The sequence below is a fragment of the Finegoldia sp. BIOML-A2 genome, assembly GCF_009678315.1.
Classification (GTDB): Bacteria; Bacillota; Clostridia; order Tissierellales; family Peptoniphilaceae; genus Finegoldia; species Finegoldia magna.
Map to the genome: position 1 here is coordinate 288,357 of NZ_WKZE01000002.1, position 57,671 is coordinate 346,027.

Annotated in this window: 55 protein-coding genes, 6 tRNA genes, 1 pseudogene and 1 other annotated feature (1 of these 63 only partly in view); of the genes and pseudogenes, 5 read left to right on the forward strand and 57 right to left on the reverse strand. The window is 29.4% G+C overall.

The annotated features are described in order from the left end of the window. From rnr to GKF99_RS03460, 5 genes are all read right to left on the reverse strand, one after another. Window positions 1–198 carry the 5' end (the start) of a ribonuclease R gene (rnr, locus tag GKF99_RS03440; RefSeq protein ID WP_154272660.1) on the reverse strand. The gene continues 1,908 nt to the left of window position 1, outside the view, so 198 of the gene's 2,106 nt are visible here — the first part of the coding sequence; its start codon is at window positions 196–198; its stop codon lies beyond the left edge, outside the window. A gap of 76 nt (window positions 199–274) precedes the next feature. Then, entirely contained in the window at window positions 275–889 is a 615-nt protein-coding gene (locus tag GKF99_RS03445; RefSeq protein WP_154272661.1) for an ATP-binding cassette domain-containing protein, read from the reverse strand. After that, on the reverse strand, window positions 876–1,559 hold the full coding sequence (modB, locus tag GKF99_RS03450; RefSeq protein ID WP_241673562.1) for a molybdate ABC transporter permease subunit: 684 nt from the start codon (window positions 1,557–1,559) through the stop codon (window positions 876–878). Before modB ends, GKF99_RS03445 begins: the two co-directional genes overlap by 14 nt. Further along, window positions 1,552–2,358, reverse strand: coding sequence for a molybdate ABC transporter substrate-binding protein (gene modA, locus GKF99_RS03455; RefSeq protein WP_154272663.1), 807 nt, complete (start codon window positions 2,356–2,358; stop codon window positions 1,552–1,554). The genes modB and modA overlap by 8 nt, the downstream gene beginning before the upstream one ends. A 67-nt stretch (window positions 2,359–2,425) precedes the next feature. Next, window positions 2,426–3,226, reverse strand: coding sequence for a nitroreductase family protein (locus tag GKF99_RS03460; RefSeq protein ID WP_154272664.1), 801 nt, complete (start codon window positions 3,224–3,226; stop codon window positions 2,426–2,428). A gap of 94 nt (window positions 3,227–3,320) precedes the next feature. Here GKF99_RS03460 and GKF99_RS03465 point away from each other — a divergent pair, with 94 nt between their 5' ends. Beyond that, window positions 3,321–5,162: an ATP-dependent helicase gene (locus GKF99_RS03465; RefSeq protein ID WP_154254103.1), complete on the forward strand. Its 1,842-nt coding sequence runs from the start codon at window positions 3,321–3,323 to the stop codon at window positions 5,160–5,162. Between the two features lie 27 nt (window positions 5,163–5,189). Here the strand turns inward: GKF99_RS03465 and GKF99_RS03470 are convergent, their stop codons facing one another. Beyond that, a complete protein-coding gene (locus GKF99_RS03470) occupies window positions 5,190–5,753 on the reverse strand; it encodes a redoxin domain-containing protein (RefSeq protein ID WP_002836263.1) in 564 nt (187 codons plus the stop codon). A gap of 130 nt (window positions 5,754–5,883) precedes the next feature. Beyond that, window positions 5,884–6,840, reverse strand: a complete 957-nt coding sequence (locus tag GKF99_RS03475) for a DUF1002 domain-containing protein (RefSeq protein ID WP_154254102.1) — start codon at window positions 6,838–6,840, stop codon at window positions 5,884–5,886. A 177-nt stretch (window positions 6,841–7,017) separates the two neighbouring features. Between GKF99_RS03475 and GKF99_RS03480 the strand changes: the two genes are divergently transcribed. Further along, window positions 7,018–7,104: transfer RNA gene (locus tag GKF99_RS03480), tRNA-Leu, on the forward strand. Window positions 7,105–7,374: 270 nt separating this feature from the next. Here the strand turns inward: GKF99_RS03480 and GKF99_RS03485 are convergent. The 4 genes from GKF99_RS03485 to GKF99_RS03500 form a co-directional block, all read right to left on the reverse strand. Beyond that, window positions 7,375–7,458, reverse strand: a tRNA-Leu gene (locus tag GKF99_RS03485). A 3-nt stretch (window positions 7,459–7,461) separates the two neighbouring features. Next, window positions 7,462–7,538 (reverse strand) — tRNA-His (locus GKF99_RS03490). A gap of 125 nt (window positions 7,539–7,663) precedes the next feature. Beyond that, on the reverse strand, window positions 7,664–8,353 hold the full coding sequence (locus tag GKF99_RS03495; protein ID WP_094207047.1) for a thermonuclease family protein: 690 nt from the start codon (window positions 8,351–8,353) through the stop codon (window positions 7,664–7,666). 19 nt (window positions 8,354–8,372) lie between these two features. Continuing rightward, window positions 8,373–9,047, reverse strand: coding sequence for a glucosaminidase domain-containing protein (locus GKF99_RS03500; RefSeq protein ID WP_094207046.1), 675 nt, complete (start codon window positions 9,045–9,047; stop codon window positions 8,373–8,375). A gap of 116 nt (window positions 9,048–9,163) precedes the next feature. Here GKF99_RS03500 and GKF99_RS03505 point away from each other — a divergent pair. Further along, window positions 9,164–9,239 (forward strand) — tRNA-Thr (locus GKF99_RS03505). A 31-nt stretch (window positions 9,240–9,270) separates the two neighbouring features. After that, window positions 9,271–10,158 carry a DegV family protein gene (locus GKF99_RS03510; RefSeq protein WP_154271163.1) on the forward strand — a complete coding sequence of 296 codons (888 nt, stop codon included), beginning with the start codon at window positions 9,271–9,273 and terminating at the stop codon, window positions 10,156–10,158. A 16-nt stretch (window positions 10,159–10,174) separates the two neighbouring features. Here the strand turns inward: GKF99_RS03510 and GKF99_RS03515 are convergent, their stop codons facing one another. The 33 genes from GKF99_RS03515 to mraZ all read right to left on the reverse strand — a co-directional run bounded on the left by GKF99_RS03515 (window position 10,175) and on the right by mraZ (window position 41,997). Further along, window positions 10,175–11,098 carry an RluA family pseudouridine synthase gene (locus tag GKF99_RS03515; RefSeq protein ID WP_154271270.1) on the reverse strand — a complete coding sequence of 308 codons (924 nt, stop codon included), beginning with the start codon at window positions 11,096–11,098 and terminating at the stop codon, window positions 10,175–10,177. Beyond that, entirely contained in the window at window positions 11,095–11,772 is a 678-nt protein-coding gene (locus GKF99_RS03520) for a uracil-DNA glycosylase (RefSeq protein ID WP_094207043.1), read from the reverse strand. The genes GKF99_RS03515 and GKF99_RS03520 overlap by 4 nt, the downstream gene beginning before the upstream one ends. Beyond that, window positions 11,772–12,218: a signal peptidase II gene (lspA, locus tag GKF99_RS03525; RefSeq protein ID WP_094203541.1), complete on the reverse strand. Its 447-nt coding sequence runs from the start codon at window positions 12,216–12,218 to the stop codon at window positions 11,772–11,774. The genes GKF99_RS03520 and lspA overlap by 1 nt, the downstream gene beginning before the upstream one ends. An 8-nt stretch (window positions 12,219–12,226) precedes the next feature. After that, window positions 12,227–13,003, reverse strand: coding sequence for a YlmH/Sll1252 family protein (locus tag GKF99_RS03530; RefSeq protein ID WP_094207042.1), 777 nt, complete (start codon window positions 13,001–13,003; stop codon window positions 12,227–12,229). A gap of 1 nt (window position 13,004) precedes the next feature. Continuing rightward, window positions 13,005–13,277 carry a YggT family protein gene (locus tag GKF99_RS03535; protein WP_094207041.1) on the reverse strand — a complete coding sequence of 91 codons (273 nt, stop codon included), beginning with the start codon at window positions 13,275–13,277 and terminating at the stop codon, window positions 13,005–13,007. After that, window positions 13,274–13,759: a cell division protein SepF gene (locus GKF99_RS03540; protein ID WP_094203538.1), complete on the reverse strand. Its 486-nt coding sequence runs from the start codon at window positions 13,757–13,759 to the stop codon at window positions 13,274–13,276. Before GKF99_RS03540 ends, GKF99_RS03535 begins: the two co-directional genes overlap by 4 nt. Before the next feature lie 9 nt (window positions 13,760–13,768). Continuing rightward, entirely contained in the window at window positions 13,769–14,449 is a 681-nt protein-coding gene (locus tag GKF99_RS03545) for a YggS family pyridoxal phosphate-dependent enzyme (protein WP_094207040.1), read from the reverse strand. Then, window positions 14,449–15,606 carry an HlyD family efflux transporter periplasmic adaptor subunit gene (locus GKF99_RS03550; RefSeq protein WP_094207039.1) on the reverse strand — a complete coding sequence of 386 codons (1,158 nt, stop codon included), beginning with the start codon at window positions 15,604–15,606 and terminating at the stop codon, window positions 14,449–14,451. Before GKF99_RS03550 ends, GKF99_RS03545 begins: the two co-directional genes overlap by 1 nt. A gap of 37 nt (window positions 15,607–15,643) precedes the next feature. Further along, window positions 15,644–16,870: a U32 family peptidase gene (locus GKF99_RS03555; RefSeq protein WP_154271166.1), complete on the reverse strand. Its 1,227-nt coding sequence runs from the start codon at window positions 16,868–16,870 to the stop codon at window positions 15,644–15,646. 46 nt (window positions 16,871–16,916) lie between these two features. After that, on the reverse strand, window positions 16,917–17,561 hold the full coding sequence (locus GKF99_RS03560) for an O-methyltransferase (RefSeq protein WP_094207037.1): 645 nt from the start codon (window positions 17,559–17,561) through the stop codon (window positions 16,917–16,919). After that, window positions 17,554–17,892 carry a YlbF family regulator gene (locus tag GKF99_RS03565; RefSeq protein WP_094207036.1) on the reverse strand — a complete coding sequence of 113 codons (339 nt, stop codon included), beginning with the start codon at window positions 17,890–17,892 and terminating at the stop codon, window positions 17,554–17,556. The genes GKF99_RS03560 and GKF99_RS03565 overlap by 8 nt, the downstream gene beginning before the upstream one ends. Before the next feature lies 1 nt (window position 17,893). Next, window positions 17,894–19,561 (reverse strand): ribonuclease J, encoded by a 1,668-nt coding sequence (locus GKF99_RS03570; RefSeq protein WP_002836243.1) that lies wholly within the window; start codon window positions 19,559–19,561, stop codon window positions 17,894–17,896. Further along, the gene (locus GKF99_RS03575) at window positions 19,562–20,014 is read right to left on the reverse strand and encodes a Fur family transcriptional regulator (RefSeq protein ID WP_094203531.1); all 453 of its coding nucleotides are present in this window, start codon (window positions 20,012–20,014) and stop codon (window positions 19,562–19,564) included. It lies immediately after the preceding gene. Continuing rightward, window positions 20,014–20,256 (reverse strand): DUF1292 domain-containing protein, encoded by a 243-nt coding sequence (locus GKF99_RS03580; RefSeq protein ID WP_094203530.1) that lies wholly within the window; start codon window positions 20,254–20,256, stop codon window positions 20,014–20,016. Before GKF99_RS03580 ends, GKF99_RS03575 begins: the two co-directional genes overlap by 1 nt. Before the next feature lie 2 nt (window positions 20,257–20,258). Beyond that, window positions 20,259–20,672, reverse strand: a complete 414-nt coding sequence (gene ruvX, locus GKF99_RS03585) for a Holliday junction resolvase RuvX (protein ID WP_154271167.1) — start codon at window positions 20,670–20,672, stop codon at window positions 20,259–20,261. Between the two features lie 52 nt (window positions 20,673–20,724). Next, a complete protein-coding gene (locus GKF99_RS03590) occupies window positions 20,725–20,991 on the reverse strand; it encodes an IreB family regulatory phosphoprotein (protein ID WP_094205556.1) in 267 nt (88 codons plus the stop codon). Window positions 20,992–21,003: 12 nt separating this feature from the next. Then, window positions 21,004–23,625 carry an alanine--tRNA ligase gene (alaS, locus tag GKF99_RS03595; protein ID WP_154272665.1) on the reverse strand — a complete coding sequence of 874 codons (2,622 nt, stop codon included), beginning with the start codon at window positions 23,623–23,625 and terminating at the stop codon, window positions 21,004–21,006. A gap of 10 nt (window positions 23,626–23,635) precedes the next feature. Beyond that, on the reverse strand, window positions 23,636–24,823 hold the full coding sequence (locus GKF99_RS03600; protein WP_154272666.1) for an AI-2E family transporter: 1,188 nt from the start codon (window positions 24,821–24,823) through the stop codon (window positions 23,636–23,638). Between the two features lie 2 nt (window positions 24,824–24,825). Then, a complete protein-coding gene (locus GKF99_RS03605) occupies window positions 24,826–25,233 on the reverse strand; it encodes an Rrf2 family transcriptional regulator (RefSeq protein WP_002839398.1) in 408 nt (135 codons plus the stop codon). A gap of 106 nt (window positions 25,234–25,339) precedes the next feature. Beyond that, window positions 25,340–27,748: a leucine--tRNA ligase gene (gene leuS, locus GKF99_RS03610; RefSeq protein ID WP_154272667.1), complete on the reverse strand. Its 2,409-nt coding sequence runs from the start codon at window positions 27,746–27,748 to the stop codon at window positions 25,340–25,342. A gap of 37 nt (window positions 27,749–27,785) precedes the next feature. Continuing rightward, window positions 27,786–27,966, reverse strand: a binding site (T-box leader). A gap of 47 nt (window positions 27,967–28,013) precedes the next feature. Beyond that, entirely contained in the window at window positions 28,014–29,399 is a 1,386-nt protein-coding gene (asnS, locus tag GKF99_RS03615) for an asparagine--tRNA ligase (protein WP_154272668.1), read from the reverse strand. Further along, entirely contained in the window at window positions 29,396–30,691 is a 1,296-nt protein-coding gene (locus GKF99_RS03620) for a replication-associated recombination protein A (protein WP_154272669.1), read from the reverse strand. The genes asnS and GKF99_RS03620 overlap by 4 nt, the downstream gene beginning before the upstream one ends. 93 nt (window positions 30,692–30,784) lie before the next feature. Further along, a complete protein-coding gene (gene nrdR / locus GKF99_RS03625; RefSeq protein ID WP_002836229.1) occupies window positions 30,785–31,237 on the reverse strand; it encodes a transcriptional regulator NrdR in 453 nt (150 codons plus the stop codon). Then, window positions 31,237–32,319 carry a cell division protein FtsZ gene (gene ftsZ, locus GKF99_RS03630; protein WP_154272670.1) on the reverse strand — a complete coding sequence of 361 codons (1,083 nt, stop codon included), beginning with the start codon at window positions 32,317–32,319 and terminating at the stop codon, window positions 31,237–31,239. The genes nrdR and ftsZ overlap by 1 nt, the downstream gene beginning before the upstream one ends. A 332-nt stretch (window positions 32,320–32,651) precedes the next feature. Beyond that, a complete protein-coding gene (locus GKF99_RS03635; protein WP_154272671.1) occupies window positions 32,652–33,374 on the reverse strand; it encodes an FtsQ-type POTRA domain-containing protein in 723 nt (240 codons plus the stop codon). Beyond that, window positions 33,361–34,473 (reverse strand): undecaprenyldiphospho-muramoylpentapeptide beta-N-acetylglucosaminyltransferase, encoded by a 1,113-nt coding sequence (gene murG / locus GKF99_RS03640; protein WP_154272672.1) that lies wholly within the window; start codon window positions 34,471–34,473, stop codon window positions 33,361–33,363. Before murG ends, GKF99_RS03635 begins: the two co-directional genes overlap by 14 nt. Then, on the reverse strand, window positions 34,470–35,579 hold the full coding sequence (locus GKF99_RS03645; RefSeq protein ID WP_154272673.1) for a putative peptidoglycan glycosyltransferase FtsW: 1,110 nt from the start codon (window positions 35,577–35,579) through the stop codon (window positions 34,470–34,472). The genes murG and GKF99_RS03645 overlap by 4 nt, the downstream gene beginning before the upstream one ends. A 4-nt stretch (window positions 35,580–35,583) precedes the next feature. Further along, entirely contained in the window at window positions 35,584–36,909 is a 1,326-nt protein-coding gene (murD, locus tag GKF99_RS03650; protein WP_154272674.1) for a UDP-N-acetylmuramoyl-L-alanine--D-glutamate ligase, read from the reverse strand. A gap of 7 nt (window positions 36,910–36,916) precedes the next feature. Next, window positions 36,917–37,879 carry a phospho-N-acetylmuramoyl-pentapeptide-transferase gene (mraY, locus tag GKF99_RS03655; protein ID WP_154272675.1) on the reverse strand — a complete coding sequence of 321 codons (963 nt, stop codon included), beginning with the start codon at window positions 37,877–37,879 and terminating at the stop codon, window positions 36,917–36,919. A gap of 78 nt (window positions 37,880–37,957) precedes the next feature. Then, the gene (locus GKF99_RS03660; protein ID WP_154272676.1) at window positions 37,958–40,195 is read right to left on the reverse strand and encodes a penicillin-binding transpeptidase domain-containing protein; all 2,238 of its coding nucleotides are present in this window, start codon (window positions 40,193–40,195) and stop codon (window positions 37,958–37,960) included. Next, the gene (locus GKF99_RS03665; RefSeq protein ID WP_154272677.1) at window positions 40,195–40,584 is read right to left on the reverse strand and encodes a cell division protein FtsL; all 390 of its coding nucleotides are present in this window, start codon (window positions 40,582–40,584) and stop codon (window positions 40,195–40,197) included. Before GKF99_RS03665 ends, GKF99_RS03660 begins: the two co-directional genes overlap by 1 nt. Window positions 40,585–40,619: 35 nt before the next feature. Then, window positions 40,620–41,558: a 16S rRNA (cytosine(1402)-N(4))-methyltransferase RsmH gene (rsmH, locus tag GKF99_RS03670; RefSeq protein ID WP_154271179.1), complete on the reverse strand. Its 939-nt coding sequence runs from the start codon at window positions 41,556–41,558 to the stop codon at window positions 40,620–40,622. A gap of 7 nt (window positions 41,559–41,565) precedes the next feature. Then, entirely contained in the window at window positions 41,566–41,997 is a 432-nt protein-coding gene (mraZ, locus tag GKF99_RS03675; RefSeq protein ID WP_035109458.1) for a division/cell wall cluster transcriptional repressor MraZ, read from the reverse strand. A 167-nt stretch (window positions 41,998–42,164) separates the two neighbouring features. Here mraZ and GKF99_RS03680 point away from each other — a divergent pair, with 167 nt between their 5' ends. After that, window positions 42,165–42,836 (forward strand): class A sortase, encoded by a 672-nt coding sequence (locus GKF99_RS03680; protein ID WP_094207020.1) that lies wholly within the window; start codon window positions 42,165–42,167, stop codon window positions 42,834–42,836. A gap of 97 nt (window positions 42,837–42,933) precedes the next feature. Here GKF99_RS03680 and GKF99_RS03685 read toward each other — a convergent pair whose 3' ends face one another. The 13 genes and pseudogenes from GKF99_RS03685 to GKF99_RS03745 form a co-directional block, all read right to left on the reverse strand. Continuing rightward, window positions 42,934–43,659 carry an HAD-IB family hydrolase gene (locus GKF99_RS03685; RefSeq protein WP_094207019.1) on the reverse strand — a complete coding sequence of 242 codons (726 nt, stop codon included), beginning with the start codon at window positions 43,657–43,659 and terminating at the stop codon, window positions 42,934–42,936. Beyond that, on the reverse strand, window positions 43,659–44,039 hold the full coding sequence (locus GKF99_RS03690; RefSeq protein ID WP_154254080.1) for a hypothetical protein: 381 nt from the start codon (window positions 44,037–44,039) through the stop codon (window positions 43,659–43,661). Before GKF99_RS03690 ends, GKF99_RS03685 begins: the two co-directional genes overlap by 1 nt. A 95-nt stretch (window positions 44,040–44,134) precedes the next feature. Further along, window positions 44,135–44,210: transfer RNA gene (locus tag GKF99_RS03695), tRNA-Lys, on the reverse strand. 18 nt (window positions 44,211–44,228) lie between these two features. Further along, window positions 44,229–44,304: transfer RNA gene (locus tag GKF99_RS03700), tRNA-Lys, on the reverse strand. A 151-nt stretch (window positions 44,305–44,455) separates the two neighbouring features. Continuing rightward, a pseudogene (locus GKF99_RS03705) lies at window positions 44,456–45,322 on the reverse strand (IS3 family transposase); the annotation flags it as partial. Beyond that, on the reverse strand, window positions 45,313–45,852 hold the full coding sequence (locus GKF99_RS03710; RefSeq protein ID WP_002842148.1) for a helix-turn-helix domain-containing protein: 540 nt from the start codon (window positions 45,850–45,852) through the stop codon (window positions 45,313–45,315). The gene GKF99_RS03710 and the pseudogene GKF99_RS03705, both read right to left, overlap by 10 nt. A gap of 81 nt (window positions 45,853–45,933) precedes the next feature. Further along, complete coding sequence (locus GKF99_RS03715) at window positions 45,934–47,406, reverse strand: hypothetical protein (RefSeq protein ID WP_154272679.1); 1,473 nt, start codon at window positions 47,404–47,406, stop codon at window positions 45,934–45,936. Beyond that, the gene (locus GKF99_RS03720; RefSeq protein ID WP_241673563.1) at window positions 47,390–48,673 is read right to left on the reverse strand and encodes a HAMP domain-containing sensor histidine kinase; all 1,284 of its coding nucleotides are present in this window, start codon (window positions 48,671–48,673) and stop codon (window positions 47,390–47,392) included. The genes GKF99_RS03715 and GKF99_RS03720 overlap by 17 nt, the downstream gene beginning before the upstream one ends. Before the next feature lie 122 nt (window positions 48,674–48,795). Next, complete coding sequence (locus GKF99_RS03725) at window positions 48,796–49,485, reverse strand: response regulator transcription factor (RefSeq protein ID WP_154272680.1); 690 nt, start codon at window positions 49,483–49,485, stop codon at window positions 48,796–48,798. 36 nt (window positions 49,486–49,521) lie between these two features. Beyond that, on the reverse strand, window positions 49,522–52,425 hold the full coding sequence (locus GKF99_RS03730; RefSeq protein ID WP_154272681.1) for a UvrD-helicase domain-containing protein: 2,904 nt from the start codon (window positions 52,423–52,425) through the stop codon (window positions 49,522–49,524). Further along, complete coding sequence (locus tag GKF99_RS03735) at window positions 52,418–55,096, reverse strand: PD-(D/E)XK nuclease family protein (protein WP_154272682.1); 2,679 nt, start codon at window positions 55,094–55,096, stop codon at window positions 52,418–52,420. Before GKF99_RS03735 ends, GKF99_RS03730 begins: the two co-directional genes overlap by 8 nt. Continuing rightward, window positions 55,089–56,708 (reverse strand): nucleoside kinase, encoded by a 1,620-nt coding sequence (locus GKF99_RS03740; RefSeq protein ID WP_154272683.1) that lies wholly within the window; start codon window positions 56,706–56,708, stop codon window positions 55,089–55,091. The genes GKF99_RS03735 and GKF99_RS03740 overlap by 8 nt, the downstream gene beginning before the upstream one ends. Continuing rightward, complete coding sequence (locus GKF99_RS03745; protein WP_154272684.1) at window positions 56,701–57,666, reverse strand: RluA family pseudouridine synthase; 966 nt, start codon at window positions 57,664–57,666, stop codon at window positions 56,701–56,703. The genes GKF99_RS03740 and GKF99_RS03745 overlap by 8 nt, the downstream gene beginning before the upstream one ends. Window positions 57,667–57,671: the final 5 nt, after the last annotated feature.

Here is a 57,671-nt window from a genome sequence, read left to right on the forward strand (position 1 = left end):
TTTTTGCTCTGTAATTGGAATTATATTAGAATTTTTATCAAGTAAAATTTTCTTATCTTTTTGTAGTTCATTAATAATCTTATGAAAAATTTTCTTATCTTTTTTTTCAATATTTAATCTTGAAGATAATTCATCAAAAGTTAAAGGAATATAATCATTAGAATTTACGATATTAAGTACCTTTTGCTTTATTTTCATTAAATACCTCCTAGTTGTTTCCTACCTATATTATACCCTAAATTGTAAGAAACTACCTAATTGATTTATTTAACGTTTATTTTACAATTTTTCCTTTATCAATAAAAATTAATCTATCAGATAAAATTTCTGCTTCGTATCTATTGTGGGTAACCATGATAATTGGAATATCCAATGATTTTTTGATTTCGATCAATTCTTCATAAAACTTATTCTTAAATTTTTCATCAATTGAACTGAAAGGTTCATCCATTAATAGCAAGCGCGGCTTATTTGCTAACGCTCTAACTATTGAAACTTTTTGTTTTTCTCCACCTGATAAGGTATTTGGAAAATTTCCCAAAAGATATTCAATTTCTAGTTTTTCTATAAGTGAATTTGTGTAATTTTTATCAGGATTCATAAAGAAAATATTGTCTTTAACACTCATATTTGGAAATAATGCGTAATCTTGAAAAACATATCCTATATTTCTTTCCTGTGGTTTCAAATTTATTTTATCTGAAAACAAAATATTATCATCAAGAATAATCTCTCCTTTATCCGGAGTTAATAAACCTGCTATCGAGTTTAAAATAGATGTTTTTCCGCTTCCAGATTCTCCCATTATGCACAAAATTTGATTCTCCACGATAAATTCAGAATTAAGAACAAAATGATTTAATTTCTTTTCGATATTACACTTCAGCATTTCTATTCCTTCTCTTTTCTATCCATCTATTCAAGAAATATATCAATGAAAATGAAAATACCACAACAACAATCATTAGAGTATTAGCCATTGTTTTATCGCCACGTTCGACCGCGTAGTACATAGCTAACGGAATTGTTTGAGTTTTATTTGGGATATTTCCAGCAACCATCATAGTTGCTCCAAATTCTCCTAAACTTCTAGCAAAAGCAAGTACAAACCCACTGATTATCCCTGTATAAGCTAACGGAATTGCTATTCTGAAAAATATTTTCCATTCACTAGCACCCATTGTTCTTGCTGCATTCAAAATTTTCTTATCAATACTTTGAAATGAAGCTTTGCAGTTTTGATACATAAGTGGAAACGAGACTATTACAGATGCAATGACACACGCCTTCCATGTAAAAATAACACTCCATCCAAAATTATCATAAAAAATTTTACCAATTAATCCGTTGTTACCTATTACAATTAAAAGTATGTATCCCAAAATTGATGGTGGTAAAACTAGAGGCAATGTGATAATTGCCTCCAAAACACTACCGTTTTTCTTGTTAAATTTTACCATCATCCATGCAATAAATATAGATAAAATAGAAGTTATAATGGTTGAGATTATGGATACCTTCAATGAAATTATAATAGGCATCATAATATCATTATTCATCGCTAGATTCAAAACCTGCTTCCTTGAAATATTTTATTGATAATTCATTTTGCAAAAATTCGTATAATTTATTTTGCATCTCAGTGTTCTTAGAATAAGTTGTCTTAGTTATTGGATAAACAATAGGCTTGTGAGAGTTCCCATCAACATTAAAAGCTATTTCAACCTTATCATCAGTTACCGCATCAGAAGAATATACAAATCCTACTTCAACTTCTTTACTGTCAACAAATCTCAAAGTATCTTTTACATTTTTACCATATACAAATTTTTCTTGAAGTTTATCTAATAAATTGTAATGAGTTAAACTTTGTTTTGTATATTGTCCGACTGGAACTGTTTCTAATTCTGCTACAGCAATTTTACCTTTAATGTTTTCCAAATCTTCAATTTTAGAAATTGTAACATCAGTTTCTTTGTTTTTAACAATAACTAACTTGTTTTTTAATAAACTTTTTGAATCTTTTACAAGTTCTTTTTCTTCAAGTGCTTTTACTTGTTTTTGTCCTGCTGAAACGAAAACATCACAAGGAGCTTTTTGTTCGATTTGTTTTTGTAATTTTCCTGAGCTTGCTAAGTTAACATCTACTTTAACATTATTTTCTTTTTCAAATTCAGGAATAATTTTTTCTAACGATTCTTCTAAAGAAGCTGCTGCAAATAAGCTTATGTTTCCATTATTCGTTTTTTCTTCCATTTTCTTTTCCGCTTTTTGTCCAGCATTTTGTTTTTCATTTTTTGCACAACTAGCCAAAATTAAACACCCCACTAACATTAATAATAAGTACTTTTTCTTCATATCATTATCCTCCTTAGCATATAACGCTATGTATTAAAAAAGCCCTTTAAAAGGCTTTTTTTCTTAATTAAAAATTAACTGATGCAATGTATTTGCAATTGTCTTTATCTTTTAATTCTTCTTTTACAATCCAATTTGCGTCTATATTATTATAATTAGCTAATTCTGTATAATAGTACATTACAATTCCTGCATCTATAAGATTTTCAATTCCTTTGTAATCTTTGATATACAAATCAAAATCGTCATCATTTAATACAAATCTCCATGGTTGTTCGTTTTTAGTTGAAGGAGCAAATCTCAAATAACTAAATAACTCATCCAAACCATAATTTTGTAATTTATCTATATCGATTGGAGTAGACAATGATTTGTCGCAAACAAATTCTTCAACACCAATTCTTGAGCTAAATTTCTTCTTACCAAATCCAAATTCGTTTGGAGCATATCCCATAGCAAGTAAGAAATCTACATTAGAATTATCTCCAAAAGCTGATTTTTTGGATTCTTCTGAAGCGTTGGATATAGTCACCCAGCAACTTCCTACATTTAGTGCATCTAATTTAGTGATCAAATTTTCAAAATAAAATGCACCAAATATCATTGATAACTCATTATTCTTGTCAGCTTCCATTGCAATATAATGGTTAGCTTTTATCATAGTACCATCGTATCCACCCTCTCCATCAAGAGAATTGTAAACCACAGAACCATCTTTGTATAATTTAAAATTAACATCGTATTTCTTTGCTAAATTGTTTATATCAAAAATAATAGATTCAACTTTTTTTAAATCTGAATCACTAAGATTTTTTGATTTAAAATCTCTTACTGATTTTCTATTTTCTAAAAATTCATTCATTGACATTTTAATTACCCCTTATAATAAATCTTATAATTAAATAATACTACAAATTGCGAATAATCACAAACATTTTGATATAATAATTAATGGTGATAATATGAAATTTACTGAAAATCAGCAAAAAGCAATATCTCATTTTAAATCTCCTGCATTAGTATTAGCAGTTCCTGGAGCCGGTAAAACCACCGTACTTCTTAATAGAATTAAATACTTGGAAAAAGTTCACAATATTGATCCAAAAAGTATTTTATCCATAACATTTAGCAAATCTCAAGCAGTAGATATGAAAGAAAGATTTTCTGAAAAATTTCCAGAAACAGATTCTGCGTATTTTTCAACGATTCATTCTTTTTGCTATTATATTATAAAACTACATTATAAAATGAATAATAGAATATTTAAAATTCTTGAATCCAATAATGATATTAATAAATATCTTGTTATTAGAAATATAATAAGAAAAGTCAATAAAACAAACTCTAAAGATGAAGACGTTGAAAAATTTTTGCAATATTATGGATACTGTAAAAATATGATGATATTCAAGGATTTTCCCAAATTCGATATCCAAAATTTTGAACAAATATACCTTGAATATGAAAACTTCAAGAAAAAGAATTTTTATATTGATTTTGATGATATGCTTACTAAATCATTTGAAATCCTCAACGAAGATGATTATATATTAAAAAGAATTAAACGTAAGTACAAATTTTTTCAAGTAGATGAAGGACAAGATACTTCCAAAATCCAATTTGAATTAATCAAAAAAATCGCCTATCCTGAAAATAATTTGTTCATTGTCGCTGACGACGACCAGTCGATTTATTCTTTTAGGGGAGCAGATCCTAGCTATTTATTAGATTTTAGTAAAATTTTCCCAGATGCTAGTATTTATTATATTGATCAAAATTTCAGATGCAGCGACAAAATAGTTAATGCTAGTAACTTGTTTATCAAGCAAAATAAAAATCGATACAATAAGGATGTTACTTCCACAAAATCATCAGACAGAAAAATAATTATAAAATTTCCACAAAACTTTTTGTCGATGTTTTCTTATCTAAAAAACAATATAAATCCTGAAAAAAAGACGGCAATTTTGTACAGAAAAAATATTTCCTCTATTGCCTTGAGTAAGTATTTACACGATCAAGATATTGATTTCCACTCTAGATATCAAAAAGATGATTTTTACAATCATTTTGTGCTCAATGATATTTTAAAAATGATTGCATTTTCTGAAAACAAAACGTCTGTTGGACTTTTTAGGGATATTTATTACAAATTAAACAGCTATATCAAAAAAACTTCCATAAATCAACTGGAAACCTATGATGAATCAATGCCTATTTTAGATCGTCTTTTGGATGATTCAACTCTAAGCAGATATTATGTAGACAGGTTTATGGACTTAAAATCATTTTTTTCAGGAATAAAAAGAGCAAAAGGTTCCAAAAAAATTGATATCATTATGAATGATATTGATTACAAAACATATATTGAAGACAGTGTTCTACTCCAAAATCAAAAGATATCATTGGATCTTTTGATAGAAATTTATAAATATTTGTTTAAAGATTGTGAGTGCTACGAAGATTTTATTAATGAAATTGAAAATTTGAAAACAATCCAAAAAGATTCGATAAAACATACTAGTAATCTTAATTTATTAACTGTCCACTCTGCAAAAGGTTTGGAATTTGATGAAGTATTCATTATAGATTTGATAGATGGCGAGTTTCCTACAAATATCGACTCCAACAACAAGAATTACGAAAATATATTTGAAGAAGAAAGACGAATGTTTTATGTAGCTATGACTAGGGCTAAGGATAAATTAACACTGTTATCTCCCAAAACTAGAAATTCCGTTGAAGTTGATTCATCCCAATTTTTAAAAGATATCATAGAAATTGAAAATAATTTAAAAAACTAGCTGTAATTTTACAGCTAGTTTTGCTATTTATAAGTTACCTACTAGATCAATTCCTGGTTTTAAAGTGTCTTGACCAGGTGCCCAGTTTGCTGGACAAACTTGATCACCGTATTTGTCTACATATTGTGCAGCTTGCAATTTTCTTAATAATTCGTGTGCGTTTCTACCAATTCCATCAGCAGATACTTCGTATAATACAACATCTAAATCAGGATTGATCAAGAAAGCTCCTCTTTGACTTTGACCGTCAGCTTCTTTTAAAACGCCAAATTGTTTTGATAAAACAAATGCTCTGTCTGATAACATTGGATATTCGATTTTTTTAATCTTTTCAGATTTATCATGCCATGCTTTGTGAACAAATTCTGAATCTGTAGATATAGAATATATTTCACAGTTTAATTCTTTAAATTCTGAGTATAGGTTTTGTAAGTCTTCTAATTCAGTAGGACATACAAATGTAAAATCTCCTGGATAGAAGAACAATAATGACCAGTGACCTTTTAAATCTTCACTAGAAACTTCTGTAAGTTCTTCATTGTGATATGCAGGAACTTTAAATTCTTCAACGTGTTTTTTAATTAATGACATAAATAATCATCCTTTCCTATTTAATTTACAATTTAATTATACCATATTTTGTAATGATTACAAGTTGCATTGATATTATTTCATATATTTCACTATATTAAAAAAAGAGGCTCGAAAGCCTCTAAATTTGTTATTTATTTGAATCAAAAGAATCTGCAATTGATTTTATGATTGAAGAGAAAAAGTTAATTATCTTATCAATAATACCAGCATCTTCTGCCTTTTTATAAATATCCTTAGCTCCTTCTATAACTTTACCAGAAATATTAGACAATTCATCCTTAATATCTTTTGAATCAATAGATTTCACATTAGAATATTTTTCGAAAAAATTAACCAATTCTTGTTTTTGATCTTCTGTAATTACATTTTCAAGATTATTCTCTTTGATTGCGTCGTTGACAATCTTTTTAATTTCTTCAAGAGTTGGAGCTTGGCCATTATTGTTAATATTTATATTCGCAATATTATCTTTTATTACAACAATGACATCATTTAATTTATCTCTATTAAAGTCACTTTTATCTTTGTTTTCTTTATTAATATCACTGACAACTTCTAGTTCTTCTTGGGCAACTTTTATTCTGTCACTGTCAAGCTTTTCACCATTTGACTCAAAAGCTTTGAATACACCAGTGAGCGCTGATTCTCCAGTTACCGGTCGAACTGCTGCTACCATTATTGTACAGTCTTTTACGCCTGCTGTAATTGCAGCATTTTCATATTGTTTTTCAGTAATTAATGTAATGTTTTTTGGTGTTGTAATATTGACTTTTATACCTTTGTTTTTGTTTTCTTTTTTGACCAAAACGCTTGAAATCATACTACCAGGATTTGAATCGTCCCCTCCGATGTATTTCAATAAATCATTATAAGTAACCATAACAGACTTTATATTGTCATCATCTTCAATATTCAAAAGTCCTTTTGTTTTTCTAATTTGAGATTTATCTAAGCTTTCACCATACACAAAAGTTGGCTTTCCCCATCTCTCATCAACAACCTTCGTGTCTATCTCTCCGGCAAAACTTATAGTTGATGATAATGAAATCAAAATAGCTAATAAAAAAACTGTAATTTTTTTCATAGATTGTTATCCTCCGTTCACATTGATTATAGCACAAAATCAAGCGTTCAAAGTCTACAAAATTATTAAGAAAAACTAAACAAAATAAGCCAAATCTCAAAGACTAATAAATTAATTTCAAATTTTCACAAAAATTCCTTTACATTGTTTTTACTTTATGCTATACTTATAAAGTCAGCCGGAGTGATGGAATTGGCAGACGTACTGGACTCAAAATCCAGCGGTGGCAACACCGTGCGGGTTCAAGTCCCGCCTCCGGCACCATATACAAGATAGCTTTAAAAGCTATCTTTTTTTCTTGCAAATTTTAAAACCCAGGTAAAAATTTTTACCTGGGTTATTTTCGTTTTTTTATTAAATAATAGCTAAAATTTCTTAGAGAAATCAAAACACAAAAACTAAAATCATACCAATAAAAATTGTTACGTTTCTTGTTACGTTTTATCATTAAATGTGAAATCAATTAAATTAAATACACAAACAAAAAAGACTCAATTCCAATGATTTAATCATTTGAATTGAGTCGATATAATTTGGTGCAGGAAAGAGGACTTGAACCCCCACGTCAAAGACACTAGATCCTAAGTCTAGCGCGTCTGCCAATTCCGCCATTCCTGCTTATGGGGTGGATGAAGAGATTCGAACTCTCGATCTTCAGTGCCACAAACTGACGCCCTAACCAACTAGGCTACATCCACCATAGCCTCAATTGACTACTTTATAAGTATACCATAATAAGATATGATTGTCAAGCATTTGTAAAATTTATTTCAAGTGAACTTGACTTTATTATTATAGCATCGTGTTTTTGATTTTGCAAGTATTATTTTGAAGATTTTGAAAAACCTTCGTCTTGCGCTTCTTTTTCTGTTACGAAATATTTCTCACCTTTTTTAAAATTGATTTTTACATCTTTGTAACTTTTCTGATTAGGCATGTGATATATTTTCAATCCTTTATTGTTGATATTTCCTTTTATCATTCCTCTACCTTTAGAATCGGTGTATTTTATATATAAATTTGGATCATTTACATAAAAATCTTTCCAGAAGCCTTTTTTATTCTCCCTTGCATATTGTTCGGCTTTTTTTAATCGTTCAGAGTATTTTTGATTGGTTGTCTTAGTGTATAATTTGGCCATTCCTTCTTTTAGTAATTTTTCATTAATAAATTCATCATTTAAGAACAAATAGCCAAGTTTTCTTTCATAGACATCCTGTTTTTCTTCGTCGAATTCTACTCTGACTTTTTTGTTTTCAAGCAAGTTTTTTGTATATTCACTTGCAATTTTACCTTCTTTAACATTGCGACTTTTATCTTCCGCTACACTTTCTGGTGTATCAATTCCTATAAGCCTTACTCTTGTCCTCTGTCCGTCTATATTTAATATAACAGTGTCTCCATCAACAACTCTGACTACTTCGTATAAATTATTTTGATTTTCTGTTTGAATAATTGTGTCACAGCTTGTTAAGGATATTAGTATTAATAATCCTACTAAAAATTTCTTCATGTTTTCCTCTCACTTTTTATTATTTATAGCTTGATAAAATCTTTTCGGCTATTAGTATCATGTGATTATTGACTTTTTCTCCCCAATTCTTATCACTAGCATAATTTTTGTTCATAGCGTAAGAATTGTACCCTTTAAAATACTTCCCATTGTCGCTAAGATACAATATTTTGATTTTTTTGCCTATATCTTGAATTCCTTCATCAAGTGAATCATATTGACTTGCTCCGTTGTAAGGATCAGAGTCAACAGCATTGAATCCAAACAAATTATTCTTGTCCTTTGCTATTCTGCTTTGTCCAAAATCAGATTCATGATTTGCTATAGCTAATAAATACAAGGCGTTCACACCGTATTTCTTTTCTACTTTAATAAATGAATGCGCATTGCCCTTTAAATCAGTGCCTTCTAATGCAACCTCTAACATTCGTTCAGATATTTGAGATTTGTGAGTTGGATAAAACATATTATCTTCTGTAATTTTTAAAGCGCCTACTCTTTTAAATTCAGCCAAATCTTTTTCTATTTTGTTTAGTGTTTTCAACTCACTATCTTCCAATTCACTTCTTTGATAAGTGATTTTGTTAGAAAAAGAAAAATAATTTTCAGAATAATTAATTATTAGACAGGCACAAAATACCAACATAAGCAAGAATATTCCAACTCTTTTTTTTATTAGTTTCTTGTTTTTCATTCTGCCTCCTAGAATATGACTAGTATTTTATCATAATTTTTACAAATTTCCTATTGATTTTCATTATTATAATAATCTTGAATTATTGCACTCTAAAGCTTATAATAAATGTATATGCTGTTGTGGCTCAGTTGGTAGAGCAATTGATTCGTAATCAATAGGTCGGAGGTTCGATCCCTCTCAACAGCACCAATAAAAAAACAATACTTATCTGGAGGTAAGAATGTCTATAAAAATAATCACAGATTCTGCTTGTCAAATAACAGATTCTAATAAAAATGAAAATTTAATAATACTGAATATGCCAGTTATTAGTTCTGATAAAGAATACATAGAAGGTCAAACAATTAATTCTTCAGATATGTTTTCTAGAATGAAAAATGGAGAAGTTTTCAAAACTAGTCAAGTTCCATATAAAACCTACTATGAATCATTTAAAAATGAATTAGAAAGTGGAAATGATGTTATATGCATTACACTATCAAGTGGATTAACTAGCACCTTCCAAACTGCTACAATGGCAATGAATGCATTATTAGAAGAAAACAAAGATTATAAAATAATAGTTAAGGATTCTCTTTGTGCCTGCTCCGGAGAAACTTCTGTCATTAACAAAGTACTAAAGCTTGTAGAATTAAATTATTCGTTCGAAGAATTAAACGAAAAATTGGATGAAATTATCTCCGCACAAGAGCATATTTTTACTGTTACTAACTTAGAGTATTTGTACAGAGGTGGAAGATTATCTAAGACTCAAAAGGTAATGGGATCATTATTGAACATAAGACCTGTAATGAGCGTAGATAAAAATGACGGTAGCTTATATGTTGTAGAAAAAGCGCGTGGCGAAAAGCAAACTTTTATTAAAATGAAAAATTTAATGATTGAAAAATGTAACAACAATGTGAATTTAAATCAAACTCTTTATGTTTGTTACGGAGAAGATGAAGATGAAGCAGATCTCCTTATTGAAAAAATTAAAGAAGATTTTGATTTCAAGAAAATTGTTAAATGTCCTTTAGGGTGTGTAATAGGCGCTCACACTGGACCAAATATGTTAAGTATATATTTCAGTAACAAGGATTTGGGAGAAGAGCTATCAGAAGTATAAAAATAAACCTTCTAAGTTATAACTTAGAAGGTATTTTTGTGTAATCTAGGTTTGTTTTTTTTATAGCTGTGATAAAATCCTGTTTCAAATTTCCAATTACATTGATATTTTCATGAGTATGAGGATGAACAAATTGGAGATTGTATGCGTGTAGAACTTGACTGTCGAAAAGTATTTTTTCTTTTTTCAATCCATATAATTTGTCACCTAAAATCGGATGATGAATATAATTCATATGAACCCTAATTTGGTGAGTTCTGCCCGTTTTGATTTGGACTTTTACAAGGGAATAATCGTCATTATAATCAAGTCTTTCATAATTAGAAATAGACAATTTTCCTTCGTCAGAAATCATCATCTTCTTTCTATCTTTTGGATTTCTAGTCATATATTCTTCAACTGTTCCACATTCATCGATTTTTCCATGAACAATACACAAATAAGTTTTTGTAATTTCGTGATTTTTAATAATCTTCTTTAATTTTAGATGTGTATCGTTGTCTTTTGCAATAATTATTAGTCCGGTAGTATCTTTGTCTAATCTGTGAACAATTCCTCTTCTGTAGTCTCCGTCAACATCACTCAAATTTTCAAAATTATACATCAAATAATTTACCAATGTATCAGAATATATAGTCTCTGTCGGGTGAACTATTATATTTTTGTCTTTATTTATAATCGCAAGATAATCGTCTTCATATACAACATCCAAATCGTATTTTTGCGGTTTTATAGTTTTGTCTGGCTTTTCATACTCCAATTTAATCTTATCGTAAAGATTTAACTTGTAGTTTTTTTTCTGAAATTTTTCATTTACCAGTACTTTTTTTTCATCGATAAGTTTTTGAATTTCACTTCTGGATAATTCAACTTCATTAGCCAAAAAAACATCCAATCTTGAGTTTTGATTAGAATCATCTATTAAAAATTCGTGCATCATATATTTTCTATCTTCCAATCAATAGGTTCAAGCCCGTTATCCTTCAAATAATCGTTAGTTTTTATAAAATGATTGCAACCGAAAAATCCCCTATTTGCAGAAAAAGGAGAAGGATGTGGTGATTCTAATATAAGAGCATTCTTGCTTTTAATTAAATCTTTTTTCATTCTAGCGTTGTTTCCCCACAATATAAATACTATCGGTCTATCAGAATTTCCTAATAATTCGATAATTTTATCAGTTAAAATTTGCCAACCAATTTTGGAATGAGAATTTGGTTTGTTTTCGATTACTGTAAGTGAAGTATTTAATAACAAAACTCCTTGCTTTGCCCATTTCATCAAATATCCATTGTTTGGAATAGGATATCCAAATTCATTTTGCAATTCCTTGTAAATATTGATCAATGAAGGAGGTGTTTTTACATTTGGCTTTACCGAAAAACTAAGTCCATGTGCTTGATTAGGATTGTGATATGGATCTTGACCTAAAATCACAACCTTACAATCTTCAAATGGAACTAATTTCAACGCTTCAAAAATATAATTCATATCAGGATATACTCTGTAATTTTGATAATCGTGTATCAAAACTTCTCTTATTTTTTTATAATAATCCTTGTCCCATTCATCTTTTAATAAATCATCCCAACTATTTCCTATACTAACACTCATTATTTCTGTCCTTTTAAGCTAAATATCACAAGTAAAATACAAGATACTACAACAGCTATATCTGCAACATTAAATACTGGAAAATCGTAATTAAAAGGTAATCTTACAGAAATAAAATCGATGACATAACCTCTGAAAATTCTGTCGATAAGATTTCCCAATGCACCTCCAAGTAATAGCCCGTATATTACTTTTTCAAAACTAACCAAGCTTTTGTAATTCTTAAAAATATATACGATTACAAATCCAATTATTAATAATGTAATTATCATTAAAATAATTTTCTTATTTTCTAGAATTCCAAAAGCCGCTCCTCTATTCTCAAGGTAAGTAAGCTTCAAAAATTTATCAAAAATGATAATATCTCCTTCTTTTAGAGAAATTGCCATATATTTTGTTAAATGATCCAAGCCAATTACCAAAATCATCATTAAAATAGTAACCATTTTTACTCCTAAATGTATTTAATATATTTTATTCTCAATTTGTCTTTTTTTGTGCTTCCCAAATATTCTATAAGCCTGTATCGACCATATCCTCTTATTGAAACAAGAGAATTTTCTTCAACTGATTTGCTTGTATTGGATATTACTTCATAATTAAGCTTGATTTTCTTGTTTTTTATCATAATCTGAGCATCTTTCCTGGAAATATTTGCCATCTCAGAAACCAAGCAATCCAATCTTTCTGAATTAATAATTCCTGTAAATGATTTAAACATTTCTTCATCTTTTTCTATATTTCCTTCAATAATTGATGTCGAAATATTGAACTTTTTTATCTTCGTTAAATTCAAATTCAAAAATTTAATCATCGTATTTGTAGCGCAAAGATAAAATCTTTTATTATGTGTAAAAATATCTCCAATTTTCTCACGATTAATTCCTAAATTCAATACAGCCCCTAAAATATCTCTATGTGTTATTTCCTGATCAGTCTGTATTTCCAAAAGACCAATGTAATCGAACATATTGATATATTCTTCCGAGTAGCAATATCTATCCCACATTATAATAATCTTATTTTCACAATTTACAGGACAATTTGTAACCATATATCCTACATCAGTCTCTGCGTTCAATATTGATGTAGCATACTCTATTTCTTTTGGATTCATAAAATCAGTTGCATAAATAGTTTTTGTCCTTTTAACTGAAATAAGACTATCAATAAATCTATCGATAGTCTTTTTAATTTCTATATCTTGAATGTAATTTAATTCATAACTCATTTTAAACCAATCCTACTATTAACGATCCAATAATTTGAAGAAATATCAATGTGATTAATGGAGACCAGTCTATAATGCCTCTATCAAGTCCAAACATATTTAAAAATCTTTTCGCAGGATACATTATATAATCAGTAATCAAATAAATCGAATCGACTAAGGCATTGTCTCTGGATATGTGAACAAAAGACAATATAACTCTAATAAATATCGACCATTCTATTAGCTTCAAAATGGTTAAGAAAAAATTAACGATACTAAATCCATTTATCATAATTGGAAAAATCCATTATTTTTTGTGATTTGATCCTTAATCTTGCCGTCTATTTCTACTCCTTTTGGAACTAAAACAAAAATATCTTTAGTTACTTTTTGCATTTTACCATCAAGTGAATAAATAGCACCACTAACAAAATCAAATATTCTTTGTTTTACGTCTTTTTCAAGCATTTCAATATTTAATACAGCAACTTCGTTTTTTAATATAACATCAATAACTTTTGGTGCATCATCAAAACTGATAGGTTCGTGAATATTGATTTTAACTCTATTTAAAGGTTTTGATTCCACAGGTTTAGTTGTAGAATTATTCATGCTTACTATATTGTTTTTTGTTTCGTAATTTTGTTTTGGTTCATAATCGTTTGATTCAGCTTCAACATGATCTGAGTCATCATAGTAGTATTCATCATCGTAATATTCGTCGTAATCGTCTTCTACCCCTACTAATTTTTTAAATGAATTCATAAATGACATAATGTCCTCCTAATTGTAATTTCTTTTACCAAAAATAAAGCTTCCAACTCTTACCATATTGGATCCTTCTTCAAGCGCCACTTTGTAGTCGTGGCTCATTCCCATTGATAAGTATTTCATTTCTATATTTTTGTATTCTGTATTTTTTATTTTATCATAAATTTCTCTCATTTTCTTGAAAACCCATCTAATTTCTTCTGGATCTTCTGCAAATGGAGCAATGCTCATCAATCCTTTTACTTTTACAAACTCTGTTTTTTCTATTTCTTCAATAAAAGAATCCAAATCATCAAGATATAAACCAGATTTTTGCTCTTCTTCAGCAACATTTAATTGAATCAAGCAATCTTGTGGTTTATTAATTGCACGAGCTCTTTTTTCTATTTCTTTTAAAACACTCATTCTATCTAATGAATGAATCAAACAAGCTTTTCCTACAACATCTTTTACTTTATTAGATTGCAAGTGACCAATCATATGATAATTAACACAATCTTTTAATTCATCATATTTCCAGCTCATTTCTTGGGGCTTGTTTTCGCCAATATCAGTTACTCCACATTCAATAGCTTCTTTAATTCTGTCAATGTCCACAGTTTTTGTAACCGCAATAAGATGTGGTGTTTCTCCATGAGATGCAAATTTTTTCAAATTTTCATTAACTTCATTTAGATTGTCTTTTATACTCATTATTTTAAAAGTTCCCCCTCTTTAACAAACTTTGGATTTTTGACAATATAATCGTATAGCTCCAAAGTTTTTACTTTTCTGTTATTAACATCAATCTGTCCATCAGTGCCCGTTGAAACGTAGGCAAATTTATCGTCAGTTTTTAAAACTTTTACAGCTACAAATTTGATAATTCCTGTTTCTTTTTTGATGTAAACGCCTTGTGTAGAATCTTTCGTAATAATTGATTTTTTAGGTATTTTGAATACTTTTGTTTTTTTATCAATCACAGTTATAGGCACAAATCTTTTATTCATTAAATCATTAATACCATCACTCATATCGCATACTATTGTAATGATATTCCCATTTACTTTTATGTCTTTTATATGAGCTGAATAATCGTTTTTGTCAACATTGATTTCAATTTCGTCGTTATTTTTCAAATTTCTATTCAACTTAGAACTTTCCACATCAAATACCAACGATAAATTCATACTATCAACAACTGATAAACCTTGAGTAGTATAATTGTCATCAATATCTCTTAAATAAAAATCATTACCTAGAATACTTGAAGAGTTATATCCTACAAAGTTTTCATAGTTATCAATATTGTTTTTTAACACTCCACTAACTGTGGTCTTAACAGTAGATGATTTTGAGTTTAAAACTTGTTTCAATATCTCTAATTCTTTTTTAGAATGAAAATACTCTTCTTCTGTGATATTCTTTTTCTTATCATATTCAGACAAAAACTTATCATCAAAGTTTCTATTTCTTATAGAATTCGATAGTGTTTCAATATCTGTATCTTTTATCTCAAATTTACTTGTAGTCTTATCGCTGTGATTTATTTCCAAATCGTTCAATTTATCATCTATATATTTCGTACTCATTTGTAAGTTGATGTCTTTCGGTACGTTTATTACATTAGATCCCACAGGATATTTGACATTTTCAGCTGCTTTCGTATCCACATCATTTAAATAAATGTACTCATCTTTTAGAACAAGAGCATTTACATTTATTTCGTTTTTTATTTTGGAAATATCGTTCACAAGATATAGGTTTCGTTTGAATAAAAAACCTAATAAATTGTGAACAATAAATACTAATAATAAAACAGAAATAATTATTATAAAAATTTCTTTTTTGTTAAGTTTTTTCGTTTTCATAATCTGATTATATCATAGTATAATTTACATTCCAAAATTAATTATCGCTCTTTTTTCTCATCATAGAATTCGGTTGAAGTTTTTGATCAATCTTAATTTTAAAAATTTGTTGAGCCTTATTTGCCACTTCAATTTCATTCATTTTTTCGTCATACATTTTTTCAAGCTTTGTTGTAATAAACCCGTCTTCTGGACCAAAAATCTCTACTTCGTCCCCTTCGAAAACTCTATTTCTTTGTTCAAAAGTAGCAATTTTACTTTCTTCATCATAATCTAATAATAACCCTACAAAATCATATTTTCTAATATAAGAAGATGATTCGTACAATTGGTCATTTTCATCAGGTTTTTTTTCAAAAAATCCTGTAGTAAAATCTCTATAAGAAACTTTTTTAATCTCTTCTAAAAGTCTCTTCGCTGTTTGTTCATTAAATTCATTATTATAATACTTGTCAATGGCGATTCTATAGCTTCTAACTACCGTAGCTACATAATATTGACTCTTTACTCTACCTTCTATTTTCAAACTATCAATTCCTGCTGAAATTAATTTATCTAAGTGTTCAATCATACACAAATCTTTTGAATTGAAAATAAAAGTTCCTTTTTCATCTTCTTCGATTGGAAAATATTCTCCAGGTCTTTTTTCTTCAACAAGTCTGTACTTCCATCTACAAGCTTGTGCACAGTCCCCTCTGTTAGCATCTCTTCCTGTCATGTAGTTACTCAATAAACATCTTCCTGAATAAGACATACACATAGCTCCGTGTACAAAACATTCTAATTCAGAATCAGGAATGTTTTTCTTGATGTCTTGAATTTCTTTCAAAGATAATTCACGAGCTAACACAATTCTTTTGATTCCTTGATCCATCCAATATTTTACTGTTCTAAAATTTGTCACAGATGCTTGTGTTGACATGTGAACTTCAATATCTTGATTAATACTTCTAATAATAGAATAAATTCCAGGATCAGAAACAATCAAAGCATCTACATGTATATCGATTAGGCTTTGAATATATTCTTCAATGCCTTCCAAATCATCATTGTGGGCTAATATATTCATTGTTATATATATTTTCTTGCCCCTGCTATGAGCGTATTCCACTGCTTCTTTCATATCATCTAATGTGAAATTTTTAGATGCAGTTCTCAAACCATAGTCAGGGCCTGCCATATACACTGCATCTGCGCCATAATCAATGGCTGTTTTTAATTTATCTAAATCACCTGCTGGTGCTAATAATTCAACTTTTTTCATTTAATCTCCTCAAAAATAGTCGGAAATCATAGACTCCCGACTAATGCTATTTTAATTTAGTTATGCTCATTCCATCATCAATTGGAATTATAGTTGTATCATATTTTGAACTATCAGAAATAATTTCCAAAAATTCTCTTAATCTCTTAACGATTGTTATCTTTCTGTGTCTGTGTTCATAGAATTCTTTTTCGCATACCATCCCTCTGAACAAAACATTGTCGCATACAATAACGGAATTTTTGTTAGATAATCGAACTGCTTCTTCAAAATATTTTATATATTGTCCTTTCGCGGCATCGATAAATATCAAATCAAATTTTGTATTCATATTTTTCATAACTTCATATCCGTCACCAAATATCAATTCGATATCATCATAACCGTACTTTTTGAAGTTTTTTCTGGCAAAATTTGCATTTTTTTCATAATTTTCGACTGTAGTAATTTTTGCATCAGGACATGTTTTTTTCATAATAATCGAGCTGTAACCAATAGCTGTCCCTATTTCTAAAATAGATTTGGGTTGTTCCATCAGCAAAATCATCTTTAATAGCTGTCTAACTTCTGGTTCAACTATCGGTATATGATTGTTCTTAGCAAATTCTTCTAGTTCTAAAATAGTTTCATCGTTACTTTTTGATAGTTGTCTTAAATAATCTTGTAGTTGTTCATTTACAATGCTATTCATCTTCTAATTTTATGCCACCTTCTAATGCATCGTAGACATCTTTCAAAATCATAGAAAATCTTGCATCTGCTTGTAAATAAGCTGCTATATCGTGATTTGTCATGATAATATTTTGTAAGTTTTGAAGTTTTTGTACATCTTCAGGATTTTCTTTTCCTGTTTGTTGAATTTTTAATTGATACTCAAAAAGATGCTTTTTAAAATCATCTATCATATTTTTGTTAGTTTCATTCTTCTTATAAACTTCTTTATGAAGTTTTTTAAGCTCTTGAAACTCTTGAGAATTGTTCAACATTTGTGCTAATTCTTCAGCTTTTTTCTTATATTCCATATTATACCTCCATTATTACTGGCAATATCATTGGATTTCTCTTAATTTCTTGATACAAGAATTTCTTTAGTGTTTCTCTTATATTGTGTTTAAGAGTAGACCAGTCATATATATTTTTTGTATAACATTCATCTAGGACTTTTTGGACAACAGATTTGCAATCTTCCATTAAATCATTATTTTCTTTAACATATACAAATCCTCTTGAAATGATGTCAGGACCAGCTATAACTTCTTTATTTCTAGCATCTAAAGTAATTACTACAACTATTAGTCCATCTTCTGATAAATGTCTTCTATCTCGTAATACAACATTTCCTACATCGCCTACTCCAAGTCCATCTACTAAAATATTACTTGCAAATTTAGTGTCAACAAGGTTAATACTTTTTCTTGTAAATTCTATAGTATTACCATTATCAGCGATAACTATATCTTTTTCTTTCATTCCAAGATCAAGTGCTAAATTCGCATGACATTTCAAATGTCTCATTTCACCATGAAGTGGAACGAAAAATTTAGGTCTAACTAACGAATGCATCAACTTTAATTCTTCTTGACAAGCGTGTCCACTTACGTGCACATCAGCCAATGAAGAATAAATAACTTTTACTCCCATTTCCATTAATTTATTGATAACTGAGCTAACTTGATTATCATTTCCTGGAATTGGTGTTGCAGATAAAATAACAGTATCTGTTGGATCCAAATGGACTTTTCTATGAGTTCCATTAGCCATTCTTGTCATTGCACTCATAGGCTCCCCTTGAGAACCAGTTGTTAGAAGAACTATTTCGTTTGGACGGTACCTATTGATATCATTTATATCAATAATAGTTTTTTCATTAACTTTAATGTATCCCAACTCACGAGCTACATTAACAGTGTTGATCATTGATCTGCCCGAAAGCGCCACTCTCTTATTGAAATGTTCAGCTGCTGAAATAACTTGTTGAATTCTGTGAACATTAGACGCAAAAGTAGCTACAATTATTCTAGCAGGTGCATCATCAAATAAATTTATAAATGTTTTTCCAACGCTTTTTTCGCTTAAAGTATAGCCTTGTCTTTCAACATTTGTACTATCAGCAAAAAGTGCAAGGACACCCTTGTTTCCAATGGCAGCAATTCTACCAAAATCCATTCTATTGTTATCAATTGGAGTGTAGTCAATTTTAAAATCACCAGTAAAGAACAAAACTCCCACAGGAGTTGTTATAGATAAACTTGCAGCATCAGGAATTGAGTGACATACTTTTACAAATTCTACGCTAAATGCTCCAAGTTTTATTGATTTCTTATAATCAACTGTGTGAAGTGACTTCAAACTTAACTTGTGCTCCAATATTTTGTTTTCTAAAAGTCCCATTGTAAGTTTTGTACCATAAACAGGAACGTCTAATTTTTTTAATACATAAGGAATTGCCCCGATATGATCTTCGTGACCGTGAGTAATTACAATGCCTCTGATTTTTTCCTTGTTTTTTTCTAGATAAGAAATATCTGGGATTACTATATCAACTCCCAACATTTCTTCATCTGGAAATGTCATTCCACAATCCACAACAATAATATCATCTTTGTATTCAATTACTGTCATGTTCTTTCCTATTTCGTTAAGTCCTCCTAGTGGAATAACTTTTAATTTATCAATATTCTTTTTTGCCATTTATTTCTCCTCATTTTTAATTTTTTCTTGGCAATCAGAACATATTCCATAAAACTTTAAATCGTGATTTTGGATATCGAAGTTGTAATCTTTGCTGATTTGCTTTTCGATATCTTCCAATAAATCGTATTTTACTTCGTCAACTTTACCACAATTTGTGCATATTATATGGTGATGATGGTGGTCTTCATCCTCATCAACCAATTCATATCTATATCTTTTATCATCAAAATCTAACTTGTAAACCAAGTTAAGTTCTTCAAAAATTAATAAAGTTCTATAAACCGTAGCTATACCAATTTCCGGATCTTTTTTGCTTACTATTTCGTTCAATTCTTCCGGAGATAGGTGTGAATCCATATTTTCTAACAATGCTTCAAAAATTACTTCTCTTTGCTTAGTAACTTTGTATCCGGCATTGATTAGCCTAGTTTTCAATGTTTCTATGTTCATTATTGCTCCTTTTGTGAATTCATTAGATCTTCGTATATTTCGATAGCATCGTTTAATTCTTGTTCATTTTCTAATCCAATAAATTCAACTTGTTCATCATTTTCAATATATTTCAAAATAACATTCTCACCATTTGATACATCTTCTAATACGCAATAATTATCATCGTCCATACCAAATGTATTGATTATTTTAAATTCTTTTTCATTGTTGTTTTCATCGTATAATTTTATAGTTTCCATAATTATCTTCCCATATCCAAATAAGTTTGCAGAATATAAGTAGCTGCAACACTATCAATTACATCTTTCCTTTTTTTTCTTGAGACATTTTGTTCTATCAGAACTCTTGTAGCACTAACAGTTGTTAGTCTCTCGTCAACATATTCAATATCTAGATCAGTGTGTTTTCTTAGTTCTTTTACAAATGTTTTAACTTTTTTTGCTTGAGGGCCAATAGTATTATTCATATTTTTAGGTAGACCTACTATAATTTTACTGACTTCCTTTTCTTTAATTATATCATTTATGATTTCTATGTCTTCAATCTTGCTTTTTCTATTAATAGTCATCAAAGATTGGGCAGTCAATAAGAATGGATCACTTATGGCGATACCAATAGTTCTATCTCCCACATCAAGTCCAATATATCTTTCCATAATTATTTACATATTTTGAGAGCTGTTACAAGTAACAGCTCTACATTATCCTTTATTTATCTATTTCGTTCAAATAAACTTCTAACATTTCTCCCAATAAATCATCTCGATCTATTTGTCTAATCAAATTTCTCGCATTATTAAAGCTTGTAATGTAAGTAGGATCACCTGATAATATATATCCAATAATTTGATTTTTAGGATCATATCCTTTTTCCTCTAAAGCTTGGTAAACTTTCTTCAAAGTTTCCTTTATTGATTTCTGTTCAAGTTTTGATGCTTCAAATCTAACCGTATGGTTTAAATCCTTACCTTCCATTTTTTGCCTCCTTTAAGCATTAATTTTTGATCTTACTGTTTCAATTCCCTTTTGTAGTGCTTCATCAACTTTAGAGTTATCTTTTGCACCAGCTTGTGCAAAATCTTTACGTCCGCCGCCATTTCCACCGCATACTTTGGCAACTTCTCTTACAATGTCCCCAGCAAATACACCTTTCTTAACTGCTAAGTCCGTAACTAAAGTTATAAATGATACTTTTGATTCATCTGAATTAGCTAGTATTACAACACCATCTTCTAATTTTGATTTAATATTTTCTCCAAAATCTCTAAAAGAATTATTGTCCAACCCACTTAACTCAAATATACAAACTTTTGTGCCGTCAATGTCTACAGCATCCTCAATAACTGAATCAATATTTGAAGATAAATCCTTATTTGTTATATCTTTAAGTTTTTTCTTCAATTCTTTAATTTCTTCAGTGTTCATTTCAATTCTTCTTGTGATTTCATCTTCATTAGTTGCCTTTAACGAATGCTTAACAATATCAATCAAACTATCTCTATCTTTTAAATATTTGTATACTGCGCGACCAGTAATTGCTTCAATTCTTCTGACACCTGCAGCTACACTTGATTCAGAAAGTATTTTCAACATTTGAATGTCACTTGTTGTCTTAACGTGAGTTCCTCCACATAATTCTTTAGAATAATCTCCCATTTGAACAACCCTTACAACATCTTGATACTTATCTTCGAAAAGACCTCTAGCTCCAATTGATTGAGATTGTTCTAATGACATTTCATCAATTTTTACAGGAATACCTAAAGCTATTTTTTCATTGACAATTTGTTCAACTTTTTCTAATTGTTCTTTAGTAACTGCTTCAAAATGTGTAATATCAAATCTTAATCTTTCTCCATCAACATAAGAACCTGCTTGATTAACGTGATCTCCTACAACATCCTTTAATGCTTGATGCAATAAGTGTGTAGCAGAGTGATTTTTCATAATATCTCTTCTATTAAGTTCATCTACTTCGATTGTAACTTTATCGCCTACATTTAAGCTTCCTTCGATAACTTTTACGTAATGCAAGAATACTTTCTTTCCAGTTTTTTTCGTGTCGTAAACTTCAGCTTTGAAATTATCATTATAGATAATTCCCTTATCACCTACTTGACCTCCACCTTCTCCATAGAAAGTTGTACGGTCTAATACTATTATACCCATATCTTCAGCATTTAAATTATTATCATTTTCACCGTAGATTTCGATAACTTCACTTTCATCTTTTAAGGAATCATATCCATCAAATTTTGTTTCAGGAAGTCCTTCGCCATATTTTTTGTCAGAAGACCAACCCATGTTAGATTCATTTCTTGATCCTCTAGCTCTTTGTTTTTGTTCTTCCATTAACTTTTTGAATTCATCTTCATCTACAGTTTTGTTGACTTCACCAACCAATTCCTTAGTTAAATCTATAGGGAATCCATAAGTGTCATATAATTTAAATGCATTTTCTCCACTAAACACATCTGATTCAGTTTCTTTTAGCATAGAATCCAAAATACTCAAACCTAAATCCAAAGTTTCTTGGAATTTCTTTTCTTCAGCATAAGCTATTTTTACAATTCTATCTCTTTCTTCTTTTAATTCAGGATATCCAGATTCATAAACTTTAATGCAAGAATCTATAACTTTTTCTATAAAACTATCGTTTATTCCCAATAATTTTCCGTGTCTACAAGCTCTTCTTATAAGTCTTCTTAGTACATATCCTCTTTGCTCATTACTTGGAATTACACCATCATAAATCAAAAATGTCATAGCACGTACGTGGTCAGCAATAATTCTGATTGATACATCATTTTGATGATTTTCCTTGTATTTTACGCCTGAAATTTCTTCAATAGTTTTGATTATATCCTTTACAAGTCCAATTTCAAAAATATTATCAGCATTTTCCAAAACCATTGTAATTCTTTCAAGACCCATACCAGTATCTATATTTGGATGAGCAATTCTTTCGTATTTTCCATCAGCAGTTTTGTTGAATTGTGTGAATACCAAATTCCATACTTCCAAGAATCTTTCGCCCTCATCACCTGGTTTTGCATCTTCTCTAGGGTCAAATTCAAATCCTCTATCTACGTGAATTTCAGAACATGGTCCACAAGGTCCTTGATCTAGTTCCCAGAAGTTGTCAGCTTTTCCTAATTTAACAACTCTTTCTGGACTAACTCCTACATCATTTACCCAAATATTGTAAGCTTCTTCGTCTTCTTCATATACAGTTATCCACAATATATCTTTTGGTACTTCTAATTCATTTGTCAAGAAGTCCCAAGCCCATGTAATAGCTTCTTTTTTGAAATAATCTCCAAAAGAGAAATTACCAAGCATTTCAAAGAAAGTACCATGTCTTTGAGTCTTTCCTACTTCGTCAATATCAGCTGTTCTGATACATCTTTGTGAAGATGTTGCTCTGTCTTTTTTTAGTTTTTTCTCACCTGTAAAATACTTCTTCAAAGGAGCCATACCAGCATTTATAAGTAGAAGACTTTTATCATCTTGTGGTATAAGAGGAAATGATTTAATAACAAGATGTCCCCTTTCCCCAAAATAATCTAAGAATTTTTTTCTAATTTCATTTAAACCATAATCTTTCATTATAACCTCACTAATTTTTAAAAAACATTTTAATTTTATCCTTAAAATGTAAATATAATATTTTAACTGTAGCAACGAATGGAACTGAAAGTATCATACCTACAACTCCAAACATTCCTCCACCTATAATCAAACTAACAATTACTAACAATGGATTAATGCCAATTTTTGAACCTAATAATTTAGGAGCAAGAATATTATTTTCAACCCATTGAATAGAAACAAATACAATTACTACAACCACCGCTTTTAAAGGGCTGTCCAAAAAAGCCAAGATAAAGGCTGGAGTAACCGCTATAAAAGGACCAATGTATGGAATAATATCGCCAACCATAGTAAGTATTCCAATTATTATCGCAAAATCGACTTTCATAATGATTAAGGCAATTGCAGTCAATACTCCAACGAAAATTGCCATAATTAATCTACCACGAATGAATTCACTGTAAGCTTTATCCATATCAGAACAAATACTCAAAAATTTATCTTTATTTTCATTTGGTATGAATCCCATTATAAAGTCAATGCACTTTTCTTTATCTAATAACATATAAAAACTTACAACTGGAACTAAAACAATTCTGAGTAAATTGCTGAATATATTTCCCGTAACATCTCCAGTTTGGGATAATTTGTCCAGTATAGAAGTTTGGATAGTTCCAAGCTTTTGGTTAATTGTTTGCATTGCATTGGACATAATTTTGCTAATGTTAGGATATTCTTTAAATATTTTATTGTTGATAGCATTTAGTTTCACAGAAATATCCGACATAAAGCCAGGTAAGCTTATTATCATTTTTTTAATTTGTTGTATAGTTTGTGGAACGACAATCATCCCCAATAAAATAATCAAGAGGATTACTATAACGTAAATGATTAAAATAGCTATTGATCTTTTAACTCCTTTTTTTTCAATATATTTTACCAAAGGATTTATAATATATGAAAGCACTATTCCTATCAATAAAGTATTAATTGTATGATATATAATTGGATATTTTGAAAATAAAGCTGCAATTCCCAGCAATATAAGTATTAGTATTGTAGTCTTTTTTATTTTATGAAAATTAAATACAATTTTGTATTTTTCGTCTACTTTACTATTTCCCACAGTAATCAGAAAATAAGTTCCAAAAACCATGAAAATAATAGTTATAAATATTAATGCATTTCGCAAAAATTCAGAATTAATAAGCATATCTATTTCTCTTTGCTAATTAAATCTTGCAAACTCACGTTTTTTATACTGTTAATCATATCATCATGCATTTGAGTCCAAATAAGCCTAGATGGACAAGTGTCTTCTCTTGAACAAAGTCCTGGAACTACAGAGCATTCTGTCACTCCAAAAAACTCTTCTAAACACTCCAAAATTTCAGCTACTGAAATTTCTTTTGGAGATTTTTTCAATAAATAACCACCTTGCACACCTCTAACTGAAATCACCAAATCTTGTTTTTTCAATTCTCGTATAAGTTGTTCTAAATAATTATTACTAAGTCCTGTGGCTTTAGATATTTCATTTAAACTAACAGGATTATCTCCATATTTTTTGCCTAAATATATCATAGCCGCAAGCCCGTATCTTCCTCTAGTAGATAATCTCATAAGCCCTCCTATTTATGATAAATTTTATCATAGTAAAATAGTTGTGTAAATATCCTATTGCAATAATAATAGTAGATTAAGAAAACTCAATCTACTATTACCAAAATTATTTAACAATTATATTAAAAATTCTACCTTTTACATAAATTTTCTTAATAACATTTTTGTTTTCAAGATATTTTGCTACAACATCATCCTTGATAGCTTTTTCAAAAACTTCATCTTCAGAAGCATCTCTACCTATCTCTACAGTTGTTCTAAGCTTACCATTTACTTGTATAGGAAGTTCTATTACATCTAATATCGTCTTTGATTCATCATATTCTGGCCAACTAGCTTCGTGAACATATCCTTCATATCCCATTCTTTGCCAAATTTCTTCTGTTATATGAGGGCAAACAGGATTTAATAATATCAAGAATATCTTATATTGTTCTTTAGAAATTTTATCTAAGTTGTTGAATTCATTCAATAATGTCATAAGTTGAGCGATTGCTGTATTAAATTTTAAATTTTCATAATCTTCACTTACTTTTTTAATAGTTTGATGCGTTAAAGTTTCCATTTTTTCAAAATTAGAATCTTCATCTACTAATTCTTGTGTTCTCCATACTTTATCTAAGAATTTTCTACAACCTTTAACTCCATTTTCAGACCAAGGAGCTGATTTTTCAAAATCTCCAATGAACATTTCATAACATCTCAAAGTATCTGCACCAAAATCTCTGACGATATCATCTGGGTTTACAACATTACCACGAGACTTACTCATTTTTTCGTTGTTGTCACCTAAAATCATTCCATGGCTAGTCCTCTTCATATATGGTTCTTTTGTAGGAACTACTCCAATATCATACAAGAACTTGTGCCAAAATCTTGAATACAATAAGTGAAGTGTAGTGTGTTCCATCCCACCGTTATACCAGTCAACTGGAACATAATAGTCTAAGTTTTCTTTACTTGCTATCGCTTCATCATTATGAGGATCAGTATATCTCAAATAATACCAAGAAGATCCTGCCCATTGTGGCATAGTATCAGTTTCTCTTACAGCATCTCTACCGCATTTTGGACATTTTGTGTGAACAAATTCATCTATATTTGATAGTGGTGATTCTCCATTATCTGTTGGTTCATAATTATCGACCTTAGGCAATGCTAATGGTAAATCTTTTTCTTCCAAAGGAACCCATCCACAATGTTCACAGTAAACCAATGGAATTGGTTCTCCCCAATATCTTTGTCTAGAAAATACCCAGTCTCTCAATTTGTAGTTTGTTTTCTTGTGACCTATTTCTTTTTCTTCAATGTATTCATACATTTTTTCTTTTGCTTCATCTACACTCAACCCATTTAAAAACTCAGAATTAATAAGATTTCCTTCATTCGTTTCAGTGAACGCAGAATTTTCTATGTCAGATCCTTCAATTACAGGGATCATTTCAATGTTGAATTTTTTAGCGAATTCGTAGTCTCTGTCATCGTGCGCTGGAACTGCCATAATAGCACCTGTTCCATAAGTCATCAATACATAATCTGATACATAAACAGGAATTTCTTTGTTAGTCAAAGGATTAATCGCTGTTAATCCATCAATTTTATATCCTGTCTTTTCTTTAGATAAATCCGTTCTTTCTAATTCCGATTTCTTAGCAACTTCTTGTCTGTAACTTCTGATTTCTTCGATGTTTTTAATTTGAGCGTTATATTTTTCAATTAAAGGATGATCAACTGAAATAACCATGTAAGTTGCACCAAATATAGTATCTGCTCTTGTTGTAAAAACAGTAATTTTTTCGTCAACTTCTTTTATTGAAAAATTAATTTCTGCACCGTATGATCTTCCAATCCAGTTGATTTGTTGCGATTTTATTCTATCCAAATAATCGACATCTTTTAAATCATCTATAAGTCTATCAGCGTATTCAGTAATCTTAAGCATCCATTGATTCTTAACTTTTCTGATTACTTCACCGCCACATCTTTCGCAGTGACCGTTAATTACTTCTTCATTTGCAAGTCCTGTTTTACATGAAGGACACCAGTTAATCGGCATTTCCTTTTTATAAGCAAGTCCTTTTTTAAACATTTGGATGAAAATCCATTGAGTCCATTTATAATAATCTGGGTCTGTTGTATTTATTTCTCTGTCCCAATCAAAAGAAAAACCTATTGATTGCATTTGTCTTTTGAAATTTTTGATGTTGTTTTCAGTAACAATTTCTGGTCTTATTTTATTTTTAATAGCAAAGTTTTCTGTAGGAAGTCCAAATGCATCCCATCCCATTGGATATAAAACATTATATCCTTGCATTCTTCTTTTTCTTGAAACAATGTCCAATGCAGTGTATGGTCTTGGATGACCTACGTGTAGTCCTTGTCCAGAAGGATAAGGAAACTCTACTAATGCGTAGAATTTTTCTTTTGATTTGTCATCAGAAGTCTTGAAAGTTTTGTTTTCTTCCCAATATTTTTGCCACTTTTTCTCAATTGAATTCGGATTATATCTATCCATTTTTACCTCCAAATAATAAAAAATTCGCCTCTTACAAAGAAGAGACGAAATAAAATTCCGCGGTACCACTCTTATTGGTTAATCCCACTCAAATCTTTAACGCAGATATACGAATATTCTATTAATAAACAAGTTCAATAATCTCAAATATTGATTCGCACCAACCACCAATTCTCTGAAAATTTTTAATTATTTACTACTTTTATTCAAATACTATTATAAAAACTTACTATTATGATATCACATAACAGAATTAAATTCAATATTAGTATTCACAATGTCCAACAGTTCTAGGGAATGGAATGACATCTCTTATGTTTGACATTCCAGTCATATACATAACCATTCTTTCAAAACCTAAACCAAATCCACCGTGTTTAACTCCGCCGTATTTTCTTAAATCAAGATACCATTTGTATTCTTCTTTGTTGAATCCTAATTCATCCATTTTCTTATCCAACAATTCGTATCTTTCTTCCCTTTGACTTCCACCAATTAATTCACCAATTCCTGGAACTAAAAGATCTGTTGCAGCAACTGTTTTGTTGTCGTCGTTAAGTCTCATGTAGAATGCCTTGATTTCTTTTGGATAATCAGTAACAAATACCGGCCCGTCAACAACTTTTTCACTCAAATATTTTTCGTGTTCTGTTTGTAAATCCATTCCCCATTCAACAGGATATTCAAATTTTTCTCCTGATTTTTGTAAAATTTCAACAGCTTCAGTATAAGTTAATTTTTTGAATGATTTATTGGCAACTTTTGTTAATCTTTCAATTAAGTTCTTGTCTACAAAACTGTTGAAGAATTTAATTTCTTCTTCACAATTTTCCATAACATCTTTTATGATATATCTAACCATATCTTCAGCCAAATTGCATACATCATCCAAATCAGCAAAACATATTTCAGGTTCCATCATCCAGAATTCTGCAGCATGTCTAGGAGTATTAGAGTGTTCACTTCTGAAAGTTGGTCCAAATGTATACACATTTCTAAATGCTAATGCGTAAGCTTCTGCTTGTAATTGACCACTTACAGTTAAGTTAGTAGATTTTGAGAAGAAATCTTGTGAAAAATCAACATTTCCATCGTCATCTTTTGGGATATTATCCAAATCTAATGTTGTAACTCTGAACATTTCTCCAGCGCCTTCAGCATCACTACCGGTTATTATTGGAGTATGAACATATACAAATCCTCTTTCATTAAAGAATTTATGAATAGCAAATGCTAATCTACTTCTAACTCTAAATACAGCATTAAATGTATTTGTTCTTGGTCTTAAATGTAATATTGTTCTCAAAAATTCAAAAGTATGTCTCTTCTTTTGAAGTGGATAATCATCTGTAGATTCCCCTTCAACTATAATTTTTGATGCTTGAATTTCAAATGGTTGTTTAGAATTTGGAGTCAAAACTAATTTACCAATAACAATAATTGCTGAACTTAATTTTAGTTTTTCACTTTTTTCAAAATCTTCATTTTCTTTTCCTACTACTATTTGAACTGGATTGAAAAAAGTTCCGTCGTTTAGTTCAATAAAACCAACATTTTTACTGAATCTTGAGTTTTTAATCCAACCTCCAACTTCAACTTCTTTGTCAGAATACTTTTCGTAATCTTTAATCAAATCTCTAATTAATATCATTCTTTACTCCTTGTTTTTTTATATATTTTGCTTTCATATCCAATATCTTTTGGATCGTAATATTTTTGATCTTTCAGTTCGTCTGGTAAATATTGCTGATACGAATCATCGTTATGTGGATATTTGTATCCAATTCCTCTGTCCAATGATTTTGCCCCACTATAGTGTGCGTCTTTTAGATGACTAGGAACATCGTAAATCTTGTTTTGTCGAATATCTTCCAAAGCCTTGTCAATTGCGACATAAGACGTATTAGATTTATCACTAGATGCAAGATATATTACACCATTCGATAAATTTATCCTGCATTCAGGTAGTCCTATTAAATTAACTGCGTTGAACACATTAATGGCTACAGTTAAAGCTTCAGGATTTGCCAAACCAATATCTTCTGATGCAAAAATCACCATTCTTCTAGCGATGAATTTGGGATCTTCACCACTTTCAATCATTCTTGCTAAGTAATATAAAGCTGCGTCAATATCAGAACCTCTCATAGATTTAATGAATGCCGATATAACATTATAGTGATCTTCTTCTTTGTCATATTTTAATACAGGTTTAAATACTGAATTTTTAATCGCATCTTCATCTATGATTAAATCTCCATTGACTTGGTCTGTGCTTTCGACTGCAATTTCCAAAGCATTCAAGGCACTTCTTGCATCTCCATTTGCAGAATTGACAAGAACATCAATTGCTTTTCCATCAATTTGAACGTTCATTTCTCTTAGCTTTTTATCTTCTGTAAGCGCATTTTCTATGATATTTCTAATATCATTATCAGTCAACGGTTTCAACTCGATAATTTGACATCTAGATAAAAGAGCTTTGTTAACTTCAAAGAATGGATTTTCTGTAGTAGCACCTATCAGTGTAATTGTACCGTCTTCAACATATCCAAGCAAAGCATCTTGTTGTGATTTATTAAATCTGTGAATTTCGTCTATAAACAAAACAGTCTTTTTATTATACATACTCAAATTATTTTTAGCTGTTGAAATGACTTCTCTAATATCTTTAACTCCACTAGAAATAGCAGATAATCTTTCGAACAACGAATTAGTTTGGTTCGAAATTATTTCTGCCAAAGTTGTTTTTCCAGTTCCGGGAGGCCCATAAAAAATCATGGATGGAATTTTATCAGCCTTTATCAACCTATTCAAAAGCTTTCCTTCTCCAACCACATGTGATTGTCCAAAATATTTATCCAAACTTTTAGGTCTGAGTCTATTTGCTAACGGCGAACTATTTTCTTTTTGTAATTGTAAATTATATTCAAATAAATCCAAAATATTTCCCCTTTAACATTTATTTTATTTATATCTTACCACAAAAACTAAATATCGTTAAATAAAAATTAAAGGTCGGATAATCACCCGACCTTATTCATTATCTAATTTTGATATTTCCTCGTTAAAAGATTTAACATCTGTAAATTCTCTATACACAGAAGCAAAACGAATATATGCCACCTTGTCAATCTTCTTAAGCTTTTTCATTATTAATTCACCTATTTCAGATGAATCTACCTCCCTTTTATTGCTATGCGTTAATTCAACTTCTATCTCTTTAGTAGCCTCAAGCAACACTGAATCTGGAACGGGCCTTTTTTCACAAGACTTTTTCATTCCACGATACACTTTATCCCTATCAAAAGCTTCTCTGTTTTTATCTTTTTTTACCACTGTAAGGTTATTAAAATCATATCTTTCATAAGTGGTAAATCTTTTGTGACAAGAAATACATTCTCTCCTTCGTCTAACTATCTTATCATCTTCCGATGCTCTAGTATCTACAACTTTTGTATCAGATGCATTACAGAACGGACATTTCATTAGAATCCTCTTCTCTTCAAGAATGAAGGTATTTCTATATCGTCGTGATCTTTTTCAGAAGTGTCTTCTGATTTTTGAGAAACTGAATCAGTTTTTTTGTTTGATTTTAATTTGTTAGCCATTGGATTGTCAGAATCAAATCCTGTTGCAATAACAGTAATCTTGATGTCATCTCCTAGTGAATCATCAATACCAGCACCAAATATAATATTAGCATCTGGATCTACTTCTTCTCTAATTAATTCTGCAGCTTCATTAACTTCGAATAATCCTAATTCTTTTCCAGTAACGTTAATTAACACAGCTTTTGCTCCACCAATTGATGTTTCTAATAAAGGAGATTTAACTGCAAGTTTAGCAGCTTCCATTGCTCTATTATCTCCGTTTGCTTTACCAATACCCATATGAGCAATACCTTGGTTTAACATAATTGATCTAACATCGGCAAAGTCTAAGTTGATTAAGTTAGGTACAGCAATTAAATCAGAGATACCTTGAATACCATCCATAAGAACTTCGTCAGCCATCATGAAAGCTTCAGACATTGTAGTTCTCTTGTCTGAAATTTGTAACAATTTATCGTTAGGAATAATTACCAAAGTATCAACTTTTCCCTTCAAAGCTTCAATACCTTGTTCAGCTTGCATTTGTCTTTTTCTTCCTTCGAATGTAAATGGTTTTGTTACAACACCAACTGTAAGTATTCCTTTTTCTTTTGCAATTTGAGCAACTATTGGTGCAGCACCAGTACCAGTTCCACCACCCATACCAGCAGTTACAAATACCATGTCTGTTTTGTCAAGTGCTTCTTCGATTTCGTTTCTACTTTCTTCAGCAGCTTTCATACCAACTGCAGGATTAGCTCCGGCTCCCAAACCCTTTGTAATCTTGCTTCCGATTTGCAATTTAGTATTAATATCTAAATTATTTAAAATTTGTTTGTCAGTATTAACTGCAACAAATTCTACACCTTGCAAACCTTCTTCTTTCATTCTCTTTACGGCGTTATTTCCACCGCCACCAACACCAATTACTTTGATTTTGGCTAAATCATTATCTTCTAGTTCCATATCAAAAGTCATAACATCCTCCTAATTTGTAATTAAAATTCCTTTTAATCTCTTTAACTTAATTATACTACAAGTTCAACAATATTTTTAATGACATCTAGCGTTTTTTCACTTCTCATTCGTATTGTATTTATAATACATTTTTTATTATCTTTAATTATTTTCTGCTATATTTAGCTGTTCGGTTTTGTATCTCAATCATTTTTGAAGTTTATTGCTTTTTCTTTGAGTTTGATGTGATTTTAAAATAATAAAACTAATAATACATCAATGTATTATAAATACACCATATTTTTTATGCATCTTATAAAATCTTTTTTGTAAGACAAACTCCAAAACTGTAATTACTCAGTTTGTTCTGGATTTTCTTTTATCAAAAATGGTTTTTGAGGATCTTTAGTATCTAGTATTTTTGTGTTTATACTTTTAGTACTAATTTCTTTTAAAATCTTCGAAATATTATTTGATTTCTTCTCTGAGTCATTTAAATCTCCAAAAAACACTTTTATTTCGTTTTTTGTAACCATTGTTACATCGTTTGAATTTACGACGTTAATTTCAGTTAATTGTTCTAAAATTTTGTGTGAATAAAGATTATACAAAAACTCATAAAATTTTTCGTCTGATTTTAAATTACTAATTTTTAACAGATTTTCATTTGCTCCGACAATTTTAACAATTTTTGAATAGTCTATTCTATCCTTGTTCTTTACAATTTTAAAATCTGAATCTACGAAAATTTTATCTTTTCCAACTTCAAAATAACAAATATCATTTGCCTCTTCTACTGCTATTTCAATAGTATTTGGATAAATCTTCTTGATATTTGCATTTCTAATATAAATATCTTTATTAATCTTTTCCTGTAATTTTTTCTTATTAAATCTAAAAATATTTTCGCCTAATGAGTAATTAGCATAATCTTTTATTTCAGATATTTTTACTATTTTATTGTTTTTAACTGTGATTTTTTTTATTGAAAAATAGTCAAGTGTAGCACATAAATACGCTATGAGTCCAATCAATAGTGATATTGCTACAATAATTACTACTCTATGCTTTCTCATCTTGTTCTACCAATCTGTAAAGTTCGTCTACAATATCTTTACAAGCAGTTGGATAAGACATTTTCTTCGAGTTTTCTGAAAGTTCTTGTAACAATTTATCATCAATTAGTATTTCATTTATTTGGTCAAATAGTGTATTAGCATTCACGTCTTTTTCCAATATAACCTTACTTGCTCCTATTTTTTCAAATGCTCTTGCGTTGTGTTCTTGATGATTTTCTGTTGTATATGCTTTTGGAACAAGTATTGACGCTTTACCTAAGAATGATAGTTCAGCTAGTGTTATAGCCCCACTACTTGTAACGATCAAATCAGACACAGAATAAGCTTTATCTATGTCATCTATATACGGATAGATGTGTAAATTTCTAATGTCATTTCCTGATTTTTGTATAAACTCATCATAATTTAATTTGCCTGTAGCTAAAATTACCTCAAATACATCTTGATTAGATATTTTATCAACCATATCAAGTGTTGCTTTGTTTAATATTTCAGAACCATTTGATCCGCCAAATATGAATACAACTTTTTTGTTTTCTGATATTTTGTATTGTTCAATTGCTGCATCTTTGTTTTTTCCAATATCAGTAAATCTGTTCCTAATTGGATTACCAGTTACTACGGCTTTTTCTTGATTTTTGAAGTATTTAATGGATTCTTCAAATGTGACAAAATATCTATCAACATATCTTGATAATATCCTATTAGTAACTCCCGGAAAACTATTTTGTTCGTGAAAGGCTACCTTTGCTTTAGTTTTAGTGGCTTTGTATAATATAGGTCCACTCACATATCCACCAGTTCCAATAACAAGATCTGGTTTAAAATCTTTAAGAATTTTGTTTGCTTCTTTTAATCCTTTGAATAATTCTTTCAAAGCTTTAAAAGAATTCGCATTTATTTTTCTAGGAATTCCTCTAACATGTATAGTTTTAAAATCTATTCCCAGTTTTGGAACAATACTACTTTCCAATCCTTTTTCGGTTCCTACATAAAGTATTTTATTATTTTCATCTCTTTTTTTTAATTCTTCAATTAATGAAATGGCTGGATATATATGTCCACCAGTTCCGCCGCCAGATACTATTATATTCATCGTCTCTCCTCTTCATTGTTTCTGTCTACATTTAAAATTATCCCTACTAATGCCAACATAATCATCAAAGACGTTCCGCCATACGATATAAATGGTAATGTCAATCCTGTTGGAGGAATTAATCCCGTAACCACCGTCATATTAACATACGCTTGTATCCCGATTACGAAAAGTATTCCAGAAACCAATAATCTTGAATAAATATATTTTGTTTTCATCGCAATTCTGATTCCAAAAACTAAGAAGGCAAAATAAGCAATAATTAAAACCAAAGCTCCTAAAAACCCAAATTCTTCACAAATAATCGCAAAAATAAAGTCATTATGAGCTTGGGATAAATACAAAAATTTCTGTTTACTCATACCTAATCCACTACCAAGAAAACTACCGTTAGACACTGCTGCCAACGATTGGGATAATTGCCATCCCTCATCTTCTAAATTCCCCAGTGGATCAATAAAAGCTATAATTCTGTCAATTCTACTGTAACCTATTTTTACTTTAAATATAGCTATGTATCCAAATACAAGTGCAGTTATAAATGTAGATATAATGTATCTAATATTTAAACCGCTTACCATAAATACGCAAAAAACACTTCCTATGATTACTATTGCTGTTGATAAATCGGGCTGGATAAATACAACACCTCCTGATATAGCAACTAATATAATCATTCTCAAAAACCCTTCTTTGAAGGTTTTAATTTTATCGATATTTTGTGATACAATAGCTGCTGCTAAGTTAATCGATGCAAATTTAAGAATATCCGATGGCATAAAGCTAAATGATTTAATCTTGATCCAACGTTTTGCGTAATTTATTTCTTTTCCCAACGGTGTAAAAACAAGCATACACAATAAAATTGCAAAAGCAAATATCCACAATGCATTTTTTTTGTAATTCTCATTATTAAACACACTGGTAAATTTCATGAAAATAAAACCAAGCAATGCAAAAATGCCTTGTCTTAGTCCATAATAATACCAAGCTCTATGTTCACTAACTGCCGTTGGCCAACTTGAGCTTAGTACCATAATTATTCCAAAAATTGTCAGGAAAATTGTTATATACAAGATACCTTTCCCATCTTTTGAAAGTTTCATGCTTCTATCCTCGCAAATTTTTTACTAATTCTTTAAATTCATTTCCTCTTTCTTCATAGTTATTGTACATTCCCCAACTTGCACTAGCTGGAGAAAGTAGCACCACGTCTCCTCTTTGAGCTATTTTATTAGCTTGAGTAATCGCTTGTTTCATATCATCTACTAAAAATATATTTTCAAATCTATATTCTCTTGCTTTTTTTTCGAACAACTCTCTAGTTTGCCCCATTAAAATCAATGCTTTAAACTTGTTCTTACCAGCTATAAAAAAATTATCCAAGCTTACTTTTTTGTCGTATCCACCAGCTAGTATAATAACATTCTTATCAAAAGATTCTATTGCTTTAACACTTGCATCAACATTGGTTCCCTTAGAATCGTTGTAGTATTTTACTCCCGATAATTCTCTTACAAATTCTAGCCTATGTTCTACACCAGAAAAACTCATTAAAGTTTGTCTGATACTATCATCATTAATACCTATCAGCTTTGCTAAAGTAACACAGAATAGAACATTTTGATAATTATGATAGCCTATTAATTTAACATCTTTTAAGTCAATTATTTTGTTGCAATCTGAATCAGAAAAATATATTGAATCGTCTTTGATGAATGAACCTTTTTTCACATCGTTTGAAGTAGACACATCATATACATTTGATTTTGTAAAATTTTTGCATTCTTCGTAGTATTCATCATCAACATTAAGTACCGTGTAACAATTATGGTCTTGATTCTTTAATACATTCCTTTTTGCGTTTACATAATTTTGCATACTTCCGTGCCAATCAATATGATCTGGAGTAATATTGATTATGCAAGAATATTGTGGTTTAAAGTTTTTCGTACTTTCTAGTTGGAAGCTTGAACATTCAATAACAAAATATGTGTCTTTGTCGCTGTTATAAATTTCCCATAACATTCCAACACCAATATTTCCTATTGAAATAGCTTTTCTTCCTGAATCATTCAACATTTTAGTCATCAAAGAAGTTGTAGTTGTTTTTCCATTCGTGCCAGTAATTGCTACAATTTTAATATCTTCAAAAATTCTTTGTGCCAATTCCAAATCACTAACAACTTCGATATTTAATTTATTCGCCTTTAATATCACTGGATTATCCATTCTAATTCCAGGACTTTTTAAAATAATATCGTATTTATCAATAGTATCTATAGTCTCTATTTGAACGTCTAATTCATTTAATATTTTTGTTTTCTCTTCGTCAATATTATCATCAATAGCTCCCAAATCATATCCTTTTAATTTTAATGTTTTTAGAGCTGATATTCCTGTTCTGGCTAATCCAAATACTAATATTTTTTTCATAATTCACCTATAATATATCTATTAATGTAATTAAACTTGTAATTACTGATACAACCATAAAAGTTGATACTATCTTTTGTTCTTTGTAGCCTTTTAATTCATAATGATGATGAATTGGACTCATCAAAAATACTCTTTTTTTATTTCTCAATTTGTAGCTAGTCATTTGAATTATTACGGATAACACTTCAATCATGTACACAAATCCTAAAATAATTAAGTAAAAACTCAATCCGTACATAGCCATAATCATCACCAAAGCGCCACCTATAGCCATGGATCCTGTATCCCCCATAAAAACTTTGGCTGGATTTGAATTGTACACCAAAAATCCCAAAAGGCTACCAGCAAATATAATACTGAATATACTAGCTGTAGAATTTAGGTTGTACAAAATTATACTTGTAGCAATGAACACAGGAATTGAAACAGAAGTTGCAAGTCCATCTAATCCATCAGTCAGATTAGTAGCATTAGATGTTCCCATCATTACGAAAACCAAGAATGGATAAGTTATTATACCAAAATCTACTGTTTTATGGAAAAACGGAATAACTTGTTTTGTAAAATTCGGATTTACTTGTTTAATCAAAAAACAAGCTATGATAGAAAACAAAAGTTGTAACACAAGTTTTTGTTTTTCATTTAATCCCAATGAACGTTTCATTACTAATTTCATGAAGTCATCTATAAAACCTATCGCTCCAAATGCAAGCATTCCATAAATCGCCAACAAAACTTCACTACTAAATAACCTGAATACAATCACAGTAATCAATGTGGATATTATAAATATAATACCTCCCATAGTTGGTGTTCCCGCTTTTGAATAGTGTGATTTGGGGCCGTCATCTCTGATTTCTTGACCAATATGTTTTTGTCTTAAAATCCTGATTATAAACTTTCCTAATATCAACGAAATTACGATAGATAATAACATCGACATTAAAATTTCACTTTTAAAATTCATATTTATCTCCTTAAATTATGAACAAAAATTATGTCCAATTTTATACCTCATAGGTATTTATTATACCACACGGAAAAATTATTCTTCAGTATTTTTCTCTTGTTCAGTATAAATTTTAATATAAGATTTTGGATCCATTAACTTGTTTTCTTCAGGATCAGTTTTTACTACTTTACCTTTTTTACCATTTTTTATTTCGATATTTTTAATTCCGTATTTTTCTAAAGTATCCACTGCATCTTCAACTGTGAATCCTACTATTTCAGGAATTCTAATCATTGAGTCCTCTACACTTCCCGTTGTAAGTTCAATTATATCTCCCTTATTCACTTTAGAATATGCAGCTGTTTCTTGAGAATTTACAATTGAATTCAAATTCGAATTTGAATTTGTAACCTTAGACTTTAAGCCCAATGAATTCAACTTATCAACCGCTAACTTCAATGTTAGCCCTTCTAATTCTGGAACAGTAACCTTATCTGAATCGTCAAAATCAAGTCTAGTTTTATTTATTCTCTTATATTCAATAATTCTTGAAAAAATCTTACCTGCAGAAGGTGCGCATACAGCACTTCCTCCGTTTTTTCTTTGTGGCTCATCTACTACGATTAAAACAGTGTATTCTGGATGATCTGTTGGAAAAGATCCAAAAAATGAAGCAGTAGTTTTGTCGTCGGTGTATTTACCGTCTTCGATTTTTATACTTGTTCCAGTTTTACCACCTATACCAAATCCTTGAATTGAAGCTTTTTTACCACTTCCATCATCTACAACTCCCTGCAACATTTTATTGATTTGCTTTGAAGATTGTGCTGAAATTATTTGTCTTTTGACTTTTGGCTGAACTTTTTCTATCTTTTTTGTGTCCTTTGAAATAAATTCCTTAGCAACATGTGGTTCTATCAACATTCCACCGTTTACTATTGAGTTTAAAGCAGTTATCATTTGAATCGGCGTTGCCGAAATACCGTGACCATAAGAAAGCGTAGCAAGTCTTGCTGCATCTATATCTTTCACACTTTTCGGAGCTATTCCCAATTCTTCAGCCGGTAAATCAATATCTGTTTTTTGATTAAAACCAAATCCATTTACGTATTTTTGAATATTTGCTTTTCCCAAATCTCTACCAATATTTACATATGCAATGTTGCAAGAATTGTTAAAAGCTTCTTGGAAAGTTTCGTCACCATGAGGATTCCAATATCTTTCGCATCTTATAACAACACCTGGAATATCCCTGATAAATCCATTACAGAAATAATGTGATTCTTGTGTTGCAGTGTGCTCTTCAGTTGCAGCCGCACTAGTTATAGTTTTAAATACACTTCCAGGCTCATAAGTCCATGAAGTTGCTTTGTTTTCCCACATATCAAAATAAAATTTACTGATTTTATCTTCATCATTTTCTTTTTTCAAATCATTTAATTCATTTATTTGATCTTTTAAAAGCGGAGTTTTAGGATCATTGGGATTAAAAATAGGATAAGACCCCATACCCAAAACATCTCCATTATTTGGGTTCATAACGATTATCGTCGCAGATTTTGGTTTAAAATTATTCTCTATGTCTTTTAAACTATCTTCTACGAATCCTTGGATAGTACTATCTATAGTTGTTTTTAAATCATATCCATTTTCTGGATTTATTATCACAGAACTATCATCAGATAAATCAATCGATCTATTAACTGAACTGTTCAGAATTCTTTTTCCGGGTTTCCCTTTTAATTTAGCATTATAAAAGCTCTCCAACCCAACAACGCCATCATTATTTACATTTGTAAATCCTAAAACTTGAGCTAACATTTCCTTGTTTGGATAATACCTCTTTTTCTCAGAAACGATGCTAATAAATTTCTGATTACTAATAGGTAGTTTTTTTATGTTTTCTATTTCTGTTTTTGATAATGAAGGTTTAACTAGAACTGTTTTCTTTTTATCTAAAATTTTTCTCAATTCTTCAGGTTTCATACTTAAAGTTTTTCCTAAGGAATCAATTAAGTTTGATTTCGATTGATCGTTTAGATAAGTAGCATTTACATACAAATTATTGGATACCACATTATCTGCCAATGTCTCTCCATTTGTATCTAATATTTTCCCTCTTTCAGCATCAATATTAATAGTATTGGTGCTTTGTTTTGCCGATAGTTTTCGGTATTTATCTCCGGCAGGAGTCAATTGTAAATAAATCAGTTTACCAACTATTAATAATACAATAATTGTCAATATACAAAATAAAACTACAATACGAGAATTGTAGTTTTTATTGAAATTTTTATTGATTTTTCCTTTGCTTAAATTGCGCCTTCTCATTATTTTTCCTCTAATTTTAAGTACATAATTTGAGCATTTTCGGGAAATTGCATACCCAAATTATTTTTTGCGATTTCTTCAATATTTTTATTAGTTAATTTACTTTCTATATGAGATTTTATCACATCTCGGTTGCCTTCTGTAAGCATTACTTGATTTTTTACTTCTTTTAATTCACTGGACATGCTTTGAATCTTAGAATAACGATTCATCACCAAAATGGATAAACAAATAACCACGCATATCATTACTTTATTAAAAGTAGAAAAAAGATTTGTTCTTCTACTAGGTCTATTTAATTTTTTTGTTTGTTCAATTTTTTTGACTTCAAATTCTTTTTTTTCTACATACTGTGGAAAAACTTCAATTTTTCTTTGTGCATTACCCATTTTTGTCTCCATTTATTAATCAAATCATATAATTATCAAATAATCTTTTCAGCCACTCTCAATTTTGCACTTCTAGCCCTAGAATTTTGTTTTAATTCTTCTGGTGAAGGCTCTATCGGCTTTCTAGTAATAATCTTAATTTCAGGCTTATGATTGCAAACACATACCGGAATTTCTGGAGGACATATGCAACCTTTTTGTCTTTGTTTGAAAATATCTTTACAAATTTTATCCTCCAAAGAATGAAACGTTATTATGCAAATTCTACCTTCAGGATTCAATAAATCTATACAATCACCAACTGCTTGTTCTAAAACTTCTAATTCTTTATTAACTTCAATCCTAATTGCTTGAAAAGTTTTCTTTGCACTGTGGCCTTTTTGATTCATTCTTACTTTTTTAGGAATCGCTTTTTCGATGACTTCCACTAATTCGAAAGTAGTATTAATAGGTTTAATTTCCCTTTCATTGCATATAAACTGAGCAATTCTTTTCGCCCATTTTTCTTCTGAATATTTGAAAATAATATTTTCCAAATCCTCTTGTGAATAAGTGTTGACAATATCCTTGGCCGTAACTGGATTATTTTGATCCATTCTCATATCCAAAACCGCATCATGCATATAAGAAAAACCTCTACTATCTTCATCGATTTGATAAGAGCTAACACCTATATCCATTAAAATTCCATCAACTTTTTCAATTCCTATATTTTGTAAATCGCTTTTAATATTTTTAAAATTATCCTTTATAAAGATAACCTTATCTCCATATTCCTTTAAGCGTTCTTTTGCTACTGTTAATGCGTCTTCATCTTGATCAAAGCAAATTAGCTTACCATTCCCAATTCTTTTTGCAATTTCTCTGGAATGTCCAGCGCCTCCAACAGTGCAATCCACATAAACTTTTCCGTCTCTAATATTCAAATTTTCGATGCATTCATTTAATAAAATTGGCACATGTTTGAATTCCATAATTCACCTACAAATCAAGATCATTTAAATCATCAGCTAAGTCGTCATAGTTTAGTGAAGAGTCATTAGAATATTGTTCCCATTTTTCTTTATCCCATATTTCAATACGATTGGATACTCCAATAATAGCAACTTCTTTTTTGATATCTGCATAGTTTCTCAAGGATTGTGGAATCAAAAATCTTCCTTGTTTATCAATTTCTTGATTACTAGCACCAGCAAAAAACACTCTTGAAAACGCTCTTGCTTGTCTTCTAGTTAATGACAATTTATTAAGCTTTTCTGTCATTTGGATAAAAGCAGATACAGGATATACGAAAAGACATTCATCCATACCTTTTGTAATGTAGAATTCTTCTCCTATTTCATCCCTAAACTTTGAGGGCATAATAACGCGACCTTTTGAGTCAATATTATGAAAATATTCGTTAATAAACATTTTTCCCTCCACTTTGTTCCACTTTCATTCCACTACATTAATAATATCTTTAATATATGATGCTTTCAATGTTTTTATACGTTCTGAATATACGTTCTTATCGATATTTACTTATATTTCAATATATGTTAAAATACTCTACGTAATAAAAATTAAAGAGGATGAATATGAGAAAGAAATTTGGAATTTTTTTAATGACGATAGGTATTCTACTATTTGCTTTGTATTTTGCAGCAAGATTAATACCTAACTATTATAGTGAAAATGATATAAGTAAAGATATATCATCCACAGAAATGGAACAAAACAATAAAAAGGAATTCAAAAACGACTTTGACGCTGTAAACTCCATTAGCACAACTACATCGTTGTTTAATTTTACAGCTATAAGCGGAGAAAATGTTATTGGACAAATTATTATCCCTGATTATAATTTGAGTTTACCTATTCATCGTGGAGTAACTGATGAACACTTGTTAAGTGGTGCAGCTACAATGAAAGAAGACCAAAAAATGGGAGAAAAAAATTACACACTAACAGGTCATTACATGAAAAGAAATGGCTCTTTATTTAGTAAAGTGTATGATTTAACTAAAGGTACCAAAGTTTACATTACCGATAAGAAGAACATCTACGAATATGAAATCGTAGATAGAAAAGTTACTGACTCATATGCATTTTATATGTTAGAAGACGACAGAATTGAAAAATATGATAATAAACCTATTCTTTCTTTGATGACATGTGATATGCCAAATGATCCTAATAACAGAGTATTCCAAATAGGAAAACTTGTTAGATCATTTAAATACGACAAAAATTATTTCAAACAAAATTAGGATAAAAATTTAGACCACAGATTAAATTCAAAATTTTCTGTGGTCTTTTCATATAAAAAACTCTCCTCACAACTGTAAAGAGAGTCTGTTATGCTTTTTAAATATCCAAAATTTTACCATTTTTAGGAAATTCGTATATTACATCTTTTCTTTCAATGATTATTTTGGTTTTTTCATTTATTTTTTCGTTAGCTCTTATTAGTTCAAATAACTCTTTGGTAGGATTAATCGCTGTTGGTTTTCCCATCATATTAATCATAGAAAAATCACCCGAAGTATCACCGTAACAGTATGAATTATCGACATCAATTTCATAACGTTCAACAATTTCATCGATCACAGTCTTTTTACTATTTTTATCCCACATAGGAACCACTTCTCCAGTGTACATTCCTGAATTTTTCAAATACAAGGATGCTCTGTATTCAGTTACTCCATAGCTCTCAGCCATTTCTTTTACTAAAAAGTCCGGGCTTCCTGAAATAAAGAATATCAGATGATTATTTTCTTTGTGAAATTTAATCATCTCACGAGTATATCTGTAAACTTTCTCTTTAACTTGGCTGATTACTTGATTTGATATATATTCATTGAACTCACTACTAAATCCTTTGAGCTTATATTTATAGACATCAACCAATTGATTGAGATACTCATCATAGTCAATTTTTCTTTTTTCGTATTTTTGGTATGCTGGATAAACTTTTTCGTAGTATAATTTTTGATCTATTATTTCAAAATTAACCAATTTTTTGAAATGTTCAATCATTAGTGAATCTCTGGCAATTGTTCCATCAATATCAAAAAACGCGCCTATTTTCATTATTTTGTACTCCTAGATTCTTCAACTAATCTGTCAAATTTTTCGATTATATTACGAAATTCTAAGCTTTTTTTCTTTTCAGGTATAGGTTTTATGATATCCAAAATCAAAGAATATGCTAAGCAAATTACAGCCGACGCAAATGTAAAAGTAAACATCATTAACAAAGTGAGTCCAAACTTACTTAAAATCGACAACATCGACATTACAAAAAGAATAGCTGATAAAATAAAAATAGCAGTTGTGAATATATATTTTTTTTGTTTATTGTGTAATTTATTATGTAAAATATGCACTATAATCATTAATAAAACTACAAATACGAAAAATAAAAAAGTAAAACCTTTGTACTTCCATACTACAGATAATATTGATTTCATGTTCGTCCTCCTTTTTTTATTATATCATATATATTGAACTTTTAATTTAATTTAATTTTCTAAAATAAAAAAATCCGAGTCAATCCCGGATTAGATGGTGCGCCTTCAGGGACTCGAACCCTGGGCCCACTGATTAAGAGTCAGTTGCTCTACCAACTGAGCTAAAAGCGCATATTAAATTTAAAAAAGTGGTGCGCCTTCAGGGACTCGAACCCTGGGCCCACTGATTAAGAGTCAGTTGCTCTACCAACTGAGCTAAAGGCGCATATATTTACCACAACAATAATATTATACACTATTTTAAGAATTTGTAAAGAGTTTTAAATATTTTTCAAATTCAAATTATTGTAATAATGTAAAAAGAAGCAGATAAATTTTGAGCTGAACCCGTAAACACGGAATAATTTAATAATATTTTAAGCGGAATGTAATCTGTACATGACAGGGGACATTCCGTTTAATTTTGTTTTAATCCTATCTTCATTGTACCATTTAATATATTTTTCAATCTCATTTTTCAAATGATCATAACTATTAAAATTTTCTCCATAATACATTTCCTGTTTCAAGATTCCAAAGAAGTTTTCCATTGGAGAATTGTCTAGACAATTGCCTTTTCTTGACATACTTTGCCTAATATTCATTTTTTCTAGTTTTTTAGTCCATGAACTATGTTGGTAATGGAATCCTTGGTCTGAGTGTATAGTTAAATCTTTAATGTCTTTATTTTCTTCTAGTGCTTTTTCTAGCATTTCATTGGTTAATTTAGTTGTTGGGTGATTGCTTAGTGTGTAGCTAATTATTTCGCTGTTGTATAGGTCTAGTATTGGTGATAGATAGAGTTTTTCTTCTTTGCCTCTCAATCTAAATTCTGTTACATCTGTTAACCATAATTGATTTGGTTTAGTAGCGCTAAATTGTCTTCTTACTACATTATCTGCTACTTTGCCTATTTGTCCCTTGTATGATGAGTATTTTCTTGATCTAGTTTTGAATTTAGTACATAGCAAGGATTCTTCTCTCATTATTCTTAATACTCTTTTATGGTTGATATTAAAGCCTTTATTTTTTAATACCATAGTTACTCTTCTGTAGCCATATCTACCTTTTGATTCATCTACTATGGTTTTAATTTCATTTTTAACTTCTTTGTCTTTGTCTGTTGGATTTTCTAATTTTATCTTCCATTCATAGTAGGATGATTTTGGTAACTTAGCTATTTCTATCCATTCACTTACCTTGCTTTTTGGATATTCTTTTTGTAGTTTAAGGATTATCTTTGTCTTTTCCTTGCTTCTGCTTCCTCTTCCAGTAGCAAGGCTTGTAGCTTTTTTTCGTAGATTATCTTCATTTTGAGAAGTCTATTTTCTTCTCTTAATCTTATTAATTCTTCTCTTTCAGTTTCGCTTATTGGAATATTAAGTTTAGATTTTTTATTTGATTTGGTCATTTCTTTTTTAGGCCTTCCTCTGTTATCTTCTAGCCCAGATAGACCTCGTTCTTGATAAGCTTTCTCCCATCTGTACACCATAGATCCATTTACAAGATTGAAATGATCTGCAGTCTCTCTAAGCGAAGTATTATTGATCTGCCTATATTGTATTACAGATAGCTTAAATTCACTAGTGTAATTATTGTTTTTTAACTTTTTTGATAAGTTATCAAAGCCTTTAGATTTATATTGGTTTATCCATAGCTCTAACGTGCTTTTAGGAATGCTATATATTTTAGCTATTGATTTGATTCCACCTGATTCACCTGATAAGTATTCTAGTACTAATTTTATTTTAAATTCTTTTGTGTATTTTGGCATACAAAAACCCCTCCATCCGTATTCCGGATTTTGGGGTTCAGGTCATTTATAGATTATCTACTTCTTTTTTTCTATTAATTTTTATTGTCTTAGGTTAGTAATAAATGATGATGGAATTTTATCGTTGTTTTGAAATTCTTTTTTCCACATTTCTGCATAATTTCCTATTGCCCATTCACTCATTATAATAGAATCATCTTTCGTAATTGGTATACTACCTATTAATTTATTATCGTTAGAATAATCATAAATTAATATTTCATCCGTCGTTTGAACTATTAGTATTCTTTTATCAGGAGAAGAATATGCATCTATCGCACTGCTCTTTAAATTTTTTATAGATTGCCAATTCATAGATAATTCATCTGGTGATAAATTCAAATGTGAAACGATGTTAAGTATTACATTTTTCAACTTAATCTCATTATTTTCTTTGAATGTATATTGTGTTTGATAATTCCATTTACCAGAATTTCTTACAATTCCAATATTTTTGTAATCTTCATTTTTATCGTTTAAAGAAATTTCGGAATTTGAATCTGTTGATTCTTCTGCTATAGAATTCTTTAATACATTTACAGCCTCTTTACCACCGATTTGATCAATATTAAGTTCATTATTATTGCTCATTTTATCTATATCATATATAGAATAATATTCAAATTGATCCTTATTTCTCATGATTGAAATGTATTCTGGACCTAGGTATGTTATTTCTGCAGATGTGTCAAATTCCAATTTTTTATTTTCTTTAGAATTATCTCCTGAATAAACTGGCTTAGCTAAGAATTGCTCTACATAGTTATTATCAAATTCATTCTTTTTGTATCCCATAGTCCAAAACCCATTTTTTCTAGGGAAAAATAATGCAGATGTTTGATAAATCTGTGCGCGATTTTTCTTGTCGATATCCAATAAAATAGTCCTATAAGATATATCACTTTCATCATTTCTTACAACTTTATTTTTGATTCCAATTAAAAGAGCAATATTTTCTTTGTCTTTTAAATTGTTTCCTTTATTTTCATAATATTTACTCTCATAGGTTGACTGATAATTCTCAATAAAAGTTCTGCTGACTTGATTTTCAGTTTTTTTCATGTAATAAAGCACTCCGTTGTATGGTAAAATTATATTGTTTTTATCCATTACAACAACATCTTGATAAAACTTGCTGCCATCAGAAATTGTAATGACCATTTTCTTATCTTTAGAAAATTTCTTACTTATATTTTCATCGCTTGTTTTTTTACTTAGATAATTTTGTAAACTTACAAATTTAGACGAAAATTTAGGGTTTATAGTAAATCTTTTTCCAAAAACAACTATAGATTCATCGACGTAAAGTTTACCTATTTCATCCGAAACTTTGGATTTAGAATCAGAAAAGCTTTCTTTCTTATCAATTTGCCACACACCTGCTGCGACCAATAAATTATTTTCTGGAACTTTAATATTTTCAACTGCAGATTGTTCTTTATTTCTGAACAGTATGAAAACAATCAACAAAATTAAAACTATCGTACCTACCAAAATACTAGTTGTCTTTTTCATTTTCATCATCTCCTAATGGCAATGTAAACGAAACTGTAGTTCCTTCATCTAATTTAGATTTAATCATCAATTCTCCCTTGTGAAGTTTTACTATTTCCTCACAAATAGAAAGCCCCAAACCTACATGAGAATTCGAATTGGATCCTTTGTAAAATTTTCCAGTTACAAGTTCTATTTCTTCAAATGAAATTCCAATCCCTGTATCTATTATAGATACTTCTGCAAATTTTTCCGTTTTTTCAATATTAATAATTATCGTTCCTTTTTCTGGAGTAAATTTTATAGCATTATCTAAAATATTAATGAAAACTTGCTTGATTCTATCTTCGTCAAATGTAGCGATGAGTTCTGGACTTTCATAATTTAATATCAAATCAATTCCTTTTGAACGAACTTTAGGAATTAATTGGTTTTTGATATGTTCTGCTAATTCAATTAAGTTTTGTTTTCTCTTAACTATTGAAATTCTTCCGGAAGTAAATCTCGAAAAATCAAGTAACTCCTCAACCATATTTGTAAGTCTGTCGCATTCGCTATCGATTATGTCAATTCCCATAGTTGTTGTTTCTAAATCTGAAGGATCATATTTTAATGTTTGTGCCCATCCTTTTATAGAAGTTAACGGTGTTCTCAATTCATGTGACACACTTGAAATAAATTCGTTTTTCAATTGTTCTTTCTTGTTAATATTGTCCGTCAATAAATTCAAAGTCATTCCAAGTCTTCCGATTTCATCTGCATCATTTTCTTTTGCTCTTACTTCCAAATCACCTTTAGCCATTCTCTCAGCAGTTTTTGCAAGACTATTTATTGGTTTGATAATGCTTTTAGTTAAAATTTTACTCAATAAAATACTGAATAATATTACCAAAAATCCGAACAAAGCGAACGATACTGACTTCACTCTTATTGCCCTGTCTACTTCTTTTAAACTTGAAATGTATCTTAAAACTCCGACTTGTTTTCCCCTGGATTCAAGTGGTACTGAAACAGAAATAATATTTGAATCAGAATAACTAACTTTTCCAGTGTATCTTCCACTTTGACCATTTATCGCGCTAACTACATCAGATGTTTCTATTTTTTCACCCAAATTAGGGCTTGCTATTGAGTCAAACACGACAACTTGATTATTATCCAAAATTTGCACTTGGCAGTCAGTTTGTCTGTAAAATTGGTTTTTGTCTTCGGCAATTACTTCATCTAATTCATAGTCTGCCATATAAGAACTATATAAATTAGTAGAGTACCTTATTTCGTTATTCAAAACACCTTCCATTGTAGAATAATAATAAAACTTAGTAGCATAAATCGAAAATATAACAAGTATTATCGCGGTAATACTTGTTAAAAATACAAAGGAATACATTATTTTGTTTTTAATACTCATTATTTTTTATTTTCCCATCTGTAACCAACTCCCCAAACTGTTACGATATATTTTGGATGAGTTGAATCTTCTTCAATTTTACTTCTCAACCTTCTCATATTTACATCAACAATTTTAGCATCACCTATGAAATCTTCACCCCATGCTTTATCCATCAATTCATCTCTAGTTATTGCTTTCCCAGGATTTTGCATCAAAAGCTTTATTATGTTAAGTTCTGTTGGAGTCAATGTAATTTCTTTTCCGTTCTTATAAAAAGTTCTTGAATACATATCAAGTTTGAATGTGTCATCTTCAATAATTTGACTATTGTTTTGTTTTTGCGGACTTCTTCTCAAAACAGATTTTATTCTAAGTATCAATTCACGCGGATTAAATGGTTTTGTCAAATAATCATCTGCTCCTCTTTCAAGTCCTTCAATTTTATCGTTATCTTGAGTTTTTGCAGTCAACATTATAATAACAATATCCGGAAATTTATTTCTTAAAATTTTACAAACTTCAAATCCGTCAATTCCAGGAAGCATTATATCTAAAACAGCTACATCTGGCTTGTTTAATTCTGCTAACTCTACGCCTTTTTCTCCAGACTCAGCTTCTAATATTTCAAATCCTTCTCTTGCTAAATTTATTTTTGTAAATTGTCTTATATTATCTTCATCTTCCACTAAAAGAACTTTAATACTCATATCACACCTCATGTATTATTATAACTCATAATTTAGCTAATTCAATTGATTTACATAATTGTTAAGAAAAACCTCAACCTCTTGTTCGCAATTTTGGTCGTAATTTTTTTCAATAATGTATCCTTTTCTTAAATTTACAAGAATCATTTTAATATTTTTGTTGTATTTTTTGTTCAAAACATAAGAATAAAACTTCAATTGCATGTGGTATTTTTCGTACAAGTATTCTTGTGATTGTGAACTAATTTTATAATCATAAACTTTTATTTCTTCATCACAAAATTCCACTCTATCCATAAATCCAGATATCATAAGATTCTCGTACAATAAATTAAAATCCATTTCATTTTTATAATTTGAAAAATCTGTTATAAATTGGTTAAAGTTTTTAGTTGCGACATTGAAAATTTCCTTCTCATCATTATTTAAGAAATCTACTTCTTTTATACATGGATAATTACTTCCGTCAGATAATTTCGCATACATATGAACCAAATTACCAAGTAATATATAATTTATTGAAGATTTTTGAAGATTACTATCAAAAATTTCTTCATTGGAATTTAAAATACTTGTAATACCAATTGGAATAAGTTTTTCGACTTTTACTTTCTTTGGTTCTGGTATATCGAATTTTGTTTGTATTTTTTTTAGTAAAAAAGGTTTCTCATTTAATTTTAAAAATTTAATATTTCCTCTTTCTTGCAAGTCCTCAATGTATGGACTTATTTGTTTGAAATGTCCAGATTTTTTTGAATTCGAAAATGATAATTCTTTTTTTGCACGTGTGAATGCCGTATAGTATACGTTGTCAACTTCGTAATCTTCCTCTTCTTCAATTAATTTCTTAACTTTTGTCATTCTGAATTTTGAAAAAGGAAAATCTAGCACGAATTGCATCTGAATGTTTTCGTTGTCGATAAATAATAAAAATTTATCTTTGTTAACTGATGGCTTTGACAAATTATCCACTATGACCTTGCTAAAACCTAACCCCTTTGATTTATGAATAGTCATAAGTTTTACCAAATCACTGTGTTCATCTTCAAAAGACATTTGATATAAGTTAGTATTGTTTTCAAAATAATCTACAAAATCTTCTATACTATAGTTTTTGGCATCAAATTGCTTAGCAATTTCCAAAAATTTAATTATATTTGCCTTTGCTTGAAGATCATTAAATAATCCTAAGTATTCAATCTGTTCAATATAATTAGACATTGAATCGTAAATCGTATATTTTGTAAGATTTTCCGTAAAATTTTGAACTTGCTCATCAATTTTTTTCATAGTAGATTGATAGTTATCTGTTTGATTCAATATTTCATTGTAATCCACATCATATACATTAGATAGTATTCCTACTTTACTTATGTCATCACCGTATCGTGCATATTTTATGAACTGAATCAGATTTAATACTTCTCTGCATTCTTCAAGTCCTTGTTTATCGAAAATATAATAAGGAATATTTCTATTTGCTAAACTTTTTTCGTATTCCGAGAAATCATTCTTAGTTCTAGCTAAGATAGCAGTGTCTTTAAAATTATCTTCATTGATGTATGAAACCAAAATATCTGCGGAGTCATCTTTTGTTTTTTCATCCTTATTGTTAAGTTTAAATTCATCTCTGCCGATTACATCTCCCACTTCATTAACTGCGATTAAGCTATCATATCTATCCTTCATTTTATTGGAATAAATGTAATTAATAGGCTCCATTATATTTGGATGTGTTCTGTGATTTTCATGGAAAGTTATATCTTTACCGCCACTTTTTTTAATGTCTTCTCTGGTTTTTTCAAATACTTTTATGTTCGCTCCCCTAAAACTATATATGGCTTGTTTTGGATCACCAACTACGAAAAGATTATTTCTATCCAAAGCCTCATTTTCGCTGCACAGTGTATAAAAAATATCTCTTTGTAGATTTGATGTATCTTGATATTCATCTATCATAAAATATTTATACTTTTCTTTACACGATTTTAGAATATCACCATTTTCGAGAGCTTTTTTACACATTATTTCAATATCGTTAAAATCCAAGAAACTTTTTTCATTCTTTTTTATTGAATATTTTCTATTAACGTCTATCAAAATATCGAAAAAACCTTCATACAAATCTATATAATCTTTTTCTTTATTTGAAAGTATCGCATCAACTCTCTTATTAACTTCATCAATTATTTCCTGAACATTTTCTTTCTTGCTCTCTCCCAAATTTCCATAGCTTTTTAATAAAAATCTAGTAAATTCTTGGAGTTCTAAATTTTGATTATCATCATGCAAAAATTTATATAGTCTACTATTTTTCGTAAGTCCTTTGATACTATCTGATTCTTCTCTTAAATCGAATAGATAATTTTTGATTCCGATTATATCCTCATCATCAATATTTCTAAAATTAGTTAATTGAAGAATTGTTTCTCTTTTAATAACTTCAAAGTCTATGTTATTTGTTCTTAATTTATTGAAAGAATTTCTGATAATTTCAAGCGTGTCTGAATATGAAATATCTAACCCACTACCAAGCTTTTTAATAAAATCAATCCTATCTTCTAAGATTGTATCAAAAAGTTCATTAATCATTTTGTTAGATTGATCATCTTCTATAATTTGAAAACTAGGATCTATTGATAAATAGTACGAATTATCCGACACGATTTTTTTGCAAAAAGATGAAATGGTTGATACATTTATGTCGTCAATTAGTCTGGGATTGTTTAGCTTTTGAATAATTCTATCCTTCATCTCATCAGCAGCTTTGTTCGTAAAAGTAATGCACACGATACTTTTAATGTCGATACCTTTTTCGTACATATATCTAAATCTTTCAGAAACTACTTCTGTTTTACCAGTTCCTGCACCTGCATTTACACAAACATTTTGATTTATCGTTGAATAAGCTAATTTTTGATTATCGCTGAATTTAATCATTGCTAGCTTTCCCTTCCGTGTTTTTTAATTTGCAAATTTTATTAAAATCACAATATTTACAAGAATTGTCATCACTTGCTTTTACGAATAAGTTCTTATTCCTAATATTTTCTCTGAATTCTTTTACTTTCTGAATCATAATTTCATCCAACTGATCCTTTGAAACATTTTTAAGATATTCATATTCTTCATTATCTCTAATGCTTTTGTATTTACAACTTACAACATCACCGTACGAAGAATATATTGCAAATTGAAATCCTTTGTTTTTGTCCAAATCTTTTGCTTTCCTGAAACTATTTTTCGATAATTTATAGTCTACTAATCTAATTTTACCTGAATCTGTTCTATCAACCCTGTCAATTCTTCCAATAAATTTGGTATTTTCATCTAAACTAACAATAAAATCTTCTTCTAATTTATAAGGGTAAAACTTTTCAGCTTCGTTTTTCATATTGTAAATGTCAGCTATGACAAAATCCTTGAGTTTGTTCAAATATTTTTCGTAATCAAATTCATTTTCCTTAATACAAGTGTTTAATCCGAACTTTTCAAACGAATTTTTAAGCAATTCATCCAAACTTGAAACATCTAACTCACATTTGCCATCTATAGCATCTCTTATTTGCGAAATATTTATTCCGTAAAATTCTTCCAATGTGTTGTGCAAAATAGTTCCAATATCCAATTGTCTAGACTTTATTTGCGGTTTAAGCTTCAAATAATATCTAAAATAAAACTTCATTGGACATTCAAAATATGTTTCAAGCTGAGTTGAAGATAATTCTTTCTTCAATATATATTGTGTTGTTTTGTCATCCACTTCAAAATCAGAAATATCCTTTGAGGATATTCTGTTTTCTATTCTATTTAAATGTTGTTTCAAAGAATATTTCTCATAAGCTGACACACTGTGAAGTTTTTTTGTGTCAATTTTTTTGATATTTTTCATGTTAATTTTCTTTATCTTTTGACTTGATTTTATGTTCTTATCCAAAATCAACCTTGATTTTATGTTGCTCTCAGTATTGTAAGATAGATAGATTTTTTTATTCGCTCTATTTATAGCATCAATAAATCTATCAATATTTCTTTTCCTATTTTCTGCGTCTGACAAAATGTCGATTCCTCTTTTTTGTAGAAATTCTATATTATCTTCATTGTTAAAGAAATCGTAATTAATTTTTCCTGGAATCACATCATCATTCATATTAACTACGTATAAAACATCGTAGTTTGAAAGTCTAATATCCGTAAGGGAATATATTCTAATTCCATCTACTAAATAATCTGTAGAATCAACCTTCAAATTTTTTATCAACTCCATCAAATAAGAGTTAATATTTTCCGATTTTTTAACAAGTTCAGCATAATTTTTATCCAAATCCTCAAGGATTATCAAAAGTTTTTCAGAAAACAAATTAAATCCTTTATCATTACTTTCTTTTTTTTGAATTAGTGCTATAAGATTAGCTAAAACATTAATATTTGTTTCTATAAAAGATAAATAATACGATTTAATCTCTTTTAAAATTTGTAAATTAGTTTCATAATTAACATTTACTTTTAAAATTTTAACTAAATCTTCCCAATCATCAAACTCAAAATCCGACAATATACTTCTGAACGTAACTTTATCCTTCAAATCAAATTCGAAAAAACAACTATCTAGTGTAGAAAAAATATATTGCTTTAAAGTTTTCGTATTATCAAGTAGATTAATTATATCTAAGAAAAATTTGTAGTCACGATACGAAATATAATCATCTCCAAAAACTGGAATATCGTGTAATTTCAAGGAATTCAATATTTCCCTTTTTGAGGAATCTTTTTCTAAAAGAATTGCCATTTTGTTATAATCAAAAGTATATGAATCTTTTGATATTTCATTGATGAGTCTATCTTTTTCTAAAATTTCATTGGTTAATTTAACTACCTTCTTCTCTATAAATTTATTTTGTTTTGATTTTTCATTATTTTGAACAACACAAAATCCAATATCACGCAATTGATTCACTATCTCGCTTTTGTATTCGTTGTAATAATCCATGAAAATATAGACATTAACATCATAATTTTTCAGCTGTTTGATTACTTCCAATTCAATTGGTCGAAACTCACTGAATCCATGGATGTAAATATCCTTGTTTTTTTGAAGATTAAGATTTTTTGTGTCATAGGCATCAAATTTATCCAGAAAATTACATTGTCTCATAATGCTTTGATATTTTTCATACACTTTACTTAAAATATTTAAGCTAACATTGTGACTAGAGATTTCTTCAAGTTCATCTATTTTTTTATTTGAATACTTACATGTAGATATAAATCTTTTAGATGAATTTATAATTCCATTAGAATTGAAAAATTTATTATCCTCAAACACCCCTTCATTGACAAGCTCTTGAATTGCTAGTCTCAAAATCAAATCTGTCAGATATGTTGAAATATCTGAAGCATTTACTAGATCATCTATAGTCCAAATCTTCACGTCGCATAGCACCGATTGTTCTTTTAAAAACTTATTTCTAATATTTTTAATTAGCTTTCTATTTGGCAAAATTAAAATAAAATCAGTGTTGCCATTTCTAATTTGATTTTTTAAATAAGATATATTTTCATCAAAAAGCTTTGAAGAATTTGAATTAGTGTACACAATTCTCTTATTCATTGTAATCTCCTATGAATTCTTGTAAAATTGAGTTTTTAGGGACTATTGAATCGTCTTTTATTTCTATAAAATAATTCAAAATGGATTTTAACCTTTCAATCTCTGTAAAGTTTGGACCGTTTTTGTCGTAATTTTCCACTAATTTCAAAACGTATTTTTTCAAAATATTAATTTCATAAATTAATGATGAGTCTATTATACTGTCTGCTTCATTTTGATATGGAAAAACATTAATATATTCAGCAGTGTGAACTCTTGGCCATTCAGACAATGTATCATCTACGCTTTTATCTCTTTGAACAAAATCTCTCACCATTCTTCTCATAAGTCTCATATCTGTAGTTGATATTCTGTTGTGACAATCAATACTTAGTTGTGTCAATGCTGATACATAGATTTTGTATTTGTCCTTATCTGGAACTAGACTTGTAAGTTTTGGATTAAGTCCGTGAATTCCTTCCACAATTATAATTCCATTTTTGTCAAGTTTGGTGTAAGTATCGCCATATTCTCTTTCGCCAGTGATAAAATTATAAATTGGCAAATTAACATAATCGCCTTCTAATAGTCCCATTAAATCTCTGTTAAACGTTTTTAAATCAAGTGCATTAATCGATTCGTAATCCCTGTTGCCGTCTTCATCCAAAGGAGTGTCCACTCTATTTACAAAATAATTATCCATCGAAATAGGAATAGGGTTTTTGCCTCTTACAGCTAATTGGACAGAAAGTCTTTCAGCCATTGTGGTCTTCCCTGATGAAGAAGGTCCAGATATTTGAACTAATCTCGCATTGTTGTAAATAATCTTGTCGGCAATGTATGAAATTTGATTTTCAAAATAAGCTTCATTTACGCTAACCAAAAAATCCATATTTCCATCCTGAATTTTTTCATTCAAACTTCCCACATAACCAATATCCAACATTTCAGTCCATTTTTTTGATTTGGAAAATATTTTTGAGAGAGCTTTTTGTTCTTTAAAGTCGGTAAATTCGCCAGTTCTGCTGACACTTAATGCTACTCCTGGAAAATAGTTGATAAGTTTGTAGTTTTTCAAAAATCTCGTAAATGGAGCAACAAATCCTTCTATTCCGAAGTAATGATTGTGACATTTGTACAAATAAACTTCATCCTTGTCTAAACTTTTTAGTAGTCTTGATTTTTGAATGTATCCTTCCTCTTCAAAAATATCAAAAGCTTCTTTCCTGGAAACTTTTACTCTTTCAATTCTAAGATTTTGATTAATCAAATCATCCATCAGTTCTCTGATTTCTTCCAAATCTCTAAAATGAATTTCGTTGTTATTTTCGAACTCAAGATACATATAGTCTCCAATTGTATATTCAACTACCAATTGATCTTCTGGAAATTTTATTTTAAATGACAATAGCAACAGCAATATTCCTGTTCTCATCAATGTGTCTTGTGAATAAACGCTGTTTTCATTTACAAACTCAATCGTATCTCCATCATCTATACTACTCATAATATCGACAAGTTTATTGTTCTTTAATGCAACAATACTATCTTCAAAACCACATTGAATGCCATAATCATAAATCGTCTTATCTTCATAGTCGTATATTTTGTTGTTGTTATTTATCTTAATCATATTTACTCTCCAAATCATTCAATATTTTCTCAAATAAATCATCTCTTTTGCTTTCAAAAACCATAGATTCATATTTTTGGTATTTTCCCATTTTTTCTGGAAATATTAGCTTATACGAATGTAATAATTGAAAATTTAAATCGTACTTATTTTTGAAATATTTATTAACATCTCTGTTTCCATATTTAATATCGCCAATTATCGGGTGATTAATGTGTGACAAATGAGCTCTAATTTGATGTGTCCTTCCAGTCAATAAATCTACATTGACCAGTGAATATTTCCCGAAATTTTTTACATTCCATACTTTTGTCATGCTTTTTTTTCCACTAGAATTGACCACAGATTTGTTCTTATCGTTATCTTTTTCTAGCGCCAAATCAATTGTTTGGTCTTTGAGATTACCAACCACAATAGTTTCGTAAATCTTAGTAATTTCGTGTTTTTTGAATAAATCATTAAAATATTTCAAGCTATCATAAGTTTTCGCCCCTACAACAATGCCAGAAGTATTTCTATCCAATCTATTTACTAAAGCTGGTGTAAATGTGGAGTTTTGTGTTGGAGTAAACTGATTTGTTTTTATCAAATAGCTTACCATCATATCCACTATATTTTTCCCATAATCTTGAGGATTAGCTGCGTGTGATAATACTCCAGTTTTTTTATTAATCGATATTAAATCATCATCTTCATAGATTATATCCAAGTTAAAATCCTCGGCGGAGTATACCCTATTATCTTGATATTTTTCAATAACTTCATCGTACAAATAAATATTTACCACATCGTCAATTTTCAGATTATAATCAGGTTCTGTCCTTTTTTTATTAACTTTTACTTTTTTAGTTCTGATAAGTTTTTGGATATGATTTTTGCTCATTTTTGGCATCAATTTCATAATAAACCTATCTACTCTTTGGTTGCTATTTGAATTATCTATATTTATATGTCTCATTATTG

Bases quoted from the DNA above. Each gene is read 5' to 3' on its own strand.
- GKF99_RS03740 (WP_154272683.1), bottom strand. From the start codon at position 56,708: ATGATTAAGATAAATAACAACAACAAAATATACGACTATGAAGATAAG.
- GKF99_RS03660 (WP_154272676.1), bottom strand. From the start codon at position 40,195: ATGAGAAGGCGCAATTTAAGCAAAGGAAAAATCAATAAAAATTTCAAT.
- mraY (WP_154272675.1), bottom strand. From the start codon at position 37,879: ATGAATTTTAAAAGTGAAATTTTAATGTCGATGTTATTATCTATCGTA.
- GKF99_RS03600 (WP_154272666.1), bottom strand. From the start codon at position 24,823: ATGCTTATTAATTCTGAATTTTTGCGAAATGCATTAATATTTATAACT.
- asnS (WP_154272668.1), bottom strand. From the start codon at position 29,399: ATGATATTAATTAGAGATTTGATTAAAGATTACGAAAAGTATTCTGAC.
- GKF99_RS03470 (WP_002836263.1), bottom strand. From the start codon at position 5,753: ATGTCATTAATTAAAAAACACGTTGAAGAATTTAAAGTTCCTGCATAT.
- GKF99_RS03645 (WP_154272673.1), bottom strand. From the start codon at position 35,579: ATGAAACTTTCAAAAGATGGGAAAGGTATCTTGTATATAACAATTTTC.
- GKF99_RS03545 (WP_094207040.1), bottom strand. From the start codon at position 14,449: ATGAGTATAAAAGACAATCTAAATGAAGTTAATGAAAATTTGAAAAAA.
- ruvX (WP_154271167.1), bottom strand. From the start codon at position 20,672: ATGGAAAGATATATTGGACTTGATGTGGGAGATAGAACTATTGGTATC.
- GKF99_RS03445 (WP_154272661.1), bottom strand. From the start codon at position 889: ATGCTGAAGTGTAATATCGAAAAGAAATTAAATCATTTTGTTCTTAAT.
- GKF99_RS03745 (WP_154272684.1), bottom strand. From the start codon at position 57,666: ATGAGACATATAAATATAGATAATTCAAATAGCAACCAAAGAGTAGAT.
- GKF99_RS03460 (WP_154272664.1), bottom strand. From the start codon at position 3,226: ATGTCAATGAATGAATTTTTAGAAAATAGAAAATCAGTAAGAGATTTT.
- leuS (WP_154272667.1), bottom strand. From the start codon at position 27,748: ATGGATAGATATAATCCGAATTCAATTGAGAAAAAGTGGCAAAAATAT.
- GKF99_RS03550 (WP_094207039.1), bottom strand. From the start codon at position 15,606: ATGAAAACGAAAAAACTTAACAAAAAAGAAATTTTTATAATAATTATT.
- GKF99_RS03725 (WP_154272680.1), bottom strand. From the start codon at position 49,485: ATGAGTATTAAAGTTCTTTTAGTGGAAGATGAAGATAATATAAGACAA.
- GKF99_RS03530 (WP_094207042.1), bottom strand. From the start codon at position 13,003: ATGAGTTATGAATTAAATTACATTCAAGATATAGAAATTAAAAAGACT.
- murD (WP_154272674.1), bottom strand. From the start codon at position 36,909: ATGAAAAAAATATTAGTATTTGGATTAGCCAGAACAGGAATATCAGCT.
- GKF99_RS03570 (WP_002836243.1), bottom strand. From the start codon at position 19,561: ATGGCAAAAAAGAATATTGATAAATTAAAAGTTATTCCACTAGGAGGA.
- GKF99_RS03495 (WP_094207047.1), bottom strand. From the start codon at position 8,353: ATGAAGAAATTTTTAGTAGGATTATTAATACTAATATCCTTAACAAGC.
- GKF99_RS03735 (WP_154272682.1), bottom strand. From the start codon at position 55,096: ATGAATAAGAGAATTGTGTACACTAATTCAAATTCTTCAAAGCTTTTT.
- GKF99_RS03565 (WP_094207036.1), bottom strand. From the start codon at position 17,892: ATGGAATATAAGAAAAAAGCTGAAGAATTAGCACAAATGTTGAACAAT.
- modB (WP_241673562.1), bottom strand. From the start codon at position 1,559: ATGAATAATGATATTATGATGCCTATTATAATTTCATTGAAGGTATCC.
- GKF99_RS03680 (WP_094207020.1), top strand. From the start codon at position 42,165: ATGAGAAAGAAATTTGGAATTTTTTTAATGACGATAGGTATTCTACTA.
- GKF99_RS03560 (WP_094207037.1), bottom strand. From the start codon at position 17,561: ATGAATAGCATTGTAAATGAACAACTACAAGATTATTTAAGACAACTA.
- alaS (WP_154272665.1), bottom strand. From the start codon at position 23,625: ATGAAAGATTATGGTTTAAATGAAATTAGAAAAAAATTCTTAGATTAT.
- GKF99_RS03690 (WP_154254080.1), bottom strand. From the start codon at position 44,039: ATGAAATCAATATTATCTGTAGTATGGAAGTACAAAGGTTTTACTTTT.
- GKF99_RS03465 (WP_154254103.1), top strand. From the start codon at position 3,321: ATGAAATTTACTGAAAATCAGCAAAAAGCAATATCTCATTTTAAATCT.
- mraZ (WP_035109458.1), bottom strand. From the start codon at position 41,997: ATGTTTATTAACGAATATTTTCATAATATTGACTCAAAAGGTCGCGTT.
- GKF99_RS03500 (WP_094207046.1), bottom strand. From the start codon at position 9,047: ATGAAAAACAAGAAACTAATAAAAAAAAGAGTTGGAATATTCTTGCTT.
- GKF99_RS03475 (WP_154254102.1), bottom strand. From the start codon at position 6,840: ATGAAAAAAATTACAGTTTTTTTATTAGCTATTTTGATTTCATTATCA.
- nrdR (WP_002836229.1), bottom strand. From the start codon at position 31,237: ATGAAATGTCCGTTCTGTAATGCATCTGATACAAAAGTTGTAGATACT.
- GKF99_RS03730 (WP_154272681.1), bottom strand. From the start codon at position 52,425: ATGATTAAATTCAGCGATAATCAAAAATTAGCTTATTCAACGATAAAT.
- murG (WP_154272672.1), bottom strand. From the start codon at position 34,473: ATGAATATAATAGTATCTGGCGGCGGAACTGGTGGACATATATATCCA.
- GKF99_RS03575 (WP_094203531.1), bottom strand. From the start codon at position 20,014: ATGAACATAGAAACATTGAAAACTAGGCTAATCAATGCCGGATACAAA.
- rsmH (WP_154271179.1), bottom strand. From the start codon at position 41,558: ATGGAATTCAAACATGTGCCAATTTTATTAAATGAATGCATCGAAAAT.
- GKF99_RS03605 (WP_002839398.1), bottom strand. From the start codon at position 25,233: ATGAGATTATCTACTAGAGGAAGATACGGGCTTGCGGCTATGATATAT.
- GKF99_RS03710 (WP_002842148.1), bottom strand. From the start codon at position 45,852: ATGCCAAAATACACAAAAGAATTTAAAATAAAATTAGTACTAGAATAC.
- GKF99_RS03685 (WP_094207019.1), bottom strand. From the start codon at position 43,659: ATGAAAATAGGCGCGTTTTTTGATATTGATGGAACAATTGCCAGAGAT.
- GKF99_RS03715 (WP_154272679.1), bottom strand. From the start codon at position 47,406: ATGAAAAAGACAACTAGTATTTTGGTAGGTACGATAGTTTTAATTTTG.
- modA (WP_154272663.1), bottom strand. From the start codon at position 2,358: ATGAAGAAAAAGTACTTATTATTAATGTTAGTGGGGTGTTTAATTTTG.
- GKF99_RS03540 (WP_094203538.1), bottom strand. From the start codon at position 13,759: ATGTCATTTATGAATTCATTTAAAAAATTAGTAGGGGTAGAAGACGAT.
- GKF99_RS03520 (WP_094207043.1), bottom strand. From the start codon at position 11,772: ATGAGTGTTAGTATAGGAAATAGTTGGGATGATTTATTAAAAGATGAA.
- lspA (WP_094203541.1), bottom strand. From the start codon at position 12,218: ATGGTTACTATTTTAATGATGATTTTGGTAATTGGCTTGGATCATTTA.
- GKF99_RS03590 (WP_094205556.1), bottom strand. From the start codon at position 20,991: ATGGAAGGTAAGGATTTAAACCATACGGTTAGATTTGAAGCATCAAAA.
- ftsZ (WP_154272670.1), bottom strand. From the start codon at position 32,319: ATGACTTTTGATATGGAACTAGAAGATAATGATTTAGCCAAAATCAAA.
- GKF99_RS03510 (WP_154271163.1), top strand. From the start codon at position 9,271: ATGTCTATAAAAATAATCACAGATTCTGCTTGTCAAATAACAGATTCT.
- GKF99_RS03515 (WP_154271270.1), bottom strand. From the start codon at position 11,098: ATGATGCACGAATTTTTAATAGATGATTCTAATCAAAACTCAAGATTG.
- GKF99_RS03635 (WP_154272671.1), bottom strand. From the start codon at position 33,374: ATGAGAAAGCATAGAGTAGTAATTATTGTAGCAATATCACTATTGATT.
- GKF99_RS03535 (WP_094207041.1), bottom strand. From the start codon at position 13,277: ATGATAAATGGATTTAGTATCGTTAATTTTTTCTTAACCATTTTGAAG.
- GKF99_RS03555 (WP_154271166.1), bottom strand. From the start codon at position 16,870: ATGAAAAAAGTTGAATTATTAGCACCAGCAGGTGATTTAGATAAATTA.
- GKF99_RS03580 (WP_094203530.1), bottom strand. From the start codon at position 20,256: ATGGAAACTATAAAATTATACGATGAAAACAACAATGAAAAAGAATTT.
- GKF99_RS03665 (WP_154272677.1), bottom strand. From the start codon at position 40,584: ATGGGTAATGCACAAAGAAAAATTGAAGTTTTTCCACAGTATGTAGAA.